The organism is Actinoplanes campanulatus (assembly GCF_014647795.1).
Classification (GTDB): Bacteria; Actinomycetota; Actinomycetes; order Mycobacteriales; family Micromonosporaceae; genus Actinoplanes; species Actinoplanes campanulatus.
The window spans coordinates 1-56,652 of sequence record NZ_BMPW01000036.1 but is presented as its reverse complement, the minus strand read 5'-3'; the positions used below and the strand labels follow the sequence as shown (position 1 = coordinate 56,652).

54 protein-coding genes, 1 tRNA gene and 3 pseudogenes (1 of these 58 only partly in view) are annotated in these 56,652 nt (G+C 70.0%); 38 read left to right on the top strand and 20 right to left on the bottom strand.

Going from position 1 to position 56,652, the window contains the following annotated elements:
* The 4 genes from IEZ13_RS42840 to IEZ13_RS42825 all read right to left on the bottom strand — a co-directional run.
* Positions 1-778, bottom strand: partial view of a phosphotransferase family protein gene (locus IEZ13_RS42840; protein WP_183227139.1) — the 5' portion only. It extends 23 nt beyond the left edge of the window; only the first 778 of its 801 coding nucleotides appear in the window; its start codon is at positions 776-778; its stop codon lies off the left edge, out of view.
* Between the two features lie 272 nt (positions 779-1,050).
* Positions 1,051-1,986 (bottom strand): peptidoglycan-binding domain-containing protein, encoded by a 936-nt coding sequence (locus IEZ13_RS42835; protein WP_183227136.1) that lies wholly within the window; start codon positions 1,984-1,986, stop codon positions 1,051-1,053.
* Positions 1,983-2,951, bottom strand: a complete 969-nt coding sequence (locus IEZ13_RS42830) for a phosphotransferase (RefSeq protein WP_183227134.1) — start codon at positions 2,949-2,951, stop codon at positions 1,983-1,985. The genes IEZ13_RS42835 and IEZ13_RS42830 overlap by 4 nt, the downstream gene beginning before the upstream one ends.
* Positions 2,938-3,783, bottom strand: coding sequence for a radical SAM/SPASM domain-containing protein (locus IEZ13_RS42825; RefSeq protein ID WP_183227132.1), 846 nt, complete (start codon positions 3,781-3,783; stop codon positions 2,938-2,940). The genes IEZ13_RS42830 and IEZ13_RS42825 overlap by 14 nt, the downstream gene beginning before the upstream one ends.
* A gap of 76 nt (positions 3,784-3,859) precedes the next feature.
* Between IEZ13_RS42825 and IEZ13_RS42820 the strand changes: the two genes are divergently transcribed.
* The gene (locus IEZ13_RS42820; protein ID WP_183227130.1) at positions 3,860-5,518 is read left to right on the top strand and encodes a hypothetical protein; all 1,659 of its coding nucleotides are present in this window, start codon (positions 3,860-3,862) and stop codon (positions 5,516-5,518) included.
* 20 nt (positions 5,519-5,538) lie between these two features.
* On the opposite strand, the gene IEZ13_RS42815 is transcribed toward IEZ13_RS42820, so the two are convergent.
* Positions 5,539-6,783, bottom strand: a complete 1,245-nt coding sequence (locus IEZ13_RS42815) for an SUKH-3 domain-containing protein (protein WP_183227128.1) — start codon at positions 6,781-6,783, stop codon at positions 5,539-5,541.
* Positions 6,780-7,973, bottom strand: a complete 1,194-nt coding sequence (locus tag IEZ13_RS42810; protein ID WP_183227126.1) for an SUKH-3 domain-containing protein — start codon at positions 7,971-7,973, stop codon at positions 6,780-6,782. The genes IEZ13_RS42815 and IEZ13_RS42810 overlap by 4 nt, the downstream gene beginning before the upstream one ends.
* Before the next feature lie 95 nt (positions 7,974-8,068).
* On the opposite strand from IEZ13_RS42810, the gene IEZ13_RS42805 reads away from it, so the two are divergent.
* From IEZ13_RS42805 to IEZ13_RS42780, 6 genes are all read left to right on the top strand, one after another.
* Entirely contained in the window at positions 8,069-8,497 is a 429-nt protein-coding gene (locus IEZ13_RS42805; protein ID WP_183227125.1) for a YbaB/EbfC family nucleoid-associated protein, read from the top strand.
* A complete protein-coding gene (locus tag IEZ13_RS42800; protein ID WP_183227123.1) occupies positions 8,487-8,813 on the top strand; it encodes a hypothetical protein in 327 nt (108 codons plus the stop codon). Before IEZ13_RS42805 ends, IEZ13_RS42800 begins: the two co-directional genes overlap by 11 nt.
* Positions 8,814-8,817: 4 nt before the next feature.
* The gene (locus IEZ13_RS42795; RefSeq protein ID WP_183227122.1) at positions 8,818-14,241 is read left to right on the top strand and encodes a toxin glutamine deamidase domain-containing protein; all 5,424 of its coding nucleotides are present in this window, start codon (positions 8,818-8,820) and stop codon (positions 14,239-14,241) included.
* Positions 14,242-14,243: 2 nt separating this feature from the next.
* Entirely contained in the window at positions 14,244-14,600 is a 357-nt protein-coding gene (locus IEZ13_RS42790; protein WP_229795731.1) for a hypothetical protein, read from the top strand.
* A 26-nt stretch (positions 14,601-14,626) separates the two neighbouring features.
* Positions 14,627-14,881, top strand: a complete 255-nt coding sequence (locus IEZ13_RS42785; RefSeq protein WP_183227119.1) for a hypothetical protein — start codon at positions 14,627-14,629, stop codon at positions 14,879-14,881.
* Positions 14,882-15,371: 490 nt separating this feature from the next.
* Complete coding sequence (locus IEZ13_RS42780) at positions 15,372-15,749, top strand: hypothetical protein (protein WP_183227118.1); 378 nt, start codon at positions 15,372-15,374, stop codon at positions 15,747-15,749.
* A 37-nt stretch (positions 15,750-15,786) separates the two neighbouring features.
* Here IEZ13_RS42780 and IEZ13_RS42775 read toward each other — a convergent pair whose 3' ends face one another.
* Together IEZ13_RS42775 and IEZ13_RS42770 are read right to left on the bottom strand one after the other, a co-directional pair.
* Positions 15,787-16,443 carry a response regulator gene (locus IEZ13_RS42775; protein ID WP_183227116.1) on the bottom strand — a complete coding sequence of 219 codons (657 nt, stop codon included), beginning with the start codon at positions 16,441-16,443 and terminating at the stop codon, positions 15,787-15,789.
* A complete protein-coding gene (locus tag IEZ13_RS42770; RefSeq protein WP_203834117.1) occupies positions 16,436-17,425 on the bottom strand; it encodes a HAMP domain-containing sensor histidine kinase in 990 nt (329 codons plus the stop codon). Before IEZ13_RS42770 ends, IEZ13_RS42775 begins: the two co-directional genes overlap by 8 nt.
* Before the next feature lie 204 nt (positions 17,426-17,629).
* Here IEZ13_RS42770 and IEZ13_RS42765 point away from each other — a divergent pair, with 204 nt between their 5' ends.
* From IEZ13_RS42765 to mnhG, 7 genes are read left to right on the top strand one after another with little or no spacing between them, the layout of a single operon-like run.
* Positions 17,630-18,100, top strand: a complete 471-nt coding sequence (locus tag IEZ13_RS42765; protein ID WP_183227114.1) for a cation:proton antiporter regulatory subunit — start codon at positions 17,630-17,632, stop codon at positions 18,098-18,100.
* Positions 18,094-20,910 (top strand): Na+/H+ antiporter subunit A, encoded by a 2,817-nt coding sequence (locus IEZ13_RS42760; protein ID WP_183227112.1) that lies wholly within the window; start codon positions 18,094-18,096, stop codon positions 20,908-20,910. The genes IEZ13_RS42765 and IEZ13_RS42760 overlap by 7 nt, the downstream gene beginning before the upstream one ends.
* The gene (locus IEZ13_RS42755; RefSeq protein WP_183227110.1) at positions 20,907-21,314 is read left to right on the top strand and encodes a Na(+)/H(+) antiporter subunit C; all 408 of its coding nucleotides are present in this window, start codon (positions 20,907-20,909) and stop codon (positions 21,312-21,314) included. Before IEZ13_RS42760 ends, IEZ13_RS42755 begins: the two co-directional genes overlap by 4 nt.
* Complete coding sequence (locus tag IEZ13_RS42750; RefSeq protein ID WP_183227108.1) at positions 21,311-22,801, top strand: Na+/H+ antiporter subunit D; 1,491 nt, start codon at positions 21,311-21,313, stop codon at positions 22,799-22,801. The genes IEZ13_RS42755 and IEZ13_RS42750 overlap by 4 nt, the downstream gene beginning before the upstream one ends.
* Positions 22,801-23,358 carry a Na+/H+ antiporter subunit E gene (locus IEZ13_RS42745; protein WP_183227106.1) on the top strand — a complete coding sequence of 186 codons (558 nt, stop codon included), beginning with the start codon at positions 22,801-22,803 and terminating at the stop codon, positions 23,356-23,358. The genes IEZ13_RS42750 and IEZ13_RS42745 overlap by 1 nt, the downstream gene beginning before the upstream one ends.
* A complete protein-coding gene (locus tag IEZ13_RS42740) occupies positions 23,355-23,669 on the top strand; it encodes a monovalent cation/H+ antiporter complex subunit F (protein WP_183227105.1) in 315 nt (104 codons plus the stop codon). The genes IEZ13_RS42745 and IEZ13_RS42740 overlap by 4 nt, the downstream gene beginning before the upstream one ends.
* Positions 23,669-24,019 (top strand): monovalent cation/H(+) antiporter subunit G, encoded by a 351-nt coding sequence (gene mnhG, locus IEZ13_RS42735; protein WP_183227103.1) that lies wholly within the window; start codon positions 23,669-23,671, stop codon positions 24,017-24,019. Before IEZ13_RS42740 ends, mnhG begins: the two co-directional genes overlap by 1 nt.
* A gap of 255 nt (positions 24,020-24,274) precedes the next feature.
* On the opposite strand, the pseudogene IEZ13_RS48260 reads toward mnhG, so the two are convergent.
* The 3 genes and pseudogenes from IEZ13_RS48260 to IEZ13_RS42720 all read right to left on the bottom strand — a co-directional run.
* Positions 24,275-24,424, bottom strand: a pseudogene (locus tag IEZ13_RS48260) (ClpX C4-type zinc finger protein); the annotation flags it as partial.
* A 133-nt stretch (positions 24,425-24,557) separates the two neighbouring features.
* A complete protein-coding gene (locus IEZ13_RS42725) occupies positions 24,558-25,133 on the bottom strand; it encodes a hypothetical protein (protein ID WP_183227100.1) in 576 nt (191 codons plus the stop codon).
* A gap of 436 nt (positions 25,134-25,569) precedes the next feature.
* The gene (locus tag IEZ13_RS42720; protein WP_183227098.1) at positions 25,570-26,034 is read right to left on the bottom strand and encodes a hypothetical protein; all 465 of its coding nucleotides are present in this window, start codon (positions 26,032-26,034) and stop codon (positions 25,570-25,572) included.
* A 107-nt stretch (positions 26,035-26,141) separates the two neighbouring features.
* Here IEZ13_RS42720 and IEZ13_RS42715 point away from each other — a divergent pair, with 107 nt between their 5' ends.
* The 7 genes and pseudogenes from IEZ13_RS42715 to IEZ13_RS47250 all read left to right on the top strand — a co-directional run bounded on the left by IEZ13_RS42715 (position 26,142) and on the right by IEZ13_RS47250 (position 35,105).
* A complete protein-coding gene (locus IEZ13_RS42715) occupies positions 26,142-26,999 on the top strand; it encodes an ABC transporter ATP-binding protein (RefSeq protein WP_183227095.1) in 858 nt (285 codons plus the stop codon).
* Between the two features lie 5 nt (positions 27,000-27,004).
* Positions 27,005-27,658 carry an ABC transporter ATP-binding protein gene (locus tag IEZ13_RS42710; RefSeq protein WP_183227093.1) on the top strand — a complete coding sequence of 218 codons (654 nt, stop codon included), beginning with the start codon at positions 27,005-27,007 and terminating at the stop codon, positions 27,656-27,658.
* Complete coding sequence (locus IEZ13_RS42705; RefSeq protein ID WP_183227091.1) at positions 27,658-30,693, top strand: FtsX-like permease family protein; 3,036 nt, start codon at positions 27,658-27,660, stop codon at positions 30,691-30,693. Before IEZ13_RS42710 ends, IEZ13_RS42705 begins: the two co-directional genes overlap by 1 nt.
* A complete protein-coding gene (locus IEZ13_RS42700; RefSeq protein WP_183227089.1) occupies positions 30,690-33,335 on the top strand; it encodes an FtsX-like permease family protein in 2,646 nt (881 codons plus the stop codon). Before IEZ13_RS42705 ends, IEZ13_RS42700 begins: the two co-directional genes overlap by 4 nt.
* Before the next feature lie 117 nt (positions 33,336-33,452).
* Positions 33,453-34,022 (top strand): HD domain-containing protein, encoded by a 570-nt coding sequence (locus IEZ13_RS42695; protein ID WP_183227087.1) that lies wholly within the window; start codon positions 33,453-33,455, stop codon positions 34,020-34,022.
* Between the two features lie 89 nt (positions 34,023-34,111).
* A pseudogene (locus tag IEZ13_RS48070) lies at positions 34,112-34,462 on the top strand (LD-carboxypeptidase); the annotation flags it as partial.
* Between the two features lie 232 nt (positions 34,463-34,694).
* Complete coding sequence (locus tag IEZ13_RS47250) at positions 34,695-35,105, top strand: hypothetical protein (protein WP_203834116.1); 411 nt, start codon at positions 34,695-34,697, stop codon at positions 35,103-35,105.
* Here the strand turns inward: IEZ13_RS47250 and IEZ13_RS42685 are convergent.
* Together IEZ13_RS42685 and IEZ13_RS42680 are read right to left on the bottom strand one after the other, a co-directional pair.
* Positions 35,093-35,656: a barstar family protein gene (locus IEZ13_RS42685; RefSeq protein WP_183227085.1), complete on the bottom strand. Its 564-nt coding sequence runs from the start codon at positions 35,654-35,656 to the stop codon at positions 35,093-35,095. The two genes, IEZ13_RS47250 and IEZ13_RS42685, sit on opposite strands and share 13 nt — an antisense overlap.
* Before the next feature lie 18 nt (positions 35,657-35,674).
* Complete coding sequence (locus IEZ13_RS42680; RefSeq protein WP_183227083.1) at positions 35,675-36,103, bottom strand: TetR family transcriptional regulator C-terminal domain-containing protein; 429 nt, start codon at positions 36,101-36,103, stop codon at positions 35,675-35,677.
* Between IEZ13_RS42680 and IEZ13_RS42675 the strand changes: the two genes are divergently transcribed.
* Positions 36,080-36,487 carry an alpha/beta fold hydrolase gene (locus tag IEZ13_RS42675; protein WP_183227081.1) on the top strand — a complete coding sequence of 136 codons (408 nt, stop codon included), beginning with the start codon at positions 36,080-36,082 and terminating at the stop codon, positions 36,485-36,487. The two genes, IEZ13_RS42680 and IEZ13_RS42675, sit on opposite strands and share 24 nt — an antisense overlap.
* On the opposite strand, the gene IEZ13_RS42670 is transcribed toward IEZ13_RS42675, so the two are convergent.
* Positions 36,488-37,987: a GGDEF domain-containing protein gene (locus IEZ13_RS42670; protein ID WP_183227079.1), complete on the bottom strand. Its 1,500-nt coding sequence runs from the start codon at positions 37,985-37,987 to the stop codon at positions 36,488-36,490.
* 136 nt (positions 37,988-38,123) lie between these two features.
* Here IEZ13_RS42670 and IEZ13_RS42665 point away from each other — a divergent pair, with 136 nt between their 5' ends.
* Positions 38,124-38,948, top strand: coding sequence for a patatin-like phospholipase family protein (locus IEZ13_RS42665; protein ID WP_183227077.1), 825 nt, complete (start codon positions 38,124-38,126; stop codon positions 38,946-38,948).
* Between the two features lie 33 nt (positions 38,949-38,981).
* Here the strand turns inward: IEZ13_RS42665 and IEZ13_RS42660 are convergent, their stop codons facing one another.
* Positions 38,982-39,650 carry a maleylpyruvate isomerase family mycothiol-dependent enzyme gene (locus tag IEZ13_RS42660; RefSeq protein ID WP_183227075.1) on the bottom strand — a complete coding sequence of 223 codons (669 nt, stop codon included), beginning with the start codon at positions 39,648-39,650 and terminating at the stop codon, positions 38,982-38,984.
* Between the two features lie 115 nt (positions 39,651-39,765).
* On the opposite strand from IEZ13_RS42660, the gene IEZ13_RS42655 reads away from it, so the two are divergent.
* A tRNA-Leu gene (locus tag IEZ13_RS42655) sits at positions 39,766-39,848 on the top strand.
* Here the strand turns inward: IEZ13_RS42655 and IEZ13_RS42650 are convergent.
* Both IEZ13_RS42650 and IEZ13_RS42645 read right to left on the bottom strand, forming a co-directional pair.
* Positions 39,830-40,495, bottom strand: a complete 666-nt coding sequence (locus IEZ13_RS42650) for a recombinase zinc ribbon domain-containing protein (protein ID WP_183227073.1) — start codon at positions 40,493-40,495, stop codon at positions 39,830-39,832. The genes IEZ13_RS42655 and IEZ13_RS42650 overlap by 19 nt on opposite strands.
* Positions 40,496-40,543: 48 nt before the next feature.
* On the bottom strand, positions 40,544-40,726 hold the full coding sequence (locus tag IEZ13_RS42645) for a hypothetical protein (RefSeq protein ID WP_229795729.1): 183 nt from the start codon (positions 40,724-40,726) through the stop codon (positions 40,544-40,546).
* Between the two features lie 421 nt (positions 40,727-41,147).
* Between IEZ13_RS42645 and IEZ13_RS42640 the strand changes: the two genes are divergently transcribed.
* The 14 genes and pseudogenes from IEZ13_RS42640 (at position 41,148) to IEZ13_RS47685 (ending at position 53,220) form a co-directional block, all read left to right on the top strand.
* Complete coding sequence (locus IEZ13_RS42640) at positions 41,148-41,414, top strand: hypothetical protein (RefSeq protein WP_183227071.1); 267 nt, start codon at positions 41,148-41,150, stop codon at positions 41,412-41,414.
* 11 nt (positions 41,415-41,425) lie between these two features.
* The gene (locus IEZ13_RS42635; protein ID WP_183227069.1) at positions 41,426-44,155 is read left to right on the top strand and encodes an FtsK/SpoIIIE domain-containing protein; all 2,730 of its coding nucleotides are present in this window, start codon (positions 41,426-41,428) and stop codon (positions 44,153-44,155) included.
* Complete coding sequence (locus tag IEZ13_RS42630; protein ID WP_183227067.1) at positions 44,152-45,012, top strand: hypothetical protein; 861 nt, start codon at positions 44,152-44,154, stop codon at positions 45,010-45,012. The genes IEZ13_RS42635 and IEZ13_RS42630 overlap by 4 nt, the downstream gene beginning before the upstream one ends.
* Positions 45,009-45,791: a hypothetical protein gene (locus IEZ13_RS42625; protein ID WP_183227065.1), complete on the top strand. Its 783-nt coding sequence runs from the start codon at positions 45,009-45,011 to the stop codon at positions 45,789-45,791. The genes IEZ13_RS42630 and IEZ13_RS42625 overlap by 4 nt, the downstream gene beginning before the upstream one ends.
* Positions 45,788-46,231, top strand: coding sequence for a hypothetical protein (locus IEZ13_RS42620; protein ID WP_183227063.1), 444 nt, complete (start codon positions 45,788-45,790; stop codon positions 46,229-46,231). Before IEZ13_RS42625 ends, IEZ13_RS42620 begins: the two co-directional genes overlap by 4 nt.
* Positions 46,228-47,415 (top strand): nuclease-related domain-containing protein, encoded by a 1,188-nt coding sequence (locus IEZ13_RS42615; RefSeq protein ID WP_183227062.1) that lies wholly within the window; start codon positions 46,228-46,230, stop codon positions 47,413-47,415. Before IEZ13_RS42620 ends, IEZ13_RS42615 begins: the two co-directional genes overlap by 4 nt.
* Before the next feature lie 1,515 nt (positions 47,416-48,930).
* Positions 48,931-49,260 (top strand): carbohydrate-binding protein, encoded by a 330-nt coding sequence (locus tag IEZ13_RS42610; protein WP_183227060.1) that lies wholly within the window; start codon positions 48,931-48,933, stop codon positions 49,258-49,260.
* A pseudogene (locus IEZ13_RS42605) lies at positions 49,257-49,564 on the top strand (PadR family transcriptional regulator); the annotation flags it as partial. The gene IEZ13_RS42610 and the pseudogene IEZ13_RS42605, both read left to right, overlap by 4 nt.
* Positions 49,565-49,791: 227 nt before the next feature.
* Entirely contained in the window at positions 49,792-49,950 is a 159-nt protein-coding gene (locus IEZ13_RS42600) for a hypothetical protein (RefSeq protein WP_183227201.1), read from the top strand.
* A 48-nt stretch (positions 49,951-49,998) separates the two neighbouring features.
* On the top strand, positions 49,999-50,547 hold the full coding sequence (locus IEZ13_RS42595; RefSeq protein WP_183227057.1) for a hypothetical protein: 549 nt from the start codon (positions 49,999-50,001) through the stop codon (positions 50,545-50,547).
* A 213-nt stretch (positions 50,548-50,760) separates the two neighbouring features.
* Positions 50,761-51,831 (top strand): cellulose binding domain-containing protein, encoded by a 1,071-nt coding sequence (locus IEZ13_RS42590; protein ID WP_229795727.1) that lies wholly within the window; start codon positions 50,761-50,763, stop codon positions 51,829-51,831.
* 625 nt (positions 51,832-52,456) lie between these two features.
* The gene (locus IEZ13_RS42585) at positions 52,457-52,744 is read left to right on the top strand and encodes a hypothetical protein (RefSeq protein ID WP_183227055.1); all 288 of its coding nucleotides are present in this window, start codon (positions 52,457-52,459) and stop codon (positions 52,742-52,744) included.
* The gene (locus IEZ13_RS47690; protein WP_260180020.1) at positions 52,741-52,863 is read left to right on the top strand and encodes a hypothetical protein; all 123 of its coding nucleotides are present in this window, start codon (positions 52,741-52,743) and stop codon (positions 52,861-52,863) included. Before IEZ13_RS42585 ends, IEZ13_RS47690 begins: the two co-directional genes overlap by 4 nt.
* Positions 52,864-53,085: 222 nt before the next feature.
* Positions 53,086-53,220: a hypothetical protein gene (locus IEZ13_RS47685; protein WP_260180019.1), complete on the top strand. Its 135-nt coding sequence runs from the start codon at positions 53,086-53,088 to the stop codon at positions 53,218-53,220.
* A gap of 225 nt (positions 53,221-53,445) precedes the next feature.
* On the opposite strand, the gene IEZ13_RS42580 is transcribed toward IEZ13_RS47685, so the two are convergent.
* From IEZ13_RS42580 to IEZ13_RS48060, 3 genes are all read right to left on the bottom strand, one after another.
* On the bottom strand, positions 53,446-55,572 hold the full coding sequence (locus IEZ13_RS42580; RefSeq protein WP_183227053.1) for a M3 family metallopeptidase: 2,127 nt from the start codon (positions 55,570-55,572) through the stop codon (positions 53,446-53,448).
* A gap of 102 nt (positions 55,573-55,674) precedes the next feature.
* Positions 55,675-56,163, bottom strand: coding sequence for a hypothetical protein (locus tag IEZ13_RS48240; RefSeq protein WP_229795726.1), 489 nt, complete (start codon positions 56,161-56,163; stop codon positions 55,675-55,677).
* A gap of 314 nt (positions 56,164-56,477) precedes the next feature.
* Positions 56,478-56,652 (bottom strand): zinc ribbon domain-containing protein (locus IEZ13_RS48060; RefSeq protein WP_189285777.1); only part of this gene is annotated, 175 nt, incomplete at its 5' end.

Below are 56,652 nucleotides of genomic sequence, written 5' to 3'. Positions count from 1 at the left end.
GATCATCGCGTACGGAGCGGCCGGGAAACAGCCAGGTGAGGCTGTTGCGGGCGGCGCGGACGTACGGTTCGTGGCCGTAGGCCAGGTCCTCCAGCGCGGCGCACCGGGCGAAGAACACGATGCGATCCCGGTCCGGCAGCGGCCCGTAGGCGCCGGCCACCCCGGCGAGAAAGCCGGCGCCGAAGTCACGGTAGAGGCGCGCGAAGTCGAGGGCCGGGTCGGTGACTGCCGCGTCCGTCCAGTCGATCACGCCGGTGATGCGGCCGTCGTGTTCCAGCAGGTGTTCGGCGCCGAGGTCGGCATGGGTGAGCACCAGCCGTTCGCCGGCCGCCGGCACCGATTCCCGCAGGATCCGCAGCAGGCCGGGCGGCCCGTCGAGATCCTCCAGCCACTCCCCCGGCTCCGCGGGCTCGACCGGTCCGGGCACGTCGATGGCGTGCAGTTCCCGCAGGAACCGGCCGATCACGGGCGCGAGCCCGGGCCCGGCGGGCCGTCCCAGCAGCGGCCGGCCGGGCAGCAGCGGATAGCCGAGCACCCCGGCCTCCTCGTCGGCGAACCGGATCTCGGGCACGGGCAGCGACACCCTCGGGCGTACGCGGGAAAGCAGTTCCGCCTCACGCCGGACGTCATGCCCGCCGGCCACCCGCAGGACCAGGTCACCGGCGAGGAAGGCCGTGTTGTCCAGCCCGGACCCGAGCCGGCCGAGTTCGTGGCCGGCGCGTTCGGGGGCGTGGGCGCGCAGCGCGTCCCGGGCCCGCTGTTCGGGCGTACGTCGCATGCCGTCACACGCTACTGGGATCTCGGCCACCGGAAGGAACCGAGTTTCGCGGATCCTGTGGGGAAATGGCGGTCGCTGTGCCCGTTCACCGTCGCATTCACTCGACAGCAGACCCGCCTCGATCCGGTCGGGAGTATTCGTCTCGGAAGCGTTCCGAGTTCGGGAGGGTCGACATGCACGTTGAGCAATTGCTGGCGGTGGTGGCCAGCGTGTTGAGCATCATCACGAGCGCCGTTCATCTCGGCAGACGGATCGCCGAGGCTCGGCGGTCCTCACAGCCAGCCGCCCCGGCGGCCGTAGATCAGCTCGCGGAGGCTCCAGAGGTGCTCGAACGTTGACAGGCTGTCGAGGGTGTACCGGCCGGTTCGGATCATCTCGATGCCGAACTGGCTCACCCACGGGTGGAGGGTCGCGCCGTACTGGAAATGCCACCACTCCGCGCAGAGGTAGTCGGCCGGGAAGCCCGGTCTCGGGCCGATGGGCCGGAATCCGTGCCGTGCCGCGAGGGTGGTGAAGTCGATGACGGTCGCCCGTACGCGTTCGGTGATGATCGCCGATCCGGTGTGCACGATCGCGTCGAGCGTCCGGGTGACGCCCTGCGCCGTCCGAGCCCAGACCTGCCAGGTGTCGCGGGTCCGGGTGACGACGTAGGGGTCTGATGCCGGGTCCTTCATCCCGTCGTGGATCCAGAGGTCGAAGGCGAGGCCGGCGTAATGCATGGAGGCCGCGGATCGGCCGGCGGTGACGAGGCTTGCGGGGCGGCGCAGCCCACCGGCGGACGTGACGATCGCGCCGATCCTGGTGGCCTCGTCGCGGAGTGCGCGGAACGCGCATGCCGCGTCGCCGCGGAGCCACACGTCGTGGTGTCCGTGTGTCATGCGACGGCGGCCGGCGGCGGCCCTCCTCCGGACGTCGACCGGGGTCTGGCCGACGCGTCGGAGGTCGCGGTCGGCGGCCGCGCCGAGGTGGAGCCGCCAGAGTGTGGCCTCGTCGGGAACGCCGTCGTCGCGGAGCCCGCCGTGTCTTCTCTGGTAGGTGGCGACGGCACGGAGAACTGTGGCGAGGGTGCCCGGGGGCGCCGGTGTGCCGTTCCGGTTCAGGAGCCGGCGCAGCGCTGCCGCGTAGCCTCGGTCGCCGGCGTGCAGGTCCGCTGCGGTGATGCCGAGGTAGCCGGAGGTTCGGGCGAGCATGTCGTCGGCGGCGGTCATGCCGGCCCGGCGGGAGGCGAGGGGATCAGCTGTTGGACGGCGCGGATGAGGTCGCCGGCCGCCGGCAGGTCGCGCAGGTACCAGAGGGCGTTGTCGAGTTCGCGACGGTACCGCGTCCTGCCGTCTCGGACGATCAGCCGTGCGCAGACGCCGATGAGCTGGAGGAGGCGGTGGACGGCCGCGATGTGGACGTTCTCGATGAAAGTAGCGTGCGGGCCCGCGGGTAGCCCGGTGGCGCGCCAGATCGCCGCGGCGGAGGTGATGACCGTGTCGCGGTCCGCGCGGTTGCGGCGGAGGGCGGGGTCGAAGGTGAAGGTCGCGAGATCGGTCAGGGCCGGGCCGGCGGCGGCGTCCTGGAAGTCGACCACACCCAGTCTGCCGTCCGGTTCGATGATCAGATTTCCGGAGTGGAAGTCGTTGTGCTGGAGGAGTCGGGGTTGCCGGGCGACGGCTCGGCCGAGTGATTCGAGAACGGGAGGCCACGCGGTGGGGCCGGTCTCGCCGGCGTACGGGAGATACCACTCGAGGAGCGGGTGTGCGGCGGCCGTCGGCCCGGTTCCACCCGGTCGCGCGGCGGTGACCGGTATGGCGTTGATCGAGGCCATGACGGTCAACGCCGACGTCATGACCGCGGGCGTCGGGTCCTGGGCGAGGATCCGGGTCAGGGAGTCTCCACCGAGGTCGGACTGCAGCAGGACGCCGTTGGGCTGGTCGTAGGCGATTATCCGCGGCACGCGGATTCCGGCGGCTCGCAGCCGGGCCTGGACGGCGCAGAAGCGAAGTGCTGCCGGGTGGCCCCGGACCGGGTCGAGGACACAGCAGACGACCGGCCCGCGATCGGTTGCCGCCCGCAGGTAGCGCCGATGTCCCGCTCCGGGCGGCAGTTCGGTCAGGTGGCATGCCTGGAAGCCGTGCCGTGTCAGCGAGGTTCTCGCACGGTCGGCGGCGCTGTCAAACCCACGCATGTCCTTCCTTCTTCCGGCAGGTCGCGCAGCCCGGCACCGCCGCGCGGGTGCCGTGCGCGACCCGCTGCCGTAGTGTTCGAGCCCGGTCCAGCAGCGGTTGTACGCCCTCCGCGATGACCGAGCCGAGGCGTGTTCCGTTGCGGAGCAGGCAGGTCCAGGCGTCTCCGTTGACGTCGATCGCCAGGATGTTGCCCATCCAGAAGCAGGGGCCGTCGGGGATGGCGACCGGCTGGTGGCCGACGACGGCGCCGTCGAGGTCGACCGGTTTCTCGATGACGTGCTGGTCGACGCGGCTGACGATGTCGTGGAAGCGGGTCTCCCACTGTCGGGGGTCGACGCCCAGGTCGAGTTGATGGATGCCGATGCTCGGGTTCGGTCTGCCGTTCCTGGCGTCCAGCAGCGCCTCCGCGCCGCGCAGCGCCCTGCTCCAGGTGCCGGCGCCGCGATTGGCTTCGAAGGAGCTCCGGTTTCCACCGTCGAGGGACAACATGATCCGCTGCCCCGGGTGTGATTCGACGACCGCCGCTGCCTTGCGCCTGGTCAGCATGGTCGCGTTCGTGTGCCATTCCACCGGCCATGGATGCCGCGAGAGTATCGACAGCATCTGCGCGAGCCGGGGATTGCTCACCGGCTCGCCTCTCCAGTTGAGATGGAATTTGATCACCTCGACCGGTGCCGCCCGGACCGCGTCGACGATTCCGGTGAACAACTCCAAAGGCATGAACGACGGCGAGCGCATCGGCGTCGTGTAGCACAGCTTGCAGGCGATGTTGCAGGTGGCCGCGCTGTCGAGCCAGATCCAGATCGGTGTCGCGGCGTTCACTTCGATCACGCTTCCCCCGCCCACATCGACGTCAACCGATCACTTCTGGAACGTAACACGGGTTCGACCTTGATAGCGTTGATGCGTGATCCAGCCGGAGGCCGAGGAGCTGCATGATCTTCTGAATTGCTTCCGGTCCGTTCTGGACGGCACCTGCTCCCCGAGAACCAGGGTGGCGCCGACTTCGCTGTCCGGCTATTTCATCGATCCGGCGACCGGTCTGCGGCGCCCGCTCGGCCAGACAAGACGGATGTTGCTGGATCAGGTCAGCCGAGCGAAGATCCTGTCGGATGTCGAACATGCGGTGGTGTCGTTCAGCTACGGGCTCGAACTGACCCGGCTGCCGGCGACGACGAGCGACGAAAGCCCGAGCATCGCAACACTGCTGCCGGCCGTGACGGTCACGACCGGCCGCAAACGATCGCGGGACGCGCATCTGCTCGGTGCCAGCGGTGTCCGGCAGTGCCGGCGAAAGGCCCTGGAGAAGCTCGCCGGGGCGTGGGCGCCCTCGCCCGGCCCCGGACCGTTCCGGCCGGCCGTCGAACCACCGCCGACCGGGTCGGACTGGTTCAGCCGCTTGACGGGACGCTTCGATCAGGACGATCTTCGCGGGCTGCTGCTCAACGCGTTGCGCTCCGCACGCCGTACCTGTGGCCCCGTCCCCGGCACCCGCGACGAACTCTGGCAGGACCTCGACTGGTGGGAGTTCCGGCACAACCGGTCCCGCCTCAGCGGATCCCTCGGGCGCCCGGAACAACCGATCAATCAGGTACGCCACGCCCGCGCCGAAGCCAGGATGAGCATCGCCATCTGGGACCTGCTGGAGGCGCTGCCCGGCAACGCCGCGCGGCCACCCGCCGGCGGAACGCCGCCGCCCATCATCATCCCGAGCGCGCTGGTCAGCGACATGATCGGCATGGACTCCGAGACCGAGACCGTGATGTCGGCCATCCGCACACTGGAGGGTCAGGGCCGGCGCGGCGCCACCGATCCTGATCTCGCGCTCCTGCTGGCATGGCTCGAACCCTCCGTCTCCCCCCGGCTCGACCAGCATTGGTGCGGCCGTGCCGCGGCCGTGGTGACCAGGGCCGCCGGCGACTATCCGGCGCTGCATTCCCTCGCTTCGGGCTGGTACCACACCGCGGTCGCACGTGGCGCACCCCGCCCGCTGCTCGCGGAGGCGACGCTCAATCTGTCGGTCGTCTACTCCGCACGGCGGAAGTACGCGGAGTCCGCCCATGTGCTGAACGGCTTCGCCACGGCGACCGACACCGATCCCGTGCCGTCCGGGCTCATCGCGATCGGCCAGGCAGCATGGCGGCGGCGAGCCCTCTCCGAGGTGCTCCGCTCACGCAGCGCCTTCAATCTGGAGCGGGCACGAAGAATGGCGGTCGACGGCATCCGCCACTCGGAGCACGCCATCGAGCAGGTCCGGCGCGCCGGCACCGACGGCATCTCCACCCACCTGCGGGCGACGATCCGCCTGGCCGAGGCTCTGGCACTGTTCTCGGCGCTTCTGCACGCGACGACGAGCCGGCCCGGCCGCGCCGCCGCCGACATCAACCATCGGGCCGCCCAGCTGTACCTCGACACCGATGACGCGGTCACCCGATATCGGACGTCACACGAGCTCGTGGCCTACGAGAAGGCACGACTGCAGGTCATCGCCGAGATCGCCCACGGTCTCGAACGAGGAGAACAGATACTCGACTTCCGTGTGCTGACGCGGGCCACCAAACTGTGAACCGCCGCAGCGACGGCGAGCTACTCAGGGCCCCAGGTGCCGTCGTCGCGGACACGGTAGGTGCGTTTGCCCAGCACCAGGGTCTCCAAAGCCTCGATGTACGTGTCGGCGACGAACCACTCGCCGGCCTGGTCGAGGTCGAACACCCGTCCGTGTTCGTCGATCGCCAGGACCGACTCGTCGTTGACCCGGCCCAGCGGGAACAGTCGCACCCCGATGACCTGCCCGAACTCGTGGAGCAGGTCGGCGGTGTGCGCGGCGTCGACGGGGTTGACATGCACCATCCGGGAGCGCTGTTCCAGGCCGGGCGCCCGGCGCGACAGCACGAGCAGGTTGGTGTGCCCGTACGCCTCCCCCGCCGCCGGGAACCATTCATGCTGGTGTTGCTGGCCGTGGACCGGGAGCACGTCGCTCTCCACCAGGGTCTCGATCATCTCGGTGTTGTACTCGTTCGGCACGTCCGGGAACCAGCCGTGGTTGAGCATCTCCGACGCGAGCGTGTCGGAGAACCGGGCCGGATCCGGGTTGGGCCGGGGCGGGGCGACGAAGTGGTGCAGCGCCCCGGTCTTGCCCCACGGCATGAGCCGCAACTGGGTGAGCACGTAGGTGCAGGTCTCGCACGGGTCGTTCGGCCTGCCGGCGAGCGGGTCGCCGGGCGCGTGGATCTGGAACGTCTGGAACTGGGAGGCCCGCAGCAGCTCCCGGGCGTCGTCGAGCGTCAGCGGGGCCTGACCGGCCATGTGCCGCCGGCGATCGATGTCGTGCAGCGCGTCCGAGCAGGCGATCAGTTCGGCGTGCCGCTCACAGCCGCGGACCGTCTCCCGCGGTGACTGTTCGGCGAGCCGCTCCAGCACGAGCCGGTGGTGGTTGAGTTTCTGGTCGCCCTTGGCGCCGCGGGCGATGTAGACACGGCCGTCCACGGTCGCGTGGGCGGCCACCGAAGGGGCGGGCCGACGGTGGATCTCGCGGCGGAGCTGGACCTCGGGGTCGGCGGTCCTCGGCGGGCCGACCACCTCGGGGCGGCGCTGCTCGTACTGCTCCTTGAGGGTTTCCGACGGCCAGGCCGGCCAGGTCGAGACGCGGCCGGTCTCCCGGTCGATGACGGTCACACCGGCGCCCGGGTCGGCCGGGCCGTCCGCGACGGTCCGGACGATGAACCCCTGGTCGAACTCCTCGACAGATGCCCGCCACTGCTGCCCACGGGTCAGCGTCTCGGCGCGCGCCCAGGCAGCGGCGGCGGCTTCGGCTTCGGTACGGCTGATCATCGCTGACTCCAGGTGCCATCGTCACGGATGCGGGCGGCCGGCAGGCCGGTGAGCAGCGCGACGATCGCCTCGTCGAGGGTCTCGCCGATGAACCACTCGCCGCCCTGGTCGAGGGAGAACACCCGGCCGCGCTCGTCGATCGCGAGCACCGCCTCCTCGTAGCCCTCGATGCCGAGCGGGAACATCCGGGCACCGACGGCCCGGCCGAACTCGCCCAGCGGGTCGGCCAGGTGACGCGGCGACCCGGTGCCCAACTGGAACCAGCGGACCCGCTGCGCGACGCCGGGACAGTTGCGGTTCGGGGCGACGTCGTAGAACTCCAGGAACGCGGCCTCCGCGGCCGGGAAGCGCCTCAGCTCGTACTCCGCGCCTTTGTTCTCCTCGATGGCCCGAAGGACCGCTGAAGCGCGACGTTCCCGCACGGGTGAAGGCTCCCAGCCTTCGGCGGCGAGTTCCCACGCCACGTCCGGCGGGAACCGGCCCGGCCGCGGATCGGTGCCTTCGGCAAGGCGGCGGATCCTACGGTACGTGCGGTCGTCCTCCCCCAGCACACCCAGCGCCACGAGCACGTCACAGCAGGTGAAGCAGGGTGTCGCGGGCTCCCCGCCACGGGGGTCGCCGCTCTCCCGGATGTGGAACGTCTCGAACTGCCCGCCGCCCAGGCTGCCCGCCTCGTACAGGACGTCGGAGACGACCAGCAGCTCAGCGTGCCGCTCCGCCCCGCGGACCATCTCCCCCGGCGCGATCGCGGCCAGCCGTTCGGCGACCAGCGGGTGGTGCCGCAGCTCCTGGTCGCCCTTGGCGCCGCGGGCCCGGAACAGCCGCCCGTCGGAGGTGGTGAAGTGCGCGGCGACCGAGGGGCTGACCCGCCGATACGCCTCCCGCCGCAGCTCAGCGACCGGATCGGAGGTCTGGTGCAACCCGACGGCGGCATCCCGGCGGGCGGTGTAGCGCTGGTCGAGCTCCTCGGACGGCGCCGGCGGCCAGTGCGAGAGCCGGCCGGTCTCCCGGTCTATGACGGTGATCACGTCCTCGCCCGGCCCGGTCCGCGCCTCCGGCGGCAGCCGCATCCAGACCGCGTAGCCGAGCGCCAACTCATCGACCTGCGGTGTGCACGGGTAGCCGCGCCGGACCGTCTGCCGGTGAGCCCATCCCGTGGCGATCTCCCGCGCCTCGGCGAGCGTGATCATCCAGCTGCCTCCTTCAACCATCGCGAGGGGAGCTTAGAGCAGAGAGCTGCTGGTAGGTTGCTCCAGTCAATTCGCGAGTCCTCGGGGAGACCACCGTGAGCAGACAGGCCGACCGCGATCCGAACCATGCGCTGCGTGCGCGTTTCGACGACGTGGTGTCGCAGTACCAGCGTCTGCGCCTGGGCCTCGACGACATTCAGGACCGGCTGGCCAGGCTTTCCGTCACCGCGGAGTCGCCGGACGGTCTGGTGAAGGCGACCGTCGGCGCCCGCGGCCAGTTGGTCGACCTGAAGCTGGACCGGGAGGTCTACCGCCGTCAGGATCCGGACCAGCTGTCCCGGACGATTCTGCGGACCGTCGAGCAGGCTGTCGCGAAGACGACAGACCAGGTGCAGGCGATGGTCGGTGAGTACCTTCCGGCCGACTCGCCGGGGGCACGGTTCATGCGTGACGGCGACTTCGGTGGCCTGCTGGCCCGCCAGGACCGGCTGATGCGGGAGGCCGGTGACGACGATGACCGGTGAGCTGTACCTCGATCCGCAACGTGCCACCGCCGCCGGCCGGGACCTGTCGGCCGCCGGGAAACAGCTGGTCAGCCTGAACAACAGCACGGTCGCCGAGGTGAACGCGGCCAGTCAGGGCCAGCCGTGGGGCCGCGACGACATCGGCGCCGCCTTCCAGCAGAACTACGGTCCGCTGTTGCAGCAGTTCACCGATGCGTTCGGGAAGATCTCCGGGTATGTGCAGGGCCTCGGCGACGCGGCCATCGCCTCGGTCGAGGACAACCTGGGCGCCGACGCGCGGTCCTCCGACACCGTCACCAAGTCGTACGGGGCCTGATGCCGTGACGATCCTGCCGAGCCCGATCCCGCACCCGTTCGACTTCTCGCCGTGGGACCTGCCCGGATGGGCGTACGACGCTCTCGAATGGGTGGTCGGTTTCGACTGGCCCGAGGGCAACGAAAAGCTGACCTGGGACGTCGCCGACCAGTGGTACAGGCTGGCGGAAGCGCTGGTGACCCCGCGGGAGGACGCCGCCGTGGCGGCCCAGCGGTTCATCGACGCGTACGGCGGCAGCGGCACCACGATCGAGGCCTTCATCGACGCCTGGCACAAGGTCGCCAACGGTGAGGACGCCCCGCTCAACGCGCTGATCACGTTCGCCGACGCGATGGGCGACATGGTCAAGGAGTGCGGCGCCGACATCGAGGCCGCCAAACTCGAGGCGTGGATCGAGCTGGGCCTGTTCGTCATCGAACTGATCGGCCTCGGCATCACGGTGGTGCTCACGCTGGGTGCGGCGTCGCCGGCCGCCGGCGGTCTGATCGCGGCGACCCGGTTCGCGATCCAGCAGATCTTCAAGAAGCTGGTCGCGCAGCTCGCCAAGAAGGGCGTCAAGCAGGCGCTCAAGGAGGCCGGGCAGCGGGCGCTCAAGGACATCGCCACCAAGAAGGGCCTGAAGGACCTCGGTAAGAAGGCGCTGCACGAGGCCAAGGACGAGGCCAAGGAGGAGGCGCTCACCAACCTCGGCGTGCAGGCGTACCAGGACGCGGCCGGGCACGACGACTTCTCGGTCGGTGACCTGCTCCAGTCGACGGCGGCGGGTGCGGCCGGTGGCGCGGCGTCCACGATCGCCGGCGTCGGCGCGGGCGGGAAGAACAATCTGTTCCGCGGCGCCGGTGGTGAGGTCTTCGGTGAGCTGGGCGGATCCCTGGTCGGCGGCGAGCTGCCCGGCTGGGAGGACCTCGGCAAGGCGGCCACGTCCGGCGCGGCCGGGTCGGCGGTCGGCGGCACCCGCCAGGAGTTCAAGGACCTCGGCGGCAGCCTCGACGGCGCCGGGGGCCTCACCCTGGGTGATTCAGCGCCGGGTTCGTCTTCCGCTTCAAACCCCTCTTCCGGTACGGGGGTGAGCACCGCGGTCGGCGATCTGTCCTCGGATTCGGGGGCGTCGGAGGGTGGCTCTTCCGCATCGTCGTCCTCGTCGCCTTCGTCCTCCTCGTCGCCTTCCTCGTCCTCCTCGGGCGGGAGCGTGTCCGGTGGCGGGTCGTCTCCGGCGAGCCACAGCTCCGCCTCCACCTCGACGCCGTCGTCGTCTCCGCCGGCGTCCTCGCCTTCGCCTTCCCACGACGCCGCTCAGGCCTCGACGACCACTCATTCGCAGGTCAGCGCCTCCACCTCCACCTCCAGCAGTGGGGTCACGCTGTCCGGGGTCACGCCGACCGTCGAGGCGCCGGCCAACACCGGTCCGAGCGTCTCGACCTCGTCGCCGTCGGTGCATACGGCTCCGTCCAGCACGGCTTCGAACGGGCCGGTGGCGTTCGCCCCGAACACCGGCAACTCCGGGCCGGTCGGTGGGCCGTCGGTGGCCACCAGCGGCCCGATGAGTTCGCCGAGCCCGAACGTGTCGCTCGCGAACAGCAGCCCAAGCACCCCGAGCAGCCTGAACGTCGGACCGTCACCGACCACCTCGCCGTCGTTCTCCCCTACGACGGCTACCTCCACGTCGCCGTCGCCTTCATCCCCGACGACGGTTTCCACCTCACCGGCCACCACCAGCACCGCACCGGTCACCGCGACGACGAACACCACGACCACTGCCGCCACCGGGACCCCGACCGCGACGACGTCGACCTCGAACCCGACGTCGTCTCCCACTTCGACTTCGACTTCGACTTCGACGAACGTTACGAGCCCGAGTCAGCCGAGCACCGGCACTCCCGGCGGCCCGTCCACGTCGATTCCGTCGCAGACCGGGCCGTCCACCTCGCCCGACCACCGGCCAGGATCCCAGGATCAGTCGCGGCAGGACGGTGGCCGCAATGATCTGCCGCTGGCCGGCGCGTCCCACGGCGCTCCGCACCTGACACAGCGGACCCCGCAACAGCAGCAGGCCGAGCAGGCGTACTTCGACCAGCGCGACCAGAACAAGCTGGACGTTCAGAACGACATCGTCCAGCGCACCCTGACGCCGCTGGACCGCGAGATCGCGGACACCCGGCTCAGGCAGCGGGTGGCTCGGCAGCAGGCGGACAAGGCCGCGCGGGCGCTCGACATCAAGCAGCGCGACTTCTACCTGGACCGGGAGTTGCACCACCGCAAGCAGGAGCTCGACGCCCTCAAACGCCGGGCCGACGCGGTCAAGTTGCTGAGCAACCCCTACTCGATCCAGCTGACCGGCACGGACTTCGACCGGGCGAACTTCGATCAGGGGGCCCTCTCCGACAACCCGGTCTGGAGCAATGACCAGTCGGCGCTGACCGGCACCACGAACCCGCCGAACGCCCGGACCGAACGCCGCTACCACCAGCCGGGCGGCCTGCGGGTACCGCTCGCGATGCATCAGGAGGACCTGGAGCGTCTGGTTCCCCGGGACCAGAACGGCCGCCCCCTGCGCACCCCCGACCCGCGTGGCCCGTGGCTGCGGCTGATGAACGACGGCGGCCCGGCCTCCGACCCGACCCGTGGCGTCAACTGCCTGGACTGCTCGCTGTCGTTCCTGGAGACCTACCTGCACGGCCGCCCGACCGTGGCCGCGGCCCGAACCGTCGACGCCTACAACTACGGTCTCCCCGACCGGCACGTCGGCGAGGCGGACGGCCACCACCGCGCCGAGAGGGTGACCGGCAGCGGCTTCACCGAGGTCACACCCCATGTCGGCAACCGGTCGGACGCCGACGCCAAGAATGACATCGACCAGGGTTTCGCCCGGATCGCCCGCACCCTGCTCCAGGGCGGCCACGGCTCCACCGCGATCATCATCAACCAGTGGTCGGGCGGTTCGGCGCACGCCTGGAACGCCGTCAACCACAACGGCGTCCTCTACTTCATCGACCCGCAGAGCGGCGTGTGCGTCGACGCCACGAACTTCGCGGGCGGCCCCGGCCACCGAACCCTCTACGGCCACAACGGCACGAACGACCCGTCCAACGTCATCCAGCTCAACGCCCTGCTGCTCGACGGCCAGGGCAACCCGATGGCCGTCCCGAACACCCCGCCGGCCCCGCACTACAGCAGCCGGACCACGCCGCCTCCGCCCCCGCTGGCCTACCAGCAACAGCAGGCCCAGCCCCAGCCCCCGGTAACCCAGCCGTCCCCGCCGCCGGCCCCTCCGGCTCCGCCGCCCGTGCCCCCGGTCAACACGGCACCGCCGGTCGACACACAGCCGCCCGCACCGCCGGTCGACACACAGCCGCCCGCACCGCCGTCGGTGAACACGGAGCCGACGCCCACCGTCAGCACGCCGCCGGCTGTTGACACGCAGCAGGCGCAGACGGTGACGCCCTCGCCGAGCGTCGAGCAGTCGACGACCGTGGACGACAGTCCGGTTGACGAGTCGAGCGTTCAGGCGCGCGCTGAGGATGGGCCGGCCGTTCGTACGTCGGTGGAGGACAGTGCGCCTTCGCCGGAGAATGAGCGCGTCACGCGTACAGGTGAGAAGGAAAGCTCGCCGTCGACGGAGGCCGAACCGGACCGCGAGGTTTTCGATCCGCTGGCGGTGCTGGACCCGAAGTCGATGGACGCGCCGACCGATAGCGATCCGCTGTCCGTTCTTGATCCGGGGCCGCGGACCGAGCCCGAGGTCACGCTGGCGGAGACGCCGGCCGTGGACGCGATGGCCGATCAGCAGGCCCGGGAGAATTATCAGTACGAGAACGAGCGGACCCGGCGCGAGTTCGACGAGAACCATCGCCAGGAGATGGGCCGTGACCTGCGCAAGCAGGCCGAGACGAAGCGGGCGCAGGCGGACGACCTGCGTTACCCGCTCCGGTCCGCGGACGAGCGCGGCGATCTCGCCGAGGCCGACCGGATCGTCGCGGACCGCCGCCGGCTCGAGGTCGACGCCGATGACCTGGAGGTGCGGGCGTCCGATATCGAGCGTGGCGGTGAGATCGGGGACGTCGAGGTCACCGGGGCGGAGTGGGAGCGGCTCAACGAGAGCGCGAGCGATCTCGCGCCCGGCCCGGTGGAGACGGGTGACCGTTCGGCGCTGACCGGCGACGACAGCCCGCGTTCGATCGACACGACGCGCCGCTACCACCAGCGGGGTGGCCTGCGGCCGCCGTTGCGGGTGCACCAGACCGACCTGGAACGCGCCGTGCCGCGCGACGACGACGGCCACCCGGTGAGGCAGGCCGACCCGCGTGACGGCGAGTGGTTCGGCCTGGTCAACGACGGTGGCCCGGAGGCCGACCCGACCCGGTCGATCAACTGCGGTGACACGGTGTTGTCACTGTTCGACACGTACATGCACGGCCGCCCGCGGGTGTCCGCGCCGCGCACGTTCGACGGTTACCGCAACGGTGATCCGTCCCGCCCGTACGGTGCCGAGCGGGGCGTCTCGGCCCGGATCGAAGCGACGACGGGTGGCCGTTTCGAGGGCCTCACCGACGTGGGCGCCCTGGATCCGGAGAACGCCCGCAACGAGGTCCGGCTGGCCGAGGGCCGCCTGCGCAACCATCTGCTGGGCCTGGGTCACGGTTCGTTCGCCTTCGTCACGACACAGGACCAGGCGGGTCGCACGCACGCGTTCGCCGCGGTGAACCAGAACGGCACGATCCTCTACCTGGACGCCCAGACCCGCCAGATCAGCGAGTCCGGCCCGATGCACTCGGGCCGCAACGTCCCGTGCGACGTCATGCGCTTCGACGCCCTCACCGTCGACGGCGAGGGCCGCCCCCGCCCCATGACGGCCGGCGACCCGCCCCACATCGCCACCGACCCCTCCGGCGCTCCCGACCCCAACGACACGAGGTCGGAGGATGAGAAGCTCGCAGACATCATGCGGCGACTCGATCAACTCGGTGAGGCACCGCCGAGGTTGCACATGACCGATCATGACGAGAAATACAAAGACAACGGCGCACACACGATCAAACGGCACAGCCCTGACATTCCGTTGCGCCGGGATCTGAACCTGAAAACCATCGAGGGTCGGATCTACGGCGACTCGGGTTGGGATGGCTATACCAGTGCCTCGTATCAGTGGACCGATTCATCCACGATGAATCGGGAGATCAACAAATACCTTCGGGACAACTGGGAAGAGATCCGGAGCGACCTCGCGATGGAGGGCGAGCACGTCCGCTTGTTCGATGCCGGGCATCGCGTCGGCCAGGGGTTCCACAACAAAGGCATGCACGGTGTCGGTCCTCGCCAAGCAGAATTCGGCGAGACCAGTATTGTCAAGATCGTCATCAGCCTGGTTGAGGACTCCGATCCAGCAGAGTTCTTCATCGTTACGACATATCCGGCCGGACTAGGGTACTAATCATGGACATCTCCAAGCTTCCGGAACCGCTCCGATCCCGGGCGGAGGAACGCACAGCCCTCCCGTCCATCGATAAGGTTCGGCACTTCCTGCACGGCTATGTTGCCGACGCTGAGGGTTCGGAGGAGATCAGGCAGCATGTCCGGCGGACGGCACGGCGGAACACCTTCTTCCTCCGGCAGTATCTGGCAGCCCTCGAGGAGATCCTGAACGAACCACAGCCTCCGGGAACGCTCCTGCGCCTGGTCGAGGTCGACGCGAACCGGGGCATCGACCACGACCAGACCGATCGCGGCGCTGCGATCTTCCTTCGGGAGACCGCCGACCTTCTTCGCTCGGTGCTCGAAGAAGTAGAGTAATTGATCATTCGAACGAGGCAGGCGACGTGCAGGTGGTTCTGACACTCGGTCGAGATGAGATTCGACGTCTCGCCGCGGTACTGTGCGAAGTCGGCGTGGCCATGTTTCGAGCTGAGTTCTTCATCCGGACTGGCGGCTCGCAACCGAACATCGAGGCAATCGCGGAACAGCTGGTATCCGTCGCCGACGGTAAGCCGGCCGAGTTCGAGGTGCCTGTCCTGCTGGGCATCGAGAACGAGGAGAACCCGCGACGTCCGCGGCCGATTCCTTCTGCCGGATAGGCGGCGTCGCGGATCTTTCCGGCCCGCCCGAATCGCTTCGCGCGCGGATCATCGAGCGAAGTGCCCTACCCCGGTCGACAAAAGTCCGGGACATGCCGCAGTCCTACGTCGACGACGCCGATGGCTTTGACGAGGTCATGCAGCGACTGCGCGACACCGCGCACTTCGGCACGATCTACCTTTGCCAGTATCTCGCCGCTTTCGAGACGATCCTCTCCGAACCCCAGCCGCCTGGCACATTGCTGCATCTTGTCGCGTGGGACGCGAACCGGGGAATGGCCAGAACGCGACCGACGAGGCTGCGGCAATCTTCCTGCTGGAGATCGCCGAGATGGATCGAAAACGATCCTGGAGGACGTTGCCTCGTGGTCTGCCGAGGGCGGCGGGAGACTGATCTGGTTCGGGACGACCGACGAGGGCTACGACGCCTACCGCAAGGCGACCGACTGGTAGCAGCCGCACCCGGGGATCGAGCGGGATAGGGTGCGGCGTGGATTATGAAGAGCTGTCCGAGTTGCCGGAGTGGCTGCGTGACCGCATCCTGGAGCACCTCACCCGGCCGGCGATGGATGCGGTTCAGGATCTTCTGCAAACTTTTGTTGAGGATGCCTGCAGCCTCGATGAGGTTCGGCAGTTGATGCGGTCGGTGGCACGAGGCCAGCCGATGTTTCTGCCGCTGCAGCTGGAGGCGCTCGAGTCGATTCTCGCTGAGCCGCAGCCGGAGGGCACCCTGCGGTGGCTGGTCGAGGTCGACTGCAACTGGGGTATTGACGACGACCCGACCGACCGCGGCGCCGCGGTCGTTCTGCGGCAGATCGCCGACATTCTGCGGGACGCGATCGAGGAGGCGGAGGCGGCTCGCCGTTGAGGGCGGCGGGGTCGCGGTGCGGCGCTGGGATCGGGTTTCAGGGTTCGATGAGGCCGGCTCGGATGGCGTAGCGGGTCAGTTCGAGGCGGTCTCGGAGGCCGAGCTTCTGTAGCAGGTTGGAGCGGTGCCGTTCTACGGTCTTGACGCTGATCACCAGCAGGTCGGCGATCTCTTTGGAGGAGTGGCCCTCGGCGACCAGTTTCAGGACCTCCTCCTCGCGGTCGGTGATGGTTCGGCCGGGGTCTTCGCCGTCGGCGACGCGTTCCAGGTAGTTGCGGATGAGGGCGTTGACGGCGCCCGGGTAGAGGAACGGTTCGCCGCGGACGGCGGCTCGGCAGGCTTCGACCAGGTCGCGGTCGGCGACGGATTTCAGTACGTATCCGGAGGCGCCGGCTTTGAGGGCTTCGAAGAAGTACTGCTCGTTGTCGTACATGGTGAGGATCAGGATGCGCAGGTCGGGCAGGATGCGCGACAGTTCGCGGGCCGCCTGCAGGCCGGTGAGGCGGGGCATGGCGATGTCGAGGATCGCCAGGTCGGGGCGTTCGGTGCGGGCCTGGGCGATGGCCTCGGCGCCGTCGGAGGCTTCGGCGACCACGGTCAGGTCGGGTTCGCTGTCGAGGATGAGCCGGACCCCGCGGCGGACCAGGGCGTGATCGTCGGCGAGCAGGATGCGGGCCGGTTCGCGGTCAGTCACTGTGTTTCTCCTCGACGAGGACGAGGGGGACTCGTAGCAGGACCTCGGTGCCGCGGCCGGGCGCCGGGCCGATGGTGAGGTCGGCGCCGATCAGCAGGGCGCGTTCGCGCATGCCGCGGATGCCGGCGCCTTCGGGGGCTCCGGCGATTCCCCGGCCGTCGTCGCGGATGCGCAGTTCGATCAGGGTTTGGGGCGACTGGTGGGAGAGGCTGAGGGTCACCTGCCGGGCGCCGGAGTGCCGGGCCGTGTTGGTCAGTGCCTCCTGTGCGACCCGGTAGAGCACCAGTTCCGTCTCCTTGCCGAGGCCGGGCAGGTCGGCGTCGATGGTGCGGCGCACGGTCAGGCCGGCTGTGGAGAACTCGCCGGCCAGTGATTTGAGGGCGCTGGCGAGGCCGAGTTCCTCGAGGACGCCGGGTCGTAGGCGGCGGGCGATGCGGCGGATCTCGTCGAGTCCGTTGCGTACGGTCTCCTGCACCTGCCGGACCTCGCCGGAGACCGGTTCGGGCGCGTGGTCGGCGACCCGTTTGAGTTCGAGCAGTACGGCGGTGAGGGTCTGGCCGACCTCGTCGTGCAGTTCCTGGGCGATCCGCTGCCGTTCGGCCTCCTGGGCGGACAGTGCGCGGGCGGCGCTGGTGGCGCGTTCGGCTTCGAGGCGGTCGAGCATGGTGTTGAAGCTGCGGATCAGGTCGGCGATGCCGTTGCGGCCGGTGACGGTGAGCCGGTGTCCGGGGCGTAGCAGGTCGACCGTGTTCATGGTGTGGGCGAGGCGGTCGAGCGGGGCGAGCCCGAGGCGCAGGAGCCCGGCGTTGGCGGCCAGCATCACCGCCAGGACGCCGCTGAGGATCATCGCCTCGGTCAGCAGGACCGGGGTGGAGACGGTGAACGGGCCGACCATGAGCAGGCCGAATGCCGCGGTCACCACGGCCGCGTTGAGCAGGAAGATCCGCCAGAACAGCGACAACCGCTGTGTCTCGTCCACCATCGCACCCATCCTCGACTGCTTGCCGGCCCAGCGTCCCCGATCCGGTCGGGAGACGTCCATCCGGGCCGCCACCCATCCTCCGCGCGGACGGCGGCGGCGAAATGGGTGCTGGCCCGCCCCGGGAATGGAGGTCGGTCCCGATGGTCGCCCGGAGACGGCGCGGCTTGGATGGAGGTCATGCCGGAACGAGTGGGAGGTGCGGCGATGACACTGGAACGGATCGGTCTGCCCGGGGTCGGCGTGTCACACCTGCTCACCACGCAGGACGGGGCCCGGCTGGGGATCGTCGTGCGCCCCGATGGCGGCCGTGACCTGGCCATCTACGATCCGGCCGACCCTGACCGGGCGGCCGGCACGGTGGTGCTGTGCGCCGAGGAGGCGCATCTGGTGGCCGACGTGCTGCACACGATGGTCACGCTCGATCACGTCGACGGGCCGCAGATGCCGGCGGCCGGGATGCGGGCGGTCCGGATCCGGGTTCCGGCCGGTTCCGGGTCGGTGGACCGGCCGCTGGCCACACCGCACGGCGCCGAGGTCGTCGCCGTGATCCGCGAGGCCCGGGTGCTCCCCCACCCGGGTCCCGCTTTCCTCCTGCGGGCCGGTGACGTGCTGATCGCCGTCGGTGGATCGCCGGCGCTGGCCCGGCTGCACGATCTGCTGGCGGCGCCGTGCTGATGCTGCTGGGCGCGCATCTGGTGGCCGCGTTGCTGGCGCCGGTGCTGGTTCGGCTGTGGGGGCCTCGGGCGTTCTATCTGCTGGCGGCTCTTCCGGCAGGCGTGTTCGGGTGGGCGGTGACGCATCGGTCCGGGGAGTGGGTTCAGCCGTGGGTTCCGGGCCTCGGGTTGAGCCTGGCGTTCCGGGTGGACACGCTGTCGTGGCTGCTGGTGTTGCTGGTCGGTGGTGTCGGTGCGCTGGTCCTGGTCTACTGCGCCCGCTACTTCGCGCCGGGTACGGCCGGGCTGGGCCGGTTCGCGGCGGTGTTCACCGGGTTCGCGGGGGCGATGCTCGGCCTGGTGGTCAGTGACGACCTGCTGCTGATGTACATGTTCTGGGAGCTGACCACGGTCCTGTCGTACCTGCTGATCGGGCACACCGGCGAGGCCCGGCCGAACCGGCGGGCGGCGTTGCAGGCGCTGATCGTGACGACGGCCGGTGGGCTGGCGATGCTGGTCGGTCTGGTGATCCTGGGTGAGCATGCGGGCGGTTACCGCTGGTCGCAGGTGGCGGTGGCGCTGCCGGACGGTCCGCTGCTGGTGGTGGCGGTGGTGTTGATCCTCATCGGGGCGCTGTCGAAGTCGGCGGTCTTCCCGTTCAGTTTCTGGCTGCCGGCGGCGATGGCCGCGCCCACCCCGGTGAGCGCCTATCTGCATGCGGCGTCGATGGTGAAGGCCGGGGTGTTCCTGGTGGCCGGGTTCGCGCCGATGATCGTCGCGGCGGGTGGGGCGGCCGCGACGGTCTGGCGGGTGTCGGCGGTCGGGCTGGGCCTGGTCACGATGCTGGTGGGTGGTTGGGCGGCGCTCTTCCAGAACGATCTGAAACTTCTTCTGGCGTACGGCACGGTCAGTCAGCTGGGGCTGTTGACCGCGGTGTTCGGGTTCGGGACGGCGGGGGCGGCGCTGGCGGGGACGGCGATGCTGTTCGCGCACGCCCTGTTCAAGGCGGCGCTGTTCCTGGTCGTCGGGGTGATCGACAAGGCGGCGGGCACCCGGGATCTGCGGCGGCTCGACGAGTGGGGCCGGCGTGCGCCGCTGCTGGTGATGGTCGCGGTGCCGGCCGCGTTGTCGATGGCGGGTCTGCCGCCGGCCATCGGGTTCGCCGGGAAGGAGGCGGTGTTCGCCGCGCTGCTGGACGCGGGGGCGCCTGGCCGGCTGGTGCTCGCCGGTGTGGTGGCCGGCTCGGTGCTGACCGTGGCGTACACGGCCCGGTTTCTGTGGGGTGCCTTCGCCCGCAGACCCGCCGCCGGAAACGCCGTGGGCCCGTCCGGTGTGGGCGGGTCGCTGCTGGTCGCTCCGGCGGTGCTGGCCGCTGCCGGGGTGGCGGCCGGTTTCGGGGCGGGGCGCCTCGACCGGGTGCTCAGCCCGTACGCCGACGGTTTCCGCGGAAGCGCCGATCACCTCGCGCTGTGGCACGGGCCCGGTGTGCCGCTGGTCCTGTCGGTGCTGGTCGTGGCCGCCGGGCTGCTGCTGTTCCGGGTGTTGCCGGCGGGTCTGGCCGGGCCGCGGCCCGGTGGCCGGGGGTATGAGCGGGTGATGACCGGGACGGACCGGCTCGCGGTGGAGGTGACCGGGGCGACGCAGCGTGGTTCGCTGCCGTTCTATCTGGCGCTGATCCTGCTGATGCTGATCGTGACCGCGGGTCCCGCGATGGTGGCCGGGTGGCCGGGCGCGACGGCGGTGCGGATGTGGGAGACGCCGTTGCATCTGCTGCCGGTGGCGGTTCTGATCGTCGCCGCGGTGTTCGCGGTGCCGGCTCGGCGCCGGCTCACCGCGGTGATCCTGGTCGGGGTCACCGGTTACGCCAATGCTGTCGTCTTCCTGTTGCACGGCGCGCCGGATCTGGCGCTGACCCAGTTTCTGGTGGAGACGGTCACCCTGGTCATGGTGGTGCTGGTGCTGCGGAGGCTGCCCGGTCACTTCTCGCAGCGGCCCGGGCCGTGGCGGCGCCGGGTCCGGGTCGGGATCGGGGTGGCGGTCGGCACGGTGATGGCCGGGGTGGGCCATCTGGCGGTGTCGGCGCGGCAGGCGGTGCCGGTGTCGCAGGCCTATCCGGAGCTGGTGGTGCCGTTGGGTGGCGGCCACAACATCGTCAACGTGATCCTGGTCGACATCCGGGCCTGGGACACGATGGGCGAGGTCGCGGTGCTGGTCGCGGTGGCGACCGGGGTGGCCAGTCTGATCTTCCGGCGGGCGGAGCGCCTGCATCGGCGTGGGCCGGTGGAGACGCCGACCGATCCGCCGCGGGACGCGCCGGTATGGCTGATGGCCGGGCACACCGTGGAGGCGGGGCGGCGGTCCACGATGCTGGAGGTCGTCACCCGGCTGATCTTCCACGTCATCATGCTGCTGTCGGTCTATCTGCTGCTCACCGGTCATGACACGCCGGGTGGCGGGTTCACCGGTGGGCTGGTGGCGGGGCTGGCGCTGACCGTGCGGTATCTGGCCGGCGGCCGGTACGAGCTGGCCGCGGCGGCGCCGGTCGACGCCGGGGCGGTGCTCGGGGCGGGGCTGCTGGTGGCGGTCGGCACCGGGGCCGGGGCGCTGGTGCTGGGTGGGCAGGTGTTGCAGAGCGCCGTCCTGGACCTGCATGTGCCGCTGCTCGGTGAGGTGCATGTGGTGACGTCGACGTTGTTCGACATCGGGGTGTATCTGATCGTCGTCGGGCTGGTGCTGGACGTGCTGCGCAGTCTCGGCGCGGAGGTGGACCGGCATGCGGCCGCCGCGGTGACGCCGGTACCGGCTTCGGCTCGGAAGGAGGAGCTGGTATGAGCGTCTCGTTGCTGCTGGCGGTCGGGGTGTTGTTCGCCGCCGGGACGGTGCTGTTGCTGGAACGTACGCTGACCCGGGTGTTGCTGGGCGTCATGCTGCTGGGCAACGGGGCGAACCTGCTCGTGCTCGCGGCCGCCCGGCCCGGGGCGCCGCCGATCGTGGGTGTCGCCGAGCCGGCGGAGATGACCGATCCGCTGCCGCAGGCGATGATCCTGACCGCGATCGTGATCACTCTCGGGATGACGGCGTTCCTGCTGGCTCTGGCGTACCGCAGTTGGCTGTTGACCGGTCATGACGAGGTGCAGGACGACGCCGAGGACCGGCGGGTGCGGGAGCTGGCCGAACGTGACGAGGGGTCCGACGCCGAGGATCTGGACGCCGACGTCGTGGAGGCCCCCCGATGACGTGGCTCGTTCCTCTGCCGGTGGTCATGCCGCTGCTGGGTGCCGCGGCGACGTTGCTGATGTTCCGGCGGCCGCGGGTGCAGCGGGCGATCAGTGTGAGCGTGCTGGCCGCGACCCTGGTGGTGTCGGCGGTGCTGCTGGTGCTGGCCGCCGACGGGCCGCTGGTCGTGGCGGTCGGTGGTTGGCCGGTGCCGGCGGGGATCGTGCTCGTCGCCGACCAGTTGGCCACGCTGATGCTGGTGGTCTCGTCCGCGGTGACGCTGTGTGTGCTGCTCTACTCGATCGGGCAGGGCGGCGCCGACGGTGACGAGGAGCATCCGCTGTCGGTGTACCACCCGACCTATCTGATCCTGACCGCGGGTGTGACGAACGCGTTCCTCTCCGGTGATCTGTTCAATCTGTACGTCGGGTTCGAGATCCTGCTGGCGGCCAGCTATGTGCTGATCACGCTGGGCGGGACCGAGACGCGGATCCGGGCGGGGACGACGTACGTGGTGGTCAGTCTGCTGTCGTCGGTGATCTTCCTGGCCGGGATCGGGCTGATCTATGCGGCCACCGGGACGCTGAACATGGCGCAGCTGGTGGAGCGGCTGGACGCGCTGCCCGACGGTGTACGGCTAGTGTTGCAGGGCATGCTGCTGCTGGCGTTCGGGATCAAGGCGGCGATCTTCCCGCTGTCGGCGTGGCTTCCGGACAGCTATCCGACGGCGCCGGCGCCGGTCACGGCGGTGTTCGCCGGGCTGCTGACCAAGGTGGGCGTGTACGCGATCATCCGGACCGAGACGCTGCTGTTCCCCGGTGGGCGGGTCGCCGACCTGCTGATGGTCGCGGCGCTGTCGACCATGGTGGTCGGCATCCTGGGCGCGGTGGCGCAGTCCGACATCAAGCGGCTGTTGTCGTTCACGCTGGTCAGTCACATCGGCTACCTGTTGTTCGGGGTGGGCCTGGCGTCGCGGGCCGGGCTGTCGGCGGCCGTGTTCTACACGCTGCACCACATCGTGGTGCAGACGACGTTGTTCCTGGTGGCGGGGCTGATCGAGCGGCGTGGCGGGAGTACCGCGCTGGATCGGCTGGGTGGGCTGGCGCGGACGGCGCCGGTGCTGGCGGTGCTGTTCCTCCTGCCCGCGCTGAACCTGGCCGGGATACCGCCGTTCTCCGGGTTCCTCGGCAAGCTGGGGCTGATCCAGGCCGGCGCCGGCGACGGTTCGGCGTTGTCGTGGCTGCTGGTGGGCGGGTCGGCGGTGACCAGTCTGCTCACCCTGTACGCCCTGGCGCGGGTGTGGAATCTGGCGTTCTGGCGTACCCCGGCGACCGTTGCCGTGGCCGCGCCGTTGCGGTCGTCGCGGCTGATGGTGACGTCGACCGCCGCGCTGGTCGTGGCGGGGATGCTGTTCACCGTGGCGGCCGGGCCGCTGTATGCGCTCACCGACACGGTGGCCGCGGATCTGCTGGCCAGAAGCCCGTACGTGCGGGCGGTGCTGCCGTGATGGCGGGCACCCGGGACCGGCTGGTCGCGGTGGCCGCGCTCACCGTGGTGTGGATGCTGCTGTGGGGCTCGTTCTCGTGGTTGACGCTGTTCGGTGGCCTGCTGGTGTCGGTGCTGGTGCTGGCGGTGTTCCCGCTGCCGCGGGTGACGTTCGCGGGGCGGCTGCGGCCGGTCGGGCTGCTGCGGTTCGCGGTCCGGTTCGTCGTCGATCTGTGGGTGGCGAGTTTCCAGCTGGCGTGGACGGCTCTGGCGGGACGGCGGGCGCCGCGCAGCGCGGTGCTGGCGCTTCGGCTCGCGGTCCGGTCCGATCTGAATCTGACGATGTGTGCGGAGGCGGTGTCGCTGGTGCCGGGGAGCCTGATCGTGGACCTGGACCGGGCCGCCGGGGTGCTCTACGTCCATGTGTTCGATGTGGCCGGTCCGGCGGACGTGGCGCGGTTCCGGCGGGAGGTGCGTGGGATCGAGCGGCGGATCATCGGGGCGGTCGGCTCCGATGCGGAGATCGCCGTCGTCGAGATCGCCGCCGCGCAGATCGGAGACGAGGGAGGTTCGAGATGATCGTCGTCGCTGTCATCGCCGCCGTGTTCCTGGCGGCCGCGGCGGGAATGACACTGGTCCGCATCGTCCGGGGACCGTCGACGCTGGACCGGATCGTGGCCATGGACGTGCTGCTGGCGATCACGGTGTGTGCGATCGCCGCGGAGGCCGCATACAGCCGGGACGCGACCGGGCTTCCGATTCTGCTCGGGTTGTCGCTGCTGGGTGCGGTCGGTTCGGTGGCGGTGGCCCGGTTCGCCGATCCGGCGCCCCGGTCCGGGCCGGGCCGCCCGGCGTCGCGCAAGTCAGGCACCGCGGAGGGAGGGTCGTGATGGGTGTGGCCGCGGTGCTGGACGCCGTCGCCGGGTTCTGTCTGCTGGGCGGGGCGCTGCTCAGTCTGGCCGCCGGTGTCGGGCTGCTGCGCTTCCCGGACCTGCTGTCGCGCATGCACGCTGCGACCAAGCCGCAGGTGCTGGGTCTGCTGCTGATCCTCACCGGTACGGCGATCCGCATCGGCACCGTCGTGGACATCACCACGCTGGTGCTGGTCGGCGTCTTCCAGTTGATCACAGCTCCGGTGGCGGCACACATGGTGGGGCGTGCCGCGTACCGGGCCGGGCTGGTGCGCCGTGAGCTGCTGCTGACCGACGAGCTCGCGGCGGCCCGTGGCCGGGAGCCCTGAGGAGGCGGCTGGTGGATGCCGTTCCTACTCCTCGCCGGAGAAACGTTCCCATGCGGACTGCCTGGTGATGCCGAGCGCGCCGCCGATGCGCATCCAGGTGACGTTCCGGCCGCGCAGAGTGGACACCAGCCGCTTGAGGTTCGCCTCGATCTGGGCGCCCACCGCGGCCACCCGGGGCAGCAGGTCCAGGAGTTGTTCGTCGGTCATCGACTCCTCCCAGACCGGCACTGGGGTCGGCCCGGTCGGGTTCTGCCGCTCGATCTCGAGGATGTCGTTGCACAGTTGGACGCATTCGTTGCAGATGTAGACGCCGGGGCCCGCGATCACCTTCTCGACCTCGGTGTGGGGCTTGGCGCAGAACGAGCAGCTGAGCCGAAGGGGGGTGGTGGTGGCTCCGCTGGTCATGACGGCCTCCCGGGCTGACTCGGACGTCAGGCGTGCCCTGACGTTGTCAGGAGTCACCTTACGGCAAGGTCGCCGAAGATTGACAGGCATGGTTCGGGGACGCCTCGTGGGCATCCCCGAACCAACGGGTGCGCTAGAGAGCCAGGATGGCCAGGACCTGGTTCAGCAGGTCGGCGAGCTGGGCCAGCGGGAACGGCAGGCCGCCGTCGAGCAGGCCGGCGATCGCACAGAGCAGATTGCCGAGCAGATTGCCGGGCCCCGAATGCGCCGTGATGTCGAGGACCACGGTGTTGAGGTGAACGGTCAGGCCGAGCAGATTCAGGTCCAGCGGGCCGAGCACCAGGTGCAGGATGTTGCACGCCGCGAGGGCGGCGGCGTCGGCGGAGCCGGGAAGCTGCACCGGCAGGGTCACCGCCTCATCCGCGGTGCCGACAGGGGCGCCGGCCGAGTCGGTCAGCACCGCGTGCAGGGTGCCGACGGCCACCAGCTCGTCGCCCTGGACGGCGAACTCGGTCGGGACGAAGGTCCCGGTGACCTGCCCGACGCCTCCCAGCGCATCAGTGAAGGTGCCCTGGACACTGGACGTCATCGTTCCCTCGGCGGCCTTCACCACAGCGGGCGCGGCGGCAGCGGGCACCGCGACGGCACCCATGGTGGTCAATGCCAGCGCGCCGGCCAGCAGCATCTTCGGGATGGTCGTCAGGCGCACGATCGTTTCCTTTCCATCGATAAACGTTGTCGCGCCCACCGGTGCCCGAGCAGAGATCCGTAAAACGGATGGCCGGCCCATGGGAATACAAATGGTGCAATGTGGATCAGTGTCGCCTGATGGTGGGAATCCCCCTGGGCGGGTTGTCGCGCTTACACCAGGGTGGGTGCACACGGCGGCGTTGTCGTGGTCGCCTACGTGGACTATCGCCGCGATGGTCGCCCACGAGGCGGCTTTCGTGTGCTCTCACCCCCACCCACCCGGCGCGAGCGGCAGCACATACGGGGGGTGTTGGTGGCTCGGGGAGAGGCGGTCGGTCCGGAGGGTGAGTGACGCTACGCGCCGTAGCGGGCCCTGCGGCCTTGACCCGGCAGATGGTGGCGGTGCGCCACGGGACAGGGTGGATTCGGCGGGGGCGGCGCAGGCCGTACGAATGCTATGTGGTTTGCAGGTTTTTGAGGGTTTCCCGCAGAAGTGTGGCCATCTCCGAGGCGTGAGCGGTCATGTCGGCTTCGGAGGCGATCGGGGCCGGGAGCGTCATCTTCGCGACGAGGATGGCGTTGCGGGAGACGGCCTCGCCGTGCAGGGTGGTCGCGGGCATGAGTCTGCCGGGCGGGTCGGCGATGAGCATGGCCTTGTCGCCGACGTCGTCGAGAGTGGCGACGAGCATGCCGGTCTGGCGGGCCGATTTCTCGCTCTGATCGAAATTCTTCGAGCTGGATCCGACGGTGCGATCGATGGTGACCGTGACGTCGTTGTCGCAGGTGTAGCCGTATGTCGTCGCGCTGTCGTGGGCGAGCGTGCAACTGGCGGTGGTCCACGGGGTGTCGTCGAGTGCGGGTGAGGTGCACCCCACAGCGAGCACCAAAACAGTTAGCGTTAACAGCACCTGTCGATTCATCCGCTCCCCCAGCCGTTCGAAGATCCATTCTCTCAGGGCTGGTTGACCGCGGTCACAACGGAGGGTTACAAAGACTCGCTCATGATCCGTCAGAAAGCTGAGATGTCGTGATCGTCTGCGAGAGTCTGGTTCGGATTTATCAGACCGGGTCGATCGAGGTGCAGGCGCTGCAAGGTCTGGACCTGGCCGTCGACGAGGGCGAGATGGTCGCCGTGGTGGGGGCGTCCGGGTCGGGCAAGTCGACGCTGCTGTCGATCCTCGCCGGGATCGACGCGCCGACCGCCGGGCGGGCCCGGGTCGCCGACTGGGATCTGCTGGCCATGTCGCGCGGCGACCGGGTGCGGTACAGGCGGCACACGGTCGGGTTCGTGCGGCAGCAGACCGCCGCGAACCTGGTGCCCTATCTGACGTCGCGGCAGGTGGTGGAGCTGCCGATGGCCGCCGCCAGAATGTCCGGAAAGGAACGCCGGATCCGCGCCGACGAACTGCTGGCCGCGCTGGATGTGGCCGACTGCGCGGACCGGCGGCCGGCGCAGATGTCCGGTGGGCAGCAGCAGCGGGTGGCGATCGCGGTGGCGCTGGCCAACCAGCCGCGGGTGCTGCTGGCCGACGAGCCGACCGGTGAGCTGGACACCGCCACGTCGGCGGGGGTGTTCGAGGCGATGCGGAAGGTGAACCGGGAGTTCGGGGTGACCGTCGTGGTCGTCACCCACGATCCGGAGGTGAGTGGGCAGGTGGAGCGTACGGTGGCGATCCGCGACGGCCGCACCAGCAGTGAGGTGCTGCGCCGCACCGAGACCGGCGCCGACGGGGACACTCTGGTGATCGCGGAGGAGTACGCGGTGATGGACCGGGCGGGCCGGGTGCAGATCCCGCGCGAGTACCGGGAGGCGCTCGCGCTGACCCGGCGGGTGCGGCTCGCGCTGGAGGCCGATCACGTGACGATCCGGTCGGACCCGTCGTGACGGCGATGGTGCGCATCCGTGGGGTGCACCGCCGGTTCGGGCAGGTGCACGCGCTGCGCGGGGTGAGTTTCGACGTGCCGGCCGGGAGCATGGTGGCGCTGGTCGGGCGTTCCGGCTCGGGCAAGACGACGCTGCTGAACGTGGTCGGCGGCCTGGACCGCCCCGACGAGGGCACCGTCGAGGTGGACGGCGCCGAGGTCACCGGCCTGGACGAGGACGGCCTGTCGCGGCTGCGGCGGGAGAAGGTGTCGTACGTGTTCCAGACGTTCGGCCTGATCCCGGTGCTGTCGGCGGCGGAGAACGTGGGCGCGCCGCTGCGGCTGGCCCGGATGCCGGCTGCCGACCGGGAGAAGCGGGTGGCGCTGCTGCTCGACCTGGTCGGCCTCGGCGAGCACGCGAGACAGCGGCCGGGTGAGCTGTCCGGCGGGCAGCAGCAGCGGGTCGCGATCGCCCGTGCGCTGGCGTCGTCGCCGCGGCTGCTGATCGCCGACGAGCCGACCGGGCAACTCGACGCGGAGACCGGCCGGTCCGTGATGGCGCTACTGCGTGCGGTGGTCGAGTCGGAGCAGGTGACGGCGCTGGTGTCGACGCACGATCCGGTGATGATGGCGTTGGCGGACCGGGTGGTCCGGATCAGCGACGGACAGGTCAGCGAGTAGTGCTCGGGCTCGTCGGGCGCCGGGCGCGGGCGCAGTGGCCGCTGCTCGCCGCGCTGCTCGCGGTGGTGACGGCCGGGGCGGCGCTGCTCGGGGTGTGTGCGCTGCTGGTGACGGTGAGCGCGGACCGGGCGCGGGAGAAGGCCGCCGCGGCGGCCACACCGGCCGAGATCGAGGTGACCGGGTACGCGGTGACGGTCGCCCGCGCCGATGTGCCCTCGGTGGTGGCCGACACCCGGCGGGTGCTGGCCGAGGCGCTGGCTCCGTTTCCGGTCGCCATGTCGGGGCGGGCGTCGTCGGTGATGCGGCCGCTGTCGGACGGCCGGATCGGCTATCTGTCCGGGGTGGAGGATCTGCCGGAGCGGGCGTCGCTGGTGTCGGGGCGCTGGCCCGGTTCCACTGATGAGGCTGCCGTACTCGAACCGACGGCCCGGCTGCTGGATCTGACGGTCGGTGACCGGGTCGCTCTCGGCGCCGAGCGGGCCCGCGATCCGGCGCCGCCATTGACGATCAAAATCACGGCGATCGTACGGACGAAGCCCGGCGCCGGCTGGGATCGTGACCCGCTCGGCGGCACCGGATTCGACCTGGCGTACCGGGGTGCGAGCGCGTTGCAGCCGGCCGAGGCGTACGGGCCCTTCCTCGTCGACTATCCCGGCCTGCTGTCGGGTTCCTCGGCGCTGTCCCGGCTGGAGATCACCGCCCGCCCCGATCTGTCCGATCCCGACCATCGCGCGCTGGCCCGGATCGAGGCCGGCACCCTGGCGGCCGACCGGCGGCTGTCGGCGGTCCTCGGCGAGCGGGTGCAGATCGAACGGGTCGGTTCCGCCCTGCCCGGGATGCTGGCCGAGGCCCGCCGCCAGCAGCAGGTCACCACCGCCGCGGTGCTGGCGGTCGGGGTCCTGGCGGTGGCGCTGACCGCGGCCGCTCTGGCGCTGGCCGGCCGCCTGACCGCGGACGTACGCGGTGAGGAGACGGCGCTGCTGTCGGCGATGGGGGCGAGCCGCTGGCAGCTGGGCGGGGTCGCGGCCGCCGAGGCGGGGCTTCTCGCGCTGGTCGCGACGGTTCTCGCGGTGCCGTTGTCGTCGGCGGTGCACGTCTGGCTCGGCGGGGACCTGGCGGTCACCGGCGCGCAGGTGGGTGCGGTGGCCGCCGGGACGCTGCTGGCCATCCTGGTGACGGCCGGCGGGCGGCAGCGCCCGGCGCCGCTGGCCCGGTCCGGCGCCGATCTGCTGCTGGTGGCCCTGGCGGCGGCCGGCTGGTGGCAGTTGACGTCGCAGCCGGACACCGCCCAGACCCGGGTCGACGCGGTCCGGATCCTCTCCCCCGCCCTGCTGCTGGCCGCCGGTTGTGTGCTGGCGCTGCGACTGGTGCCGCCCGCGCTCACCATGGCGGACCGTCTGGTCCCGCGCACACGTGGCCTTCCGGTGCCGTTGGCCGTGGTCCAGGCCGCCCGCCGCCCCACCGCGGCCGCCCTGCTGATCGCGCTCGGATGTGCGGCCGCCACCTTCGGCGTCGCCTTCGACGCCACCTGGCATCGGTCCCAACGTGATCAGGCCGATCTGTCCGTCGGTACCGATCTGGCGATCACCCTGGGCGGCGCGCCGGCCGCCGGACAGGGCGCGGCCGTGGCCGCGGCGGTCGGCGGGACGGTGGCGCCGGCCGCGAACCGGGGCGTCGCCGTGGGTCAGTGGCTGGGTGGCAACGGTGAGCCGCCCCGGCTCGTCGCGGTCGACGCCCACCGGGCCGGAACCCTGCTGCGCGGCGGCGGCGAGGACTGGGCGGCGGTCGGTGCCGGCCTCGCCCCGGTCGCCGCCGCCGAGGGCATCACGGTGCCGCCGGGGAGCCGGATCACGGTGACCGGCCGGGCCACCGGGGCCGTGCGGCTGGCCACCACGCCGCGGCTGATCCTCCAGGATCCGACCGGGTTGCGGACCGTGTGCTCGGCGGCGGCCACCCCGTTGGACGGGCGACCGCACGACATGCCGGGATGCGCCGACGGGGACGGGTTGCGGCTGGTGGCCGTGCTGCTGCCGGTCACCTCCGACGCGTTCGGCTGGGACGCGACCGGCGACAGCCGCATCGACGTCACGGTGACGATCCCGGGCGCGTCCGGCGGTGGAACGTGGACGGCCGCGTCGTCGCAGCCCTATCCCGAGCAGCTGCGGGAGCCGGCGATCACGGTTTCCGGCGCGACGTTGCGGATGACCGCGACGGTGGAACTCGGCGGCCCGACCGAGGCCGCCCGGCAGGTGGTCGCGACGTCGTTCCCCGATCCCGGGGTGGTGCCGGTGGCGGTATCGCGGCGGCTCGCCGAACAGTTGTCGGTGTCGCCCGGATCGGAGTTGCAGGTGACGGTCGGCAACACGCCCGTACCGGTGAAAATCGCCTCGATCGTGCCCGGCGTGCCGTCGGCGCCCGGGTCGGTGGCGCTGCTCGCCGACCTGGACACGCTGTCGCGGGCGCTGCTCGCGCGCGGTGACCCGCAGATGCCGGTCGACGCGTGGTGGGTCGCCCATCCGTCGAACGCCGCGGCTTCCGCCGGGCTCCATCTCGGTGAGGCCCACACGCGTACGGGTGAAGCCCTGCGATTGACCACCGGCCCGGTTCCCGCCGGGCTGCCCGCGGTGTTGCGGCTGCTGGTCCCGGCCGCGGTCCTGCTGCTGCTCGCCGGGGTGACCCTGCACGTGACCTGTGACCTGCACGCCCGCGCCGTGGAGGTGGCCCGGCTGCGTGGTCTCGGGATGCGGCGGCGCGAGATCCGGACCGCCCTGATCGGCCAGCACACGATCGTCATGCTGCCGCTGCTGGCGGCCGGCGCGGCGGTGGGCGCCCTGGCCACGTGGGTGGTGGCGCCGCTGATGATCCGCTCGGAGCTGGGGGCGGCGCCGGTGCCGGGCATCGCGCCGGTGTGGCCGTGGCCGGCCGAGCTGGCCGTCCTCGGCGCGCTGACGGCCGGTTGCCTGATCGCGGTCGCCGGGGTCGTGATCGTCCAGTCGCGACGCGCCGACACCGCCCACCTGCGGGTGACGTCATGACCGTGTTGACGGGCCGGCTCTCGGTGCTGCGGTTCAGCCTGCACTGGCCCAGCGTGCGCGGCCGCGCCCGCGCCGACACCGGCCCGCTGATCCTGTCCGCGCTGGTGGTGGCGCTGGTCAGCCTGCTCGCCGGGGCGGTTCCCGGGCTGATGCGCGACACCGCCGACGCCGCCGTCCGCGACGCCGTCCGCCAGGCCGGGCCCAGCGCCGACGTGACCGTGCAGGCCCGCTGGGAACCGGACGACTTCACCAGCGACGGCTCCCCCGGCCGGATGCGGATGTCACATCTCGCCGCCGACCTCGCCGACCTTCGCGGGCGGTCCCTCGAACAGCTCAGCCCTGATCTGCGGGCGGCGCTGCGGCCACCGGTCGCATCCGTGATCACTCCCACGTTGCGGTTCACCGACGGCAGCGTGCTGCGTACCTTCCGGATGGCCTATCTGGACGGCGGCGACAGCCCGAAGGTGGAGTGGATCGACGGTTCGGCGCCGCCGGCGACCGTCGACGGCGAGGCCGACGTCCCTTACAACGGGCCACCGTGGCGCGTGCGGGTCGGTCTGAGCGAGTCGGCGGCGGCTTCCTCAGGGGTACGGCCGGGAGCACTCCTGCAAGTCCGCGACGAGCGCGGCGCGACCAAGAACGTACAGGTCAGTGGCATTTTCCGCCCGGTGGATCGCAACGATCCGGCGTGGCGTCTCGCGCCGTGGCTGCTGGATCCGGCCGCCGACGCGGACGGCGCCGGAACGACCCGGTTCGGTGGCCTGTTGACGGCCGAGTCGCTGCCGGACGCACGGTTGGCGTTCAAGCCGGACGAGCTGCGGCGCATCGTCACCTTCTCCCCCGACCCCTCCGTGATCACCTGGGAGACGGCGCACGGCATCGCGGCGACCGCGATCACGTTGAAGGCGACGTCGGCGACGTCCAGCAGTCTCGACACGGCGCCCACCTGGAACACACAGCTCGACGCGGTGCTGCGGGACGTGACCGAGCAGGTTTCGGCGGCCCGGGTGCAGGCGTCGGTGCTGCTGTTCGCGGTCATCGCCGGGGCGGTGCTGATCCTGGCGCTGGCCGCTTCACTGTTGGGCCGCCGTCGTTCCGCGGCGCTGGCGCTGGCCCGTCAGCGGGGTGCCGCGCTGCCCGTCCTCGGCGCCGAGTTGCTGCTCGAATCGGGGCTGGTCACGCTGGTGGCGGCGGCTCTCGGGTGCGCCGGCGCCTACCTGGTCACGGGCGGTGTGGCCGTGTGGTGGGTGGCGCCGGTGGTTCTCGCCGCGGCGGCCGCCGGTCCGGCGTACGGGATCATCGCGGCGGCCTCGGCCACCCGCGACCGTAGGGTGCCCGCGAACCGGTCCGCTCGCCGCTGGTTGCGGCACACCGCCGCGCTGCGCCGGGCCGCCGCGGAGATCGCGGTCCTGCTGGCGGCCACCGCCGCCGTGGTGTCCCTCTTCCAGCGTGGTCCCGCGCCCGGCCTGCCCGCCCTTGCGCCGACCCTGGCGGCGGTCGCCGCTTCTCTCCTGCTGCTGCGTCTGCTGCCGCTGGTGACCGGCCTGGTGTTACACCGCTTGTTGCGGTCGCGGCGTCCCCTCGCGGTGTTCGGCGCGGCCCAGGCGGCGGCGAGTGCCGGGCGGGCGTTGCCGGTGCTGGCGCTGGTCACGTCGGCGGTGCTGGCGGTGTTCGCATTGACCTTGGGCGCGACGGTGCAGCAGGGCCTGATCGACGGCGCCCGCGAAACGGTCGGCGCCGACGCCCGCATCGACATCACCGACGAAGCCTCCGGCACCACCGCCGAGGTGGCCGCCCGAATCGCCGCCCAGCCGGGTGTGACCTCGGTGTCCACGGCCCAGGTGATCGACGGCGCCCGCATCATCGCCGACGAGGCCCTGGTCCCGTCCCGCTTGATCATCCGCTCCGGTGGCGTCTCCGATCCGTCGGTGCCCGCGCTGGTCCGCTCGTCCTCCGGCCAGTTGCGCCCCGGCATGTCCTTGGAACTGCGACGCGATGACGAACCACCGGTCCGCTTGACGGCGTCCGGCGTGGCCCCGGTGGTGAGCGGCGCCGAGGAGATAGTCATCGTGGACGCAGCGGCCCTGGCAGCCGCCGGCGTCGAGTCGGCCCCGAACACGATCTGGGTGAACGGCCCCGGCACCGAATCAGCCGTCACCGGAGCCGGCGCGCTCCTGCGTTCCGAGGTGCTGCGTGACCGCCGGGCGGCCCCTTTGGTCAACGGCCTGCTGTGGCTGTCCTGGGCCTCCGCCGCGTTGCTGGTGCTGCTCGGGTTGGCCGGGTTCGCGCTGGCCGCAGCCGCGGGAGCCCCGCAGCGGTGGCAGACGCTGAGCCGCCTCCGCACGCTGGGTTTGACCCCGCGAGACGCCCGCCGAGTCGCAACCGGCGAACTCGTCCCATGGGCGCTGGCAACCGCGGTGGGTGGCATCATGGCCGGGGCCGCCTTGACGGCGTTGTTCAGTGCGCTGGAGTTGCGTCTCCTGACCGGCCAGGAGGCCGACCCGGCGGTCGTGTGGCCGTGGCTGGGCCTGGCCGTAGTGGCCGCCCTCTTCGTCGCGGCGGTCCCGGTGGTCGTCCGCTTCGAAGCCGTAGCACGCCGCCGCCGTCAACTGGCCGAGGTCCTCCGCGTAGGCGGCCAATAAGGGTTTATCGCGTGGCTTCGGTACAGCCATCCGACTTCCGGCGACGCCCGCGAGGAACTCTTCGGCGGGAGGAAGAATGACCTCGGCCCGGTCCGGTTCCCCGAGCGAGGAGGCCCGATGCGCATTCCCGGCGATGCCGAGATCAGAGCGCTGCACGAGCGCCACGCCCCCACCCGGGAAGCGTTCGAACGAGTGTGGACGCACAGCGAGATCGTCTGCCGGATCGCCGAGCAGATCGGCGGCGACGGTCTCGACATGGCGCTCGTCCGGGCCGGGTGCCTGCTGCACGACATCGGCGTGTACCGGCTGGAGCCGGACGACCATTACGTACGGCACGGGCTGCTCGGCTACGAACTGCTGGCCGACGCCGGTCTGCCGGAGACACTGCGCCGGTTCTGTGCACACCACACCGGGGTGGGTATCACCCGCGACGACGTGTCGCGGCAGCGGCTTCCGCTGCCGGCCGGCGATTATCTCGCCGAGACCGGCGAGGAGGAACTCGTCATGTACGCCGACAAATTCCACAGCAAGAGCACCCCGCCCCGGTTCGTCAGCGCCGCCACGTTCGCGGTGAACGTCAGCCGGTTCGGCACGGACAAGGTCGAACGGTTCACGTCCCTCGTGGACCGCTTCGGCGAGCCCGACCTGGATGCGCTCGCCGCCGAGTACGGCCACGCCGTCACCTGACCACACAGCCTCTATACCATCCTAGGAGGCTGGGCTAAAGGGCCGGGAAATGTGTGGCGGTTCGTCACACGCGCGGGCAGGATCCCCGAATGCTTCCCACGCTGCGTCCACGCGCTTTGAAGCCCGGGGACCTCATCGTGATCGCGGCCCTGTCCGGCCCGCTCCCCGACATCTACGAGTCCCACGTCGAGCAGACGATCATCGTGCTCCAGCGGATGGGTTTCCGGGTGCGCCGGGCCCCGCTCCTCGAGGTAGGGCGCCGGCATTGGTGGAGCGCCGCCACCCCCGCGGAGATCGCCGCCGAGCTCAACGGCTTCCTCCGCGATCCCGAGGTACGCGCGATCATCGCCAACGACGGAGGCCAGACAGCCCTCGGCTACCTCGACCTGGTCGACGTCGAGGCGATCGAAGCCGACCCCAAACCCATCCTCGGCTACAGCGACATCTCCCTGCTGCATCTGGTCCTCCACGCGCGTACGGGCCTGGTCGGCTTCCACGCCGACATGGCCACTCCCGGCTTCGGCGGCCATTGGCAGACCGCGTCACCGGCCCGCCGAGCCGAACTCGAAGACCTCTACTCCCGCCTGCTGACCAGCACCGACCCGATCGGCCCGCTGCCCACCCGCCCGTCCTGGGAGTGCTGGCGTCCCGGCCGCACCGAGGGCCCCTTGGATCGTCCTGGCCCAGGCGACGCGCTTTGCGCTTCCCCCGGACCGGTACGACGGAGCAGTTCTGTTCTGGGAGGAGATCGGTGGCGCGGCCGCCCACGTGTGGAGCTACCTACAGGTCATGCGCCACGCCGGCATCCTCGACCGCATCGCCGGCATGGTCGTGGGCACCCCGCGCGACATCCACGGCCTGGAGGACCCCGACGTCTCCCCCACCCTCGCCGAGATAGTCCTCGACGTCCTCGGCGACCGCGACATCCCGGTCCTGGGCAACGTCGACGTCGGACACGCCGGCCCGAACCTGCCGATGCCGGTGGGCATCCGAGCCGCCCTCGACGCCACCCAGCGAACGCTGTCGCTGCTCGAACCCGCCGTACGACAGGCCAGCGAGGTCGGCGACGATCAACATTCTTGAAGGTCGCTTCCCGGCCAGTCGGCGCCGGTGAGGGTGGCCACCAGCCGGCCGTCGGCAAGCGTCACGCTGACGTCCATGCCGGATGCCGCACCGTCGGCGAAGGTGGTGGGCTCGGTTGCCAGGAGTACGAAGTGCAAGGAGAAGGGCGGCCAATCCTCGTGGGGGATGCCGTCGCCGTCGAGTTGGAGGTTCGCCTTCCATCCCGCTTGGCAGAGCACCGAGATGAAGACGCCCAGGAAGTCGGCGTGGGCCAGGTGATCGGCGTCGTCGATCAGGACGGCGAGTCCCTGCCCGGCCGTCTCATGGCCGTGCCAGTCGTGCAGGCAGTCGACGAGAGCGTCCCAGTTCCGGCCGAAGTACCCGGGGAACGACAGTTCACGTGCGAAGGCCGTGAAGAGTGACGCCGGGTCCCGCAGTTCCGCGCCCGCCATCCGTACGATCATGCCGCCTTGATCCCGCAGGGCGCCCGCCTCGCTGGTGACCCACGGGTCGTCCGCGCGGGTGACCACGACCCACGGTGACCGGCATTCGGTGAGAGTGGGGTTCGGCATGCCGATGATCCTTCCAGCTCAGCGAAACAGGCGGTCGAGCTGGTCGTCGATCAGGGACATGGCCTCGTCGGGCTGGTAGAGGCCGATGAGGATCGGGCCGATCAGGCCTTGGGTGAGGAAGTAGAGCGCGGGCGCCTCCCGATCGGGATCGATGCCGTCGCGCAGTTCCCCGAGGCGGGCCGCCTCCCGGAGGTTCGCGGTCGAGACGGCGAGGATGCGCGCGTACCCGTCACGTAGTTGCTGTGCGTATTCGGCCGTGACGGTAGCGGCGGAGAAGAACGCGATGTTGACGCAGGCCTCTTCGCGGCCGGGTTCGTCGACCGGGAGCATGACCGCGGTGGCGGCGCGGATGACGTCGCGGCGGGTGAGGCTCTCCAGGGCGGCGAGGGTGGCCTGCATGCGGGCGAGCACGCGGGCCCGCATGTGGCCGAGGGCGAACAGCAGCATCTGACCACCGCGGAGCAGAAGATCGAGAACGAGGTCGCGATCTACCGGGCGCAGTCCTCCCCCGGCTATCCGTTCCCGGAGGAGTGGGTCCGCGAGGCGGCGACTCTGGGTCACGAGCGCTCGCCGCGGAATCCGCGGACGACGCGGCGGCACATGGCGGCCGGCCGGGCGGTGAAGCTGCCGCCGCTGTCCGGCATCACCGCGCCGACGCTGGTCGTCTCGGGCGCCGACGACCCGATGCTCAAGCCGAGCGCGGGCCGTGACCTGGCCGCTCAGATCCCCGGCGCGCAGTTCGTGGAGTATCCCGGCGTGGGCCACGACCTGCCCGAGGGCATCTGGGACGACGTGATCGCCCGGATGCCCCGCTCCGCCCGGATCGCCTGACTATCCGGCGGCGATGGCGACCCGGCCGCGGCCGTGGTGTTTGGCCTCGTAAAGGCTGCGGTCGGCGTCGGAGAGCAGGGCCGGCAGCTCGGCCCGGCTGCCGTGATGGACGCCGATGCTGACCGAGACGGTGAGGCCGGCCGCGATCTCGTCCCACGGATGTGTGCGGACCGCGTCCAGGATCTGCCCGGCCCGGGCCTCCGGCACTCCCGGCAGCACCTCGGCCAGGATGACCACGAACTCGTCCCCGCCGAGCCGGGCGGCCAGGTCGGCGGGCCGGACCTGGGCGGCGAGGATGTGCCCGAGCCGGATCAGCACCAGGTCACCGACATCGTGACCGAATCCGTCGTTGACCGTCTTGAAATGGTCCACGTCGATCATCATCACCGCGTACGACCCGTGGTCCTTGGCGTTGTCGAGGGTGCCCAGGTAGGCCTGGTATCCGCGACGGTTGGCCAGCCCGGTCAGGTCGTCGACGACGACGTCCCGGCTGAGCCGTTCGTGATCCTGGCGGCGGCGTTCGACGGCGATGGCGTCGCGCATGGCGGCCATCCGGTCGAGCCGGTCGTTCCAGCGCAGTCGGGCGAGCTCGTCGCCGTACCGGATCGCGGTGGGGTTGGTGCCGGGCCGTTTCGCGATGAGCGCGAGTTGCAGCAGGTAGACGTGGGTCGGTAGCTGGTAGGGAAAATCCTCGGTGGCTTCTTCGGCGAGTTGCGCGGCGCGGGCGGCGTCGCCGGCGCGGGCGGCCCGGATGGCCTCGCTCAGGGTGGCGATCCGCTCGTCGACCGGCACGCCGCGGGCGGCGGGCAGCCCGGCGACGGCGGCGAGCAGCTCGCGGTTGCCGTGGAACTCGACGACCCAGATGGGCGGCCATTCGGCGTCGGTGACGTCGGCGAAGTCTTCGGTACGGGTGGGCCAGTCGCCGATTCCGGCGAGCCCGGCCGCCCAGTCCAGCGACAGGTCGAGTTCGTTGATGGCCACGACGCGCGACTGGCGTCTCCCGATGGGGCTGGTGTCGCCGGCCATGAGCTGCCGGGTGCGTTCGTAGTATTCGAGGGCGAGTTCCCAGAGCCCGAGTTCGTGAGCGACGCTGCCGACCTGGATGAGGGCCGCGGCCCGGTGCACGACCGGCTCGTCCGAGGGGTGGTCGAGCAGCACGACGGCCTGGGCCAGCAGGCGGGACGCCGAGTCGCCGGCGGTGGTGTTGCGATGGCTCCTGGCGCGCCGGTCGGCCTTGACGGCGAGGGACAGGGCGAGCAGGACCGGGCTGTCCAGAGCGACGGCGGCGGCGAGCATGGCGTCGACGTGCTCGGTGTCGTCGAGTCCGGCATCCAGGCAGGCCAGGGACCGGGCGAAGTGCAGGAGCAGGCGTACGTCGTGCCAGCCGTGGGCGATGGCCTCCCGATCGGCGGCCTCGGCCCGGGCGGCGTCGTGGTGCCCCTGGGCGGCCTCGATCAGCAGGTACGCCTCTTCGATGGCGTCCGTGTGCCGGTCGGTCACCGTTTCTCACCAGTCTCGATCTCGGATGGCAGTTCTCCAGGTATATCGTCTGCCGCCGCGGAAAGCTGGGAAGTTCTCGCATGTCGCCGCATCGAGGAGTCTTGACGCCTGGCGGCGTGTCGTTACCGTTCGGTAGGTGACGAAGGCTCTTGTTCTCGGCGGCGGTGGCGTGACCGGCATCGCCTGGCATCTCGGCATACTCTGCGGCCTCCAGCGGGCGGGCGTCCCGCTCGGCGACGCCGACACGATCATCGGTACGTCCGCGGGTTCGGTCGTCGGCGCGATCCTCGCCGCGGGCGCCGACCTGGAGGCGGCGGTCGATTTCCAGCAGCAAGATCAGGTACGTGCGGGCGGCAGCCGCTCCCGGGACACCGGTGCCGCGATGGCCGCCATGGCGGTGCTGGCCGATCCGTCGGTGCCGCCACGGGAGGCGCGCGCCCGGGTGGGTCAGTTCGCGCTGGCCGCCACGACGCTCGACGAGCAGGCGTACCTGGCCCGGATGCAACCACTGCTGCCGGTGCACGAGTGGCCCGACCGTGACCTGCGCGTCCTGGTGGTGGACACGGCCGACGGCGAGGATGTGCTGTTGGGGGCGGCGTCCGGCGTACCCCTGGTGAAAGCGATCTCGGCGAGTTGCGCCGTGCCCGGCCTGATGCCGCCGGTGACCATCGACGGACGCCGCTTCATGGATGGCGGCGTGCGGTTCGGTGCGGGCGCCGACCTGGCCGCCGGCGCCGAACGGCTCGTGGTGATCGCGCCGCTGGCGTGGCTGGGCCGGGACCGGATCGTCGCCGAGATGGCCGCGTCCGGAGCGGCGAAGACGCTGCTCATCGAGCCGGACGCGGCCGCGCTGGAGGCGTTCGGCCGCGACTTCATGGACCCGGCGGCCCGGCCCGCGTCGGTGCGCGCCGGCCTGCGGCAGGGCGCGGACCTCGCCGAGGCGGTCCGCGCCGTCTGGTGACGATCGGTCACCGCGTCCTCGGTTCTTCCGAGCTCAGGGGACGAGGGGGCCGGTCAGCGCCGCGCGGGCGGCCGCCTCGTCACCGGTGACCGTTTCCCACGGCAGCGGGCGGCGGTTCCACAACGCCAGCATCAGCTCCTGCGCCGTACCGGTCAGGGTGGCGACCGGCTCCCCCGGCCCGAGCACCCACGACCCGCCGAGATCGGTGGCGGTGAACCGGACGGCCGCTTGCGGTTCGACGGCGAGTCCGCGTTTGATCATCCGCGGGACGAACACCTCGATGACCTCGGCGATGCCGTCGCCGCACAGCTCCGCGCCGAGCTCGGCGGGCCGGCCGAGCGCGTGTTCAGCGTCCCAGCGGTGCACGAGCGTCTCGAGGCAGCGGCGGCGTCGCCAGAAGGCGACGGTCCGCGGCGGGGCGAAGGTCCAGGCCTCCGCGGCGGGGTCACGCTCGAGCGCTTTCTCGAGGGTACGGGCGGTGCCCTCGAACCATGCGCCCAGATCCTCCGGCGGCGGCTCCGGCTGGTAGTCGCCGCGCAGCTCGGTGATGGCGGTGGCGGCCCACAGGTTGCCCTGCCCGAGGTGAACGGTGAGGTCACGCAGCGTCCAGTCACCGCAGTGCTCCACCGGCGCGGTCAGGTCCCCGTCGAGGCAGGCCCGGTAGGCGGCGAACTCGTCGTGCAGCAGAGCGAGGTAGTCCATCAGGCCTTCCGCAGGGCGGTCACTCGGTGTCGTCGATCTCTCCGATGTCACGCACGTACGGTACCCACCCCCGATCAACACGGCGTGCCGGCGGGTTGTTATGTTGTTCAGGCAGGTCCGGGTGGCGGAATGGCAGACGCGCTAGCTTGAGGTGCTAGTGCCCGCAAGGGCGTGGGGGTTCAAGTCCCCCTTCGGACACAAACTGATGGCCAACGGTGCGGTGCGATCGCAAGATCAGCCCGCACCGTTTTGGTTTCCGGCAGGTAGGTCATCCGCAGCCCCAAATCGCGGTATATGTCGATTTTGTCCTCCGGAGCGGCAGCCTTGAGGACGGCAACCATACCTCCGAGTTCCTCGATGATGGCCGTGACCTCGTCGACGGTGAGGTGATAGCCGCTACTGCCAGTGGTTCCATTCCTTTCCAACCGCTGACGAGACAAGGCGAGTTGACGGTCGGCCTGTGTCTCGGCGATCCATCGGGCGACCACGGCCGGGTCTGCACCCGCGTCCAACGCCTCTCGGTAACGGGCGAGTTTGGCATCCAGTTCGGCGATGGTCGGCCCACTCGGCACGGCCGGCGCCGGAACGGGCAGGCCAATGGCGGCTTGCTCAAGGATCTTCACGACGGTGTGGCGCCGCTGGAGTTCTCCGAACTCCTGGCTCAACCAGGCGTCCAGCGGAGTAACCAGCTCGTCCTCTCGCAGCAGGACGGTACGCGGGTGGTCGACTCTTTTCTTCAAGTCGTATTCCTGGGGATACCTACGGCGGTAGTAGGCGAGGCCGTTGGTACGGCTCCCTTGCATCCGTCGGTTGCAGATCCCGCAGTTGACCAGGCCTTTGAACACGTACGGGTGGTACGAGCGGTACACCCGGAGCCCTATTCAGAACACCCGTCAGACTCGTGCCCGGTGGATCTCAAGATTCGTGACGGTGCGTAGCACGTCGGGGATCTCGGAGATCCGGCCGCGGTAGCCGAGGTCGAGGATCTTCCAGTTGACCAGATGCGAGATGGCGCGTTCGACGGCGGCGCGCAGGCTATTCAACGCCCGGTTGCAGCTCTTACGGACCTCGGTCAACGGACTTTCCGTGAAGATCAGCACCAAGCCCGGACCGGCAACGGACCCGCCATCATCGCGACCCTGGGTAACACCGCGATCAGCTGGCACCGCAGCACCGGAGCAACCAACATCGCCCGAGCGACCCGCCAGGCAAACCGCCGATCACACGACCTGATCACCGCCGTGACCAGCAGTTATCCGACAACGCAATGACCCTGGGTTCTCCCGGAAGCCGAAATCGGGAAACTCGCATCGACCGTCCGGCGGATCCCGAGTCGTCTTGTTGGCGGAAGCGAATCCGTCAGTGGCGACGGCGAGTGTTTTTCCTGGTCAAATCCTTGGAGGCGGACTTGCTGGCGTGGCTGCGGGGCTCTACGGTGATGCGGCACCAATCCCTCGATACTGGTCAAATGGTGCATTACCCCCTGGCAGGAGAAACATGTCTCAGGTCAATGCTTCGCCGGAATCCATGCGCGAGTTGTCGGCGGCGGTGTTGCAGTTCGTCACGAGTGTCGACGAGGCCAAGCAGCAGATGCAGCAGGCCTCGTCCGCCGCCGCGGATGGGTGGGATGACGAGGTGGCCCACGCCGTGTACGGACAGATCGATGAGATGCTGAACTCGATCAACGTGGCGGACACGGCCCAGGACATCTCGAGCAAGATCGACGGCAAGGCCGCGAAGCTCGAGGAATTCCTGGCCGGCTGAGAAGACCAGCGATGTTCACTCCACCACCCGCACCGGAGCGGACCAGGAAAGAGCTCGCCGAGGCCGTCGAGGAGCTGGTCCGGACGGCGTCGTTCATCCGAGCCCGGCTGGAAGCGACGCGTCCGCGGGTCCGCGAAGCCACCGCGCAGGCCATTGCGCAAATCACAGGCGATCTCCGCACGCTGGCAGACCACGAGCGCGCGGAAAGGGCAGAACGGGCTGCAGCCGATCTGGCTCTGCTCGAAAAAGCTGGCAAGGAGCTGCCCGCAGCCGCCGGCGAGTTGGTCACCGCGCCCGGCTGGGCTGAGCAGCCCGTGCCTGACGAGATGCCGGGACTACTCAGGATCGGCCATTTTCGCGGCGTCGGTGACGGCGATCTGCCGGTATTGCTGCCGAACCCGGCCCTCGCCGGCGTGACACTCTCCGGTGATGGAGCGGCGCGCGGCGACCTGATCGAGGTGGTGGAGACGCTGCTCGTGCGGGCGCTCGCCGCGGCACCCGCGGGTGCCGTGCGCGTCCACATACTCGACCCGCACGGCAACGGCACCTCGCTGGCTCGGTTCGGGTCGGCCGACACCGCGAACGGCGGCGTCTTCTGGCCGGTGGCGATTACCGGTAACGACGTACGCGATCGGCTCGAGTATTTGGCTCGTCGCGTGTCGACCGTGGCGCTCACGTTCCTCCAGGGCAGCCATCACACGCTCGCGCAGTACAACGCCGGCGCGCTGGTACGGGAGCCATACCACGTCGTTGTCGCTCTTGACGTTCCTCGTTACCGGCCCGAGGAGATGGCGCTGCTGGAAAAACTGACGCGCACGGGTGGGCCGTGCGGGGTGCACGTGCTCGCCCTTGTCGATCGTGGCGCGCAGCTCCGGCGGGGCGAGTCCAGCATGATCGTCGAGAGCGAACCCCATCTGCTGTACGCCGATCACTGGTTGAGTATCGTGCCGGGTCAGATCGTGACGGCCGACCCCGCGCCGCCGATCGAGGTCGTGCAGCGGGTCGTGAGCCGGGCGGAACAGCCGGGCGGGGCGGCCGTGGTGCCGCTCGGCCGCCTTCTCGAGAACATCCCGCGCTGGGGTCGTCGGCCGGGCGCGGCGATCACCGCACCGATCGGGCTCAGCGGCGCCAATCCGTATGAGGTCGCGCTGAACGTCAAGGGCGGCCCGGTCCACGCGTTGATCGCAGGCATGACCGGCATGGGCAAGTCGACCCTCCTGCACGCGCTGATCAGTTCCTTCAGCCACGTGTATGCCCCGGAGGACCTGCGCTTCTACCTGATCGACGGCAAGGACGGGGTGGAGTTCCGGGCGTACGCGCCCCGCCTCTCGGACCCGTCCGCGCTCCCGCACGCCGAGGTGATCGCCGTGCAGAGCGACATCCGGATGTACCTGTCCGCGCTCGCCGAGCTGGAGCAGGAACGGCAGCGGCGGTCCGCGGCCTTCGCCGCGCACGAGGTCGCCGACATCGTCGAACTGAACGAGACCACGGACGTACGGATGCCGCGCGTGGTCGCGGTGCTCGACGAGTTCCAGGTGTTGCTCACCGACCCGGTTCACGGCCAGCGGGCCGCCGGTATGCTCACCAACCTCGCCAAGCAGGGCCGTAACGCCGGCATCCACCTGGTGCTGGCGACCCAGAGCCTCAACGGGCTGGGCGCATTCGGCGAGCACAAGTCGCTGTTCGACCAGATCGGCCTGCGCATCGCCCTGAAGACGAAGGATGCCGCGTCGTCGGTGACCGTGCTGGGCGATCGCAACGAGGATGCGGCGTCGCTGACGCGGCGGGGCGAGGCGATTGCGAACTCGACCGGTGACCCGTCGCAGAACGTGCCGGTGCAGGTGGCGCTCGTGGACAAGGCCGTACGTGCCGAAATGGTGCGGGACATGGCTGCCCGGGCCACCACAACCGCGCCTTTTGTCTTCGACGGCGGCGGCCTCGTCGCTGTCGAGCAGTCGGCACCGCTGCTCGCGGCCCTGGACGGGAAGCTGCCCCGGCGGCACGGCGGCGAAACCGTGCTCTGGGTGGGCGGGCCGGTCGAGGTCGCCGACGGGGTCGCGGTCACGATCGCGGACCGCGCGGGTGGCAACCTCGCCGTGCTCGGGACCGGGCGCTCGGATGGCTCGGACGTGTTCGGCGTACTGGCCGGCGCCGCGATCTCCGCCGCCACCCAGCATCCGGACGGGCGGTTCGTGCTGCTCGCGCCGCGTGATGACCACCCGCTGCGGGCCACCGTGACCCAACTCGCCGAGTTCCTGGCCAACCGGGGCGCCGATGTCCTCGAGGTGAGCCTCGACGAGACCCCGACGGCACTGGAGACCCTCGGCAAGGAGGTGAAGGAGGCCGCCGGCAGCCCGCTGTCGCAGCGCACGTTCGTGGTGGGCTTCGGCGCCTCCCGGATTCGCGCAGCGGCACCCTTCGCTGTCCTGGCCGAACACGGTCCCGAAGCCGGGCTGCACGTTCTTGGGGCCTGGCGCTCACGTGCCGAAATGGCCACAGCGGTGCTTCCAGCGGGTGCGATCGCCACCTCTCCCAAGGCGCTGGGCTTCTTCGACGTACGGCTGGTGGCCCAGGTCCCAGTAGAGGAGCAGAACGGGCTCGGCATCAACCGGGGCAACGCGCCGGAAGCCGACCGGATGCTTCTCTGGCATCGCGAGGATCCGAACAGCACCAAGATTGTTGTTCCGTTCACCGCACCTGGTGAGCGGACGTGGGCAACGTTGTCAGGGAGGACCCGGTGAGCGGGCCGGTGGAGTGGGCCGAGTATCGCGAGGCGCTGGCCGCCATCGGCATCCGGCGCGAGGCGGCCGACGCAGCCGACGCCCAGTGGACCAAGACGACCAATGAGTCGGTGGCTGAGCGGAGCGCGATCGGCGACCAGGCGCTACACCAGCTCGACCTGGGTGAGACGGAACTGACCGCCCTGCTCGGGGCGGCCACCGCAATGCTGCCGGACGACCTGGGCGGGCCGCTCGAGCACCTACCCGCGGCGGGTGCGGCATCGCCGCTGGACCTCGACGAGCTCGGTGGGCCCGACGTCGATGGCGCGATGGACCCGATACGGGCCGCAGTCGAAGGGCTCCCGGCGAAGGTCGCGGCGTTGGAGTCGGCTGAGCGGCACGCGGCGTGGACCCGTCGCCGCACCGTCGGGCTGGCCCGCGACGTCGTGCTCCTGCCGGTCGCCTTCGTCCCGGGCATCGCCTTTCTCGTCTATCTCTACTTCAGCGCCGGCGAGGACGTCGGTCCTGTCTTGGCGACCATATGGACCGCGATCGTGGCCGCGGTGGTCGCCGTCGTGGTCACGATCGGTCGCTCGTGGATCTTCGCCCGCCTCGACGGAGCGGACTGGATCGACGGCACGAAACACGGCCGCGGCGGCGCCGCCCGGGCGGCCATGCTGCTCTGGGGCATCAGCATGATCCTGTACGGCCCGGCACCCCGGCCGTTCCGTGACGGCCTTGAGAAGATCGTGTTCGGCTGGCTGGACTCCGTGCTCGTGGTGGGCGCACCTGTGGTGGGCGTGGCCCTCTGTGTGATGGCGCTGTTGACGATCCAGCGGTTGTTCAGCGCTGAGCCGAGCGTCAAGGGCAAGGCATGAGCGCGGTCAAGGCGTCGCCGGAGACGCTGCGGGAGCTCGGCAGCGCGCTGGCGACGTTCCGGGAGAGACTGGAAGAGGCCGGGGAGCAGTTGGTCGCGGCGGTCACCGAGCACGGGGATTCGCTCAAGACGCACGCGTCGCTGGTGGATGCGGTGCACTCGCTGGCGACTTCCTCGGCGCGGCCGGCCAGGGAGGCCTCGGTTCAGACCGAACAGAGGCTGACCAAGCTCGCCGAGGTCCTGGACGACTACCTCGGCACCTCGACGGGCAGCGGAAACGCCGGTAGCGGCGGCAGCCAAGGCGGCACGTCGCTGGCCGGGGCGATCCGGCCCACGAAGCCGACCGGTTCGGACCGGGACTGGCGCCTGGGGATGCGGACCAGGGACCTCCCCGGCGGCGCCGAGATCACGAGCAAAATGATGCCCGGCGGCAGCACCAACCCGACACCGGTTCCTCAGCGCGGTGACGGCGGGGAGATCGCCCGCAAGAAGAGTCGGCAGCAACAGGCCGAGGACCTGATCCAAGTCCAGGAATGGTGCGAGGTGACCGCAAAGGTCATCAACGCCCTCGTGAAGATCGCTGCGAGCGTGGCACCGGATCTGGTACTGGCTGGGATGATCTTGGAAGGCCTGGTCGTGGTGGGTGGCATTGCGTGCCTTGAACGGGCCGCGTACCTCAACAAGAGACACGACCTAGGCATCGACGAGCTGAAACCCGGCGAGCGCCTCAAGAAGTATCTGGGAATCTTCGCGGAAAAACTGGTGGAGGCGATGGAATGACGGGGACAAAGATCGATGCGACCCAGGAGCGCGCGCTCCGGCAGGCGTACGGGAAAGTCTTTGATCGTGACGCGGACGCTCTGGTCGCCGCGCTCGCCGAGATCGACGCCGTAGGTGCGGCAGCGGCCGTCAGGCTCGCCGGTCTGACCATGACCGCCGCGCTTTCGCTGACCGGCGCCGAGAAACGCGAGGCCGCCGCCAGACTGGCGGAACGGGTGAGCGAGCACGCCGAGGACTGGGTGGCGTTGCCCGCGCGGGAAGATCTCGAAGCGGTGCTCACCGGCACTCTCGGCGTGGGCCCGGCGCCCACGATCGACCTGGCGACCTACGGCCTGACCCTGATTTACTCGGCCGCCCTGGCCCTGCGGATGTACGCCGAGCACGAGGAGGTCGAGTGGTATCAGGCCCTCGACTACCTCCTCAACCTGCTCGAGAAGTGAGCCGCGAGCACGGCAAGGCCGGCCGTTCCGCCCAGCAAGTGCACGAGGATCTGGTACGCCGGTCCGTGCCCCGCTGGGCCCTCGCGGCCGGTGCGGTGGTGTTCGCCATCGCCGCCGCCGACCTGACCCGGCGCCTCGGTGGCAATGCCCTCTACGGTGGCGTCGGAACGTTCGCGGGGCTCGTAGCCCTCTACATCCTGCGGCTCTGGTCCGGCGCCTTCGCCACCACGATCGCCCTGGTCATCGGCACGCTGGCCCCGGTCTCGGCGGCCGGCCCGGGGTCGTCCGACGTCTTCTTCACCGCTTTGGGCGTGCTTCTCGCCGCGACCGGGGTGTTCCGTCAGCGCCGCCCGGTCTGGCGGGGTGTGTGGGGCACGGCCATGGTGATCGTCCTGGCCGCAGTCCTGCTGCGCGTGGCCGCCGGCCCGGGGGCGGCCCGCCACTTCACCAGCATCGTCGTCCTGGCCGCTGGCGTCTTCTACATCGCCGTTCGCTACCAGCGTTGGGGTCTCAGCCGCCTGCGGCTGGCACTGGTCCGCGCCCGCGGGTCGGCCGAGGACCTGGTGAAGTCGGCCGAGGACCTGTTGAAACGGCCGGAATCGAAGCTGGAGGAGACATCCTGGGCACGCGGCGCCGAAGGGGAACGGCGCACCGCCGTGCTGTTGCGCGATCTCGGGCGTGACTGGGACATCTTCCACGACGTGGCGCTGCCCGGCACAACCGCGAACGTCGACCATGTCGCGATCGGCCCGACCGGCGTGTGGGTGATCGACTCGAAGGCATGGTCGGCCCCCGTCACGGTCGGCGCCGACGGAGTGCCCCGGCAGCGCGGCAGAGACCTCACACCCACGCTCGCCACGAGCATGTGGGAGGCGCTCTCGGTTGCCGGCCAACTCAATGCGCCAGCTGTTCCGGTGGTCTGCGTGCACGACGCGATCCTGCCCGGCAGCATCACTGAGGTGCTGCTCAGTGGAGACCACCCGACCGGGCCGATCCGTATCGTCGGCCCAGGCGCCCTCGTAGCTACCCTGACCGCTGGCCCGGAGATGGAGGCCCGGCAACTGCGCGAGGTGAGGGCATTGGCCAGGCACATCCTGCGTATGAAGGGCGACACGATGCCGGTCACCGGTGTACGGATTCGCTACAACGCCGACTACTCACAGGTGATCACGATCGACCCATGAGCACACCGAGTACTGCAACCACAACGGCGGACAGGTGGCGTTCGGCCGTGCCGGCCACCTCGCCTGGTCCATCGGCGACGGCGGCCACGTGAACGACTCGTTCAAGGCCGGTACCCGATGTGAGTGACCTGCTTCGCCACGCTCTCGAGCGGCACCGCGGCGAGCAGAACACCATCGTGCTTCGCGCTACGCCCGGCAACCGGTTCCCGCAGACCGGGCAGCGCCGCGGCGGCCTCTCTGCCGGACTCCGAGCCGCGCCGGACGGCTGCGGGACCAGCGACAACCAGCCCCGGGCACCGCGCTCCGCATCGCTCATCCCGCGAGCGTAGAACCGGCCCCAACTCGACCTTGAAGCAGCGAGACCGGCACTGAACGAGCTCGACTTCACCGACGTCATCGAGTGGGCGTTTCACCATCTGCCCTCAAGAACAGCCTCCGCTCCTGATAGGGGCTCACCGCCGTGATGGTCACGCCAACGCACCGATCGAGTGACCGATGGTGATCATTGGATCGGCCGTTCTCCAGCCACCTCGTCGCGTGGCCCACATCCTGTCAAGACGCGTTCAGCAGTTCTGGGCGTGGCAGGGCATCCGGCCGCCCTGCCCACCGGTAGGTGGCTCGGCTGCCGCCGTTGCCGTGGTGCCCGACGGTCTCCTCACCGTCGAGGTTCACGGCCCGGACGCGGGGGTGGTGGTTGATGCTTCGGAAGCCCGGTGATCTGCTGCGGAGCTGGGTCGCATTCGACTATGTCCGCAGCCCCAACCAGCGCGCACGGCCCGAGGTGACCATGTTGCCGGTGGCGCTCGATCCTTGGCGGATGGGCGATGGGTGTGCTCAACTGGATGGCCATGTCGATATCATCCTATCGACTACAGCAAGATCGTCCGAAGGGATGGGCCGTTCCGGAGCGGGCTGGGGCTAATGTCGGCAAACCATCGATAGAGGACGGTCAGGCCCATGCCAGAGGATGACCCGGAACAGTTCACCAACACGCTGCGCGTCGGTGGATGGGTGCCGCCGGTCAGCTCCACAAGTCCCGCGGCACCGGATCTTGTGACCGATTCGGCATATCCTGTTCCCGCGCCAAGGGCGGCGCGTTTTGAGTGGGCCGTCAGTCGGATGGGTACGCGAGCCGCGCGGCGCCGGGCATTGGCCCTGGCACAACGTAGAGGTGTGATAGTCGGCGCTGTCGCCGTATTCGCCGCCGCCGGAGTGGCGGGTCTCCTGGTCACCGTTATTTCCCGCTCCGAGTCACCGGCTGCGGTAGCCCAGGGCCCGCTGACCGGGCCGCCTGCCGTGACTGCTCCACCCGTATCCCATCCATCCCGCTCCTGGCAGTCCCCGTCGCAGCTTCCGCCCCGGAACTCGGCTTCGGCTTCGCGCGTCGGCGGCCCTCGTCCGACGGCGTCGCGACCCTCGTCCACCCGGGACACCGAGGCAGCGCGACCCGAACCGTTTCAGGAGTCCTACGAGGCAGAGTCTCAACACAACGTGTTGGGAGGCAAGGCCCGGCCGATGCCACGTGACGACGCCTCCGGTGGCTACCTCGTGCGCTTCGTCGGCAACAATGAAGCCAACTTCCTGCGCTTCACGGGGCTGAAGGTTCCCGATTCCGACATCTACAACGCCCAGATACGGTACATCTCCGGTGATCCGCGGCAGGCCACCATACTGGTCAACGGCCGCCCATTTCTGGAAAACCTCACCTTTCCCGCCAGTCCCGACTGGTACACCGTGGATGTCCTGACCCTGCGGATTCCGCTGAAGGCTGGGGCGAACACCATCGAGGTGCGCAACGACAACGACGATGCGCCCGACTTCGACCGCATCGACCTGTCTCGTTGAATCTCCAGGAACCTACTTTTCTCATCCTCGCCGCGCTCGCGGCACAACCAAGGCACGGCTACGGCGTCGTGCAAGCCGTCTACGACCTCTCCGGAGGCGAGGTCAAGCTGCGGCCCGGCGCCCTCTACGGCGCGCTGGACAGGCTCGCGGAGTAGGGCCTGATCCAGGTGGGCCGGGAGGAGGCGGTCGAAGGGCGGCTACGCCGCTACTACCAGCTCAGCGAAGCGGTGCGGCGGCCCTACGAGGCGAGGTCGAGCGGCTCCGGCGCCGGACCGAAGCGGCCGAAGATCAGCTGCGCGGACGAGGTATTGTCCCCGGCCTGCCGCGTACGGCAACTCGCGGGGGGCGCCGCGTGACCGGGGCGCACTGGCCGCTCGCCGACGAGCGAATCGAACGGCACTACCGGCGCCTACTCCTCGCGTACCCAGGAAGTTGTCGGCGCCAGCACGGCACGGAGATCGTGACCACCCTCCTGGAGATGGCCGGGCCCGGCCGCCGCCGGCCGGCTGCGGGCGAGGCGACGAGTTCGGGGTGGGCCACCCGCGCGAGACGATCCGGCCGACCCGGTGGAGGGAGCCCGGGCATGCGGATCGCGTCCACCTGACCGGGCTCCTGGAGCAGACGCAGCCCGGATCAACGCCGATGTGGACCGTCGAGCAGACCCGTGACCGCCTGGTCGCCGCCGGCTGAACCATCACCGGGTTCACGGTCCGGCCGCTGAACCCGGAGCCGCCGGAAGTGCTCGCGGCGCGGGGCCCGCACACCCGGTACGAGCACCTGCGACGGGCCGCTAGGCTGACCGCCGAGCGGGACGGCCTGATCCTGTACGGGCAGGTGGCCGACGCCATCGGTCCCCCGACACTCGACAACCCTCCGCCCGGCGTGACCACTTACAACAACGTCCTCGAAGCCGCCGTCTTTGCGCGGCGCACCAGGGAATACCTTCCGCTGACCGCGGCCGGGGGTGCGCTGGCCGGATGGCTGCTCGTGGCCGGTCTCGCATACCGGATCAGGGGGTCACGGAGCCGCCGCCGGGCCGCGGCGGTCCTCACCGGCCTGGCCCTGGCCGTCGTGAACCTGCCGGTGTACGTGGTCCTGCTGAATGCCGCCCTGCTCTGGTACGCCGGCGACAGGTCGCAGCCGGTTCGCACCCTGTACGACCAATTCCTATTCTGCGGCGGCCGGCGAGAATTCGCCGGCCGCCGCCCGATGAAGCCGAACGTGCCGCCGGATCCAGCGCCTGGCCATGCTGCTGGAATCTGCCGACGACCCGGATATCCACGGTGATCCCGCAACGATCTCCCCGTAGCTGACCCCATCCTTGCGGCATCACGCGATCGACTCTGGTCACCACCCGGCCCAGCGGCCGAGGCCGCCGCGGCCGCAGACGATCGCGATGAGCGGTGCGCGGCGCGACCGGCACGATTCAGGTGGTCGTCTGGCCCGCCGACAGGTGGACAACCCGTTGACAGGCATCGATCTGCCGCGCAGCGTCGGAGCATGCCCAGACACCGTCTTCTGTGGGCTGCGACGTTCCTCGCGGCCGCCACCACCCTCCTGGCGCTGACCGGCCCGGCCGTCGCGGCGCCCACACCCACGCCGGTTCCGACCCCCACGGCCGCACCGACGACTCCTCCGCCGCCGCGGCCCGCGCCGCCCACCGACCTGCGGGTCACCGCCGTCACACCGACCTCCGTCACGCTTTCCTGGACCGCTTCCACCGGCGGCCTCAGCAACGTCGTCGGCTACTCGGTGAACTACTACCAGGCGTTCAACGACATCTACTGGGCCCAGCCGGTCGACAACGTCACCACTGTCACTGTCACCTCCAGCATCTCGCCCACCCGGCAGTACACGTTCTCGGTGTTCGCGCGGTCCGCCGACGGCCAGACCTCGACGTCCACCGCGCCGGTCACCGTGGTCACGCCCGCCGTCAGCACCGGCGACACCACGCCGCCGTCCGCCCCGTCCGGCCTGGCCGTCGGCGCGGTGACCGAGGCGGGCGCCGAGCTGAGCTGGTCGCCCTCCACCGACGACACCGCAGTCACCGGCTACCAGGTGTACTGGTTCGACGGCTGGTTCACGTCGGTGCTGGTCGGCACCGCCACCGGGACGACCTTCATCGCACAGTCCCGGCCCGGCCCCGGCCCGCGGCCGTCGTTCTACGTGCGGGCTAAGGACGCGGCCGGTAACCTGTCGATCGCGTCCAACCTGGTCGCCGCGCCGGTCACCACTACCCCACCGCCGCCGCGCATCTGCCGGGTCGCCTACCGAACCACCACGGAATGGACCGGCGGCTTTGTCGCCGAGGTGACCGTCACCAACACCGGGACCACCGCAGTGGACGACTGGAGCCTGGCCGTCAGCGTCGGCGGCGACCAGCAGATCACCTCGGCATGGCACGCCACCGTCCGCCAGGACGGCCCGAACGTCACACTGACCGCGGCACACTGGAACCGCACCATCCCGCCCGGCGGCAGCGTCACGGCGGGCCTGACGGGCCGCTGGTCGGCAAGCAACGCCCTGCCGGTGTCGGCCAGCCTCAACGGCAACCCCTGCACTCTCGCCTGACCTTCCGGCCACGGTCGGAAGACGACTGACACGAGGCGAAGGTCCAAGACCCTCTTGAACAGGGCCTAATACGGCACCAGGTGCAGGACCGGGGACGGCGGGACAACTGTCAATTGTCTCTTCACACACCCGGGCCACCGGGTCGAGGACGCCAGTCGTGGTTGGGGCAGCCTGCCGGACCGGGGTTCGGTCACCGTATGGCCCACATCGGTGGGCATGCGTCCGATTCGGCCCCGGCCGACGGTGCAGAGAGGTTGGACACCGGCACGACAGGCCGTTCGGCGGGCGTACCAGAAGAGATTTTTCGACTGTCGCGAACCGGAGTGGGGGAATCCGCATCACACCGAGTGCGAACCCAATCGTTTTGTGATGGAGGACCTCTGATGCGTGCATTCCCCCTACTGGTCACGGTGTTGAGTGCCGCTGTCATGGCCGGCTGCGCCGATGGGCCGGAGCATGTCGCGGGCGCGGCGGAACCAGCGGGCGCGGCGATACCGGCCGTCACCGCGTCCAGGCCAGCTCCCCTCACCACTTCACCCGTCGCCTCGCCGGCCGTCTCGGCGAGCACCATCACCCACAAAGCATCATTCGCAACACCGACTGGGCCAACATGACTCTGCACAACTTGACCTTCATGGACTTCGGGGACACCCGATTCCGCGGCGGCACCGCATCATCGGGGGCAAACAACTGCACGATGCTGCCCGGCAGCGCCCAGCCCGCGTACGCGGAGTACCTCGCCGACGAGCCGGCCGACAGCCCGGTCACCGAGGATGCGGTGGTGCTGGTCGAATGTGGCAGTGACGGCATGGACCAGGCACTGATTCCAGTCAAACTGGCTTACGACCAGAAGTCCCGCAACGCGGTCGGTTTCATCAAGGCCGATCCGCCACCGGGACGGGCAAACGGATGACATTCCTCTCGTACGCCGTCGAGGACGGGGCGATCGTGACCACGGTCCGGAAACCCGGTGGCGGTACGGAGAAGCGTCATTACGTGTACGACGGTCACGGGAACTGGCTGCGGGACTGAGGTGAGGATCCGGGAACCGGCGGAGTGACCTGACCTGAGCGGCACACGCTGACCGGCGCGGATGGGCCCACTTGTCAATCAGACCTCCGCCGTCCAGCAGATCAACCACTCCTACAGCGACATCGTTACCCTGCCGGAATGACCCATCAAGCCGGGACTTCCGGGAAATCGGGGCTGCTGCTTCAGAGAGTCGGATACGACGGACAGTAGCCGGTTGCGGCGGTGTTTCCGCAGGCTGTGGCCGTCGACCGTACGGCCGGGGAGCGCGCCGCCGCGCTGCTCGCTGGCAGCATCGATCCCTGGGAGATCGAACGGTTCCTGGCCGAGGTGGCCGCCGGCCGGACGGCCGGGAGCTGAGCAAGCCCGCCCGCCGGGCGCTGGAGCGCCGGGGCGAGCTTCGGTACGTAAACAGGTTCATCACCGTCTGCACAAGCTTGATCGCGGCCTCCGTGCCTCGGGTGGCGCGCTCCATGCCTTCGCTGAACTGGTCGTCGTCGAAGACGCTGTGATCAGCAGACGATGGCATGCGAACACCGGACCGGCCTGGCGGTCCGGTGGTTCGCATGCCGGATCGAACCCGGGTCAGGCGAAGCCGCGCAACCGCATCAGGGCCTCGGTGTCCACGTCGCGGCCCCGGAAATTTCGGAATGCCTCGTCCGGTGCCACTGCGTTGCCGACCGCGAGGATCTCGTCGAGGAACGCCTTGGCGGTGGCAGGGTCCCAGACGCCCTTCTGTTCGAACAGCTCCCACACGTCGGCGGTCAGCGCATCGGCCCAGAGATAGACGTAGTAGCCGGCCGAGTATCCGTCGCCCGAGAAGATGTGCCCGAAATGGGTCGGGCGGTGGCGCATGACGATTTCCTTCGGCAGACCGATCTCGGCCATGCAGGTCTTCTCGAAGGCTACGGGGTCGATCGTGCCGTCCGGCGTCGCGGCCAGGTGGATCTTCATGTCGTAGATCGCCGAGGCCAGGAATTCGACAGTGCTGAAGCCCTGGTTGAACTTCAGCGACTTCTGGATCTTGGCGAGCAGCTCGGCGGGCATCGGCTCGCCGGTGTCGACGTGCAGGGCGAACCGCTCGAGCACCTCCCGAGTCGGGAGCCAGTGCTCGTTGATCTGGCTGGGAAACTCGACGAAGTCGCGCTTGACCGAGGTGCCGGCCAGGCGCGGATAGGTGACGTTCGAGCTGAGGCCGTGCAGGGCGTGGCCGAACTCATGGAACATGGTGACGGCGTCGTCCCAGGAGATGAGGACTGGGCCGGAACCTGACTTCACGAAGTTCGAGTTGTTGGAGACGATCGGGGTGATGTCGGCCTTGAAACGCTCCTGGGTGCGGTACTCGTTCATCCACGCACCGGAGCTCTTGCCGGCACGGGTGTAGGGGTCGAAATACCACAGGCCGACGCGCTCGCCGCCGCGCGTCACCTCGTAGACCGACATGTCCCCGTGGTAGACGGGCAGACCGTCGAGTCTGGCGAATCGCAGGCCGTAGAGCCGTTCGGCGACCCAGAACATACCGTCACGGATCTTGTCGAGCTGGAGATAGTGCTTCACCTCGTTCTGGTCGAGGTCGTACTTCGCCTTACGTACCTTCTCCGAATAGAACCGGTGGTCCCAGGCGTCGATCGTGATGCCGGCGCCCTCCTCGTCGGCGATCGCCTGCATGTCGGCGATCTCCTCCTGGGCGCGCCGCAGGGCCGGGCCCCACAGCTTCATCATCAGGTCCATGGCGGCCTGCGGCGTCTTCGCCATGTTGTCCTCGACGGCCCAGTGGGCGTGTGTCGTGAAGCCGAGCAGACCGGCCCGCCGGGCCCGGAGCTGAAGGATCTCGCTGATCACGGCCTTGTTGTCGGTAGCCGTGCCGTTGTCACCGCGCATGATCCACATGCGCCAGCCCTTCTCCCGCAGGTCGCGCCGGGCGGAGTAGGTCAGGAACGGCTCCATCGAGGAACGCGTGTTGGTGAAGACCCATTTGCCCTTGACCCCGTGCGCCTCGGCGGCCGCTGCGGCAGCCTCACGCAGCGAATCGGGAAGGCCCTCGAGATCCGCCTCGGTCTCGATGGTGAGCCGGTAGCTCTCCTCGTCGGCCAGCTCGTTCTGGCTGAACCTGGTGTAGAGCGAGGCAAGCTTCTGATTGAGGTCCTTCAGCGCGGCCTGGTCGGCGTCGTCGAGTGCCGCGCCCTGCCGGGTGAAATTCTGGTAGTAGCTCTCGACGAGACGTTTCTGCTCCGGCGACAGGCCAGCGGTGGCCAGGCCGTCATGGACCGCCTTGATCCGGGCGAAAAGCTGGGCGTTCTGAATGATGTCGTCGCCGAAGGCCGACAGGACGGGCGACATCTCGGTCTGCAGATCCTGCATCGCCTGGTCGTTCATCGCCGAGGTGAATACGCTGAAAAGACGTTGAGCGCGGTCGAGGGCACGGCCGCTGTCTTCGAGCGCGGCGACGGTGTTGGCGAAGGTCGGCCCTTCGGCGGCGCCGGCTATCTTCGCGATCTCGGCTCTATTGAGCTCCATGCCCTTCTCTAGCGCCGCTTTGATCGAGGTCGGGTTCACCTGATCGAAGGGCGGGTAGCCGCCATGCTCTCCAGTCCACACCTCGATCAGCTTATCCTCCTGGCCGCTCCCGGTTGCGAGCGCGAAGCCGGGGAACCTGAGCGAGCCGAGGGCGGCCGCGAGGGCGGCGGACTGCAGAAAGACGCGGCGTCGCATGGGAGTCCTCCGACAACGGTTCGGACACGGCCCATGCCGCCCCAGAGCATTTATGGCACGTCGCCGCCGATGACGAGACGTTTCACGTAGCACCACGCGGAATTACTCATCCTCTGAGTGAATCAGGAGCTGGGCACTGTGGTCGCTGTAGAAGATCGCCCCGGCCGGGCTGCCGCGGGTCCGCTGGGCGGCGTTGAGGACGCCGGTGATCCGCGACAACGGCCCGCTGAAGATCAGCGAGATCAAGGACGACGTGCTCGTCGAGAAGGACTGGGCCTGGGCGAGCCGCAAGCCGTCGAAGCGGGCCCTCGACATCGCCTGCACGTGGGGCCTGGTCACGGTCAGCGAGCGAACCGGCATCATCAAGACGTTCGAGCTGACCGAGCGCACTTCGGCTGGGCCCGACCACCGCGGGCGGCGACCGCGAGGCAAGTCACCGCGTACCGTATCGATCGCGCGCTGCGCTCGCAGGGCCTGGTCAGCGTCGCCTCCGCCTGCCACGACGAGCCGAAGGCGAAACCCGCCGTCCGCGAGCTGATCGACGATCGAGCTCAGGCCCAGGAATCGGTCGACAACGTAGAGCTTCGGCAAGGTTCATGGCACCGGCTCGCGGTCGACAGCCGCCGCGGCATCGGCCTGCCAGCTGAAGCGATCACGGCCGGATCGCGCCGGCGACGCGGCCTCCTTCACGGCGGCCAGCAGGGTCGGTTACGCTCACGCCCATGACTGCCGGGTCGGCCATGGGCCGCACACAGAACGGGCACCCGGCCATCGCTTGATCACCGCGCGGGCGCGAAGCCCGCCCCCATCACGAACAGAGCTGCGGCCACTCGTGATGAAGGGAGGTCATGAACTCGGCCCTGAAGGACCGAGCTTGCGTTCGTTGGTCTAGCTGGCTGCTAGGGTCACGCCGCGTTCGGCTGCATGACGGCAGCCCTGCGCGCGATGTTGCGCGCAGCGTTGTGGTCGGCCGGGCCAGCGTGCCCGCACCTCAAGCAGAGGAAATCGTCCCGGGTAGGCCGGTTCCTTTTGTCGATGTGCCCGCACTCGGCGCATTGCCGGGAGGTGTTGCGGGGGTCC

Bases quoted from the DNA above. Each gene is read 5' to 3' on its own strand.
- IEZ13_RS42835 (WP_183227136.1), bottom strand. From the start codon at position 1,986: ATGACCGCCGCCGACGACATGCTCGCCCGAACCTCCGGCTACCTCGGC.
- IEZ13_RS42830 (WP_183227134.1), bottom strand. From the start codon at position 2,951: ATGCGTGGGTTTGACAGCGCCGCCGACCGTGCGAGAACCTCGCTGACA.
- IEZ13_RS42815 (WP_183227128.1), bottom strand. From the start codon at position 6,783: ATGATCAGCCGTACCGAAGCCGAAGCCGCCGCCGCTGCCTGGGCGCGC.
- IEZ13_RS42810 (WP_183227126.1), bottom strand. From the start codon at position 7,973: ATGATCACGCTCGCCGAGGCGCGGGAGATCGCCACGGGATGGGCTCAC.
- IEZ13_RS42800 (WP_183227123.1), top strand. From the start codon at position 8,487: ATGACCGGTGAGCTGTACCTCGATCCGCAACGTGCCACCGCCGCCGGC.
- IEZ13_RS42790 (WP_229795731.1), top strand. From the start codon at position 14,244: ATGGACATCTCCAAGCTTCCGGAACCGCTCCGATCCCGGGCGGAGGAA.
- IEZ13_RS42770 (WP_203834117.1), bottom strand. From the start codon at position 17,425: ATGGTGGACGAGACACAGCGGTTGTCGCTGTTCTGGCGGATCTTCCTG.
- IEZ13_RS42765 (WP_183227114.1), top strand. From the start codon at position 17,630: ATGACACTGGAACGGATCGGTCTGCCCGGGGTCGGCGTGTCACACCTG.
- IEZ13_RS42755 (WP_183227110.1), top strand. From the start codon at position 20,907: ATGAGCGTCTCGTTGCTGCTGGCGGTCGGGGTGTTGTTCGCCGCCGGG.
- IEZ13_RS42750 (WP_183227108.1), top strand. From the start codon at position 21,311: ATGACGTGGCTCGTTCCTCTGCCGGTGGTCATGCCGCTGCTGGGTGCC.
- IEZ13_RS42745 (WP_183227106.1), top strand. From the start codon at position 22,801: ATGGCGGGCACCCGGGACCGGCTGGTCGCGGTGGCCGCGCTCACCGTG.
- IEZ13_RS42740 (WP_183227105.1), top strand. From the start codon at position 23,355: ATGATCGTCGTCGCTGTCATCGCCGCCGTGTTCCTGGCGGCCGCGGCG.
- mnhG (WP_183227103.1), top strand. From the start codon at position 23,669: ATGGGTGTGGCCGCGGTGCTGGACGCCGTCGCCGGGTTCTGTCTGCTG.
- IEZ13_RS42720 (WP_183227098.1), bottom strand. From the start codon at position 26,034: ATGAATCGACAGGTGCTGTTAACGCTAACTGTTTTGGTGCTCGCTGTG.
- IEZ13_RS42710 (WP_183227093.1), top strand. From the start codon at position 27,005: ATGGTGCGCATCCGTGGGGTGCACCGCCGGTTCGGGCAGGTGCACGCG.
- IEZ13_RS42700 (WP_183227089.1), top strand. From the start codon at position 30,690: ATGACCGTGTTGACGGGCCGGCTCTCGGTGCTGCGGTTCAGCCTGCAC.
- IEZ13_RS42695 (WP_183227087.1), top strand. From the start codon at position 33,453: ATGCGCATTCCCGGCGATGCCGAGATCAGAGCGCTGCACGAGCGCCAC.
- IEZ13_RS42685 (WP_183227085.1), bottom strand. From the start codon at position 35,656: ATGCCGAACCCCACTCTCACCGAATGCCGGTCACCGTGGGTCGTGGTC.
- IEZ13_RS42680 (WP_183227083.1), bottom strand. From the start codon at position 36,103: ATGCTGCTGTTCGCCCTCGGCCACATGCGGGCCCGCGTGCTCGCCCGC.
- IEZ13_RS42660 (WP_183227075.1), bottom strand. From the start codon at position 39,650: ATGGACTACCTCGCTCTGCTGCACGACGAGTTCGCCGCCTACCGGGCC.
- IEZ13_RS42640 (WP_183227071.1), top strand. From the start codon at position 41,148: ATGTCTCAGGTCAATGCTTCGCCGGAATCCATGCGCGAGTTGTCGGCG.
- IEZ13_RS42635 (WP_183227069.1), top strand. From the start codon at position 41,426: ATGTTCACTCCACCACCCGCACCGGAGCGGACCAGGAAAGAGCTCGCC.
- IEZ13_RS42625 (WP_183227065.1), top strand. From the start codon at position 45,009: ATGAGCGCGGTCAAGGCGTCGCCGGAGACGCTGCGGGAGCTCGGCAGC.
- IEZ13_RS42620 (WP_183227063.1), top strand. From the start codon at position 45,788: ATGACGGGGACAAAGATCGATGCGACCCAGGAGCGCGCGCTCCGGCAG.
- IEZ13_RS42610 (WP_183227060.1), top strand. From the start codon at position 48,931: ATGCCACGTGACGACGCCTCCGGTGGCTACCTCGTGCGCTTCGTCGGC.
- IEZ13_RS42590 (WP_229795727.1), top strand. From the start codon at position 50,761: ATGCCCAGACACCGTCTTCTGTGGGCTGCGACGTTCCTCGCGGCCGCC.
- IEZ13_RS47690 (WP_260180020.1), top strand. From the start codon at position 52,741: ATGACATTCCTCTCGTACGCCGTCGAGGACGGGGCGATCGTGACCACG.
- IEZ13_RS42580 (WP_183227053.1), bottom strand. From the start codon at position 55,572: ATGCGACGCCGCGTCTTTCTGCAGTCCGCCGCCCTCGCGGCCGCCCTC.